This is a genomic window from Aeromonas sp. FDAARGOS 1419 (assembly GCF_019047045.1).
Classification (GTDB): Bacteria; Pseudomonadota; Gammaproteobacteria; order Enterobacterales; family Aeromonadaceae; genus Aeromonas; species Aeromonas veronii.
This window is the reverse complement of record NZ_CP077209.1, coordinates 1,095,204-1,152,874: the sequence shown is the minus strand read 5'-3', so window position 1 is coordinate 1,152,874 and position 57,671 is coordinate 1,095,204. Positions and strand designations below refer to the sequence as shown.

Genomic DNA, 57,671 nt, shown 5'->3' with positions numbered 1-57,671 from the left:
AAGTTATCTACAGCTCTGATTTAAACCTGTTTTTTGATGGAGATCAGTTTTATGATACTAACGAAATGAAAGAATAATATTTAGTTCGCTGATGCAGATACAACTTATATCCACCTCTAGATGCACTCATCCATGTAACTCTCTCGCCACACATCTGTCGAACAAACAACACACGCCATCTAACCATCCCCCAAACCTTCATCTATATACCGACCTTTTTACTACCCAACCCTGAATAATCAGTTCAAAAACCGTTCATGCCCCTTCGTTACACTGCCCGCTCGTTTATCGCGTTCAGGAGTTTGAAAACAATGATGTTGCACCTCAAGAGGAGCACCCTTGCCCTCGTCCTGCTTGCCGCCAGCGGCGCACTTAGCGCCGCCGAAATCACCAACAACAATATTACCGAGGCGGAGATCAAGGCCGCGCAGGATGGTTGGGGCGCGGCGCTTATCAAGATCAGCGATGACTATCGCGCCGGTGGGATTGAGCGCGCCAAGTCGACTGCTGAGTCGGTGCTCGACAGCGCCTATGGCTACCAGCAGGGGCCAGTGCTGTTCAAACCCACCCTCGCCGGTGGCGAGCAGACCTTTCGCACCAACCGCGAGGGGGCGCTGGCCTACTTTGTCGGCAACAACAGCGCCTATCCGGCCGATAGCGGCTTTGCCCTGAAAAACTGGCAGGGCTATCGCTATGACAATGCAGCCGTCTATATCAACGGCGACATGGCGCTGACCATGGGCAAGGTGCATCTGGTAGATCGCGACAACAAGGAAACTACAGTCGACAAGACCTGGGGTTTCAAGAAGGGGGATGATGGCAAGGTGCGTATCGTGCTACACCACTCCTCCCTCCCTTACGAGGGGTAATGACGGGGCGCAGCCCACCATCAACACGGTCAAAATACAGCCCTGCCACCTCGGCAGGGCTGTTTGTTTTGCGCCTGCGCTTGGCCGATGGCAAGTGAATAGATGACGGTCGTGCTAACGCAGTTTGCTGCTACCCTCAAGGCAAACCATTGAGATGCCAAGCAATATCGCGTCTCTCAACACCAGCCACTCGTTATCATCACACAAGGAGCCAGATACCATGACCATACTGCCTGTTTACGCGGCCCTGCTCGCCCTGCTGTTTGTGTTGCTGAGCATTAGAACCATTCGCACCCGCCATAGCCGCAAGGTGGCGCTGGGGCATGGGGATGATCCCGCCATGCTGCGGGCCATGCGGGTACACGCCAACTTTGCCGAGTATGTCCCCCTCGCCCTGCTGCTGGTCTATTTCGTTGAAACCGGCAGCCATGCCCCCTGGCTGGTTCATTTGCTGGGGAGTGCCTTGCTGCTTGGTCGCCTCTGCCACGCCTTTGGCATGAGCCGAACGCCGGAGAACTTCCGTTATCGTGTGGCGGGAATGGGGCTGACCTTCACGGTGATCCTGGTGAGCGCGGCCCATATCCTGATCACGGCGCTGCTCCCCTGACCCGGCCGTCACGAATAGCTGGCGAAGCGGTCTGCCAGCCATCCCCATCGGCTATTCTTCACTGCACAGATAGTCGCAACAGTGCTGCTTAAACAAGCCCGATTCAGGAGTACGATATGAAGTGGATTGGCTGGTTACTGCTTGTCGGGCTGACTCCCGTTGCCCACGCAACCCCGCTAAAGCTGGCGGCAGCGGTCGAACACACTGCGATATTGCGCCCTTTTATTCATGACTGGTTTGGCCGGGCCGGCATCGACTTTCAATTGATCCCCTGCACCTATGCCCGCTGCGAAAAGTTGATTGAGGCAGACCATGCCGTCGATGGCGATATGGCCCGGATCAAGGGCTTTGATCAGACCTATCCCCACTTGCTGCAGATCGGTGCCCCCATCTCGGAGGCGGCGATTTATGGTCAGCCAAGGGATAACCCGAGCTGGCCCCCTGCCAAGGGTACCGTGATTGGCTGCCTGCGTGGCATCCAGTGGTGCGAACGCTTCCTCGGCAACTATCAGGTCATCTGGTTGAACGATGAGAAGCAGGGGCTTGCCCAACTGCATCGAGGCAAAGTGGACTGGCTCATCAAGATGCGCCCCGCCTCTCAACCTGCACTGGCGTCCCCCTGGCAGAAGATCACCAAAGAGCAGGTCTTTCTCTATCTCGATAAAAAGCACCGGGCGGAAATTGCAGCCCTGCTCAAGGTACAGCTGGCGTTTATCAATAACGGCCGCTGGCTGGCGATGCAACAGCAGTACCTCTCCGCCATCTAGCGTTGCTCTCGCAGCACCACACAGTGCCGATTGTATGGCTGAAAAAACAAAAAGCCCTGCCAGATTGGCAGGGCTTTTCAGTCAACCGCATAGCTGGGGAGTCAAGCTCCCGAGCCGCTTACTGGTTGTGGGTAGAGCGACGTGGACGACGGGCCTGAGCCGGTTTGCCAGCGCCATCAGCCGGACGCTGACCACCTTGCGGCTTGGGCTTGCCACCGTTACCGGTACGGGCACCACCCACATTCCCATTGGAGGCCGAACGACCGGCACCCTGACGCTGGCCTTGCCCTTGCGGACGCGGCGCACGGCGCTGCTCGCTCGGATCGCGGGGCTCTTTGCGAAGCGGCGCGCCGATACCACGGGCGATGTTGTCGAGGGTCTCGCGGGAGGCTTCAAAACCGGCCACCTGCTCGCAGGGGATGTTTTGCTTGGTCAGACGCTCGATCGCCTTGATAAGCTTGCCTTCATCGGCCGCAACCAGCGAGATGGCGTGACCGGCAGCACCGGCACGACCGGTACGACCGATACGGTGCACGTAATCTTCCGCCACGTTGGGCAGCTCGAAGTTCACTACCTGCGGCAGCTTGTCGATATCGAGGCCACGGGCGGCGATGTCGGTCGCCACCATCACGCGCACGCTGCCATCCTTGAAACCGGCCAGTGCGCGGGTACGGGCACCCTGGCTCTTGTTGCCATGAATGGCGGCGGCACTGATGCCGTCTTTTTCAAGCTTCTCGGCAACGCGGTTGGCGATGTGCTTGGTACGGGTAAAGACCAGCACCTGCTGCCAGTTGTTGCTGGAGATCAGGTGGCTCAGCAGGGCAATCTTGTTGGCCTTGTCGCACGGGTGCACCAGCTGTTCGATACGCTCGGCGGTGCTGTTGCGCGGGGCGACTTCAATGACAGCCGGGTTGTCCAGCAGACCAGTGGCCAGCTCGCGAATTTCATCGGCGAAGGTGGCGGAGAAGAGCAGGTTCTGGCGCTTTTTCGGCAGCAGGGTCAGGATGCGGCGGATGTCGCGGATAAAACCCATGTCGAGCATGCGATCTGCTTCATCCAGTACCAGGATCTCCACCTCGTCAAATTTGACGGCATTCTGGTTGTAGAGATCGATCAGACGGCCCGGACAGGCCACCAGCACATCCAGACCACGGCGGGTCGCCATCATCTGCGGGTTGATGCTCACGCCACCGAAGACCACGTGGCTGCGCAGGGGCAAATGCTTGCCGTAGTTGCGCACGCTCTCGCCCACCTGGGCGGCCAGCTCGCGCGTCGGGGTCAGTACCAGCGCACGGACGCGGTTCGGAGAGACCTTGCGCTTGCTCTCCATCAGACGTTGCAGCATCGGCAGGGTAAAGCCTGCGGTCTTGCCGGTCCCTGTTTGCGCCGCCGCCATCAGATCGCGGCCAGCCAGAACGGCGGGGATCGCTTGCTGCTGAATGGGAGACGGGGTGTCGTAGCCTTGTTCGGCAACGGCACGCAACAAGGGTTCGGCCAGACCGAGGGAAGTAAAACTCATAATTACCTGCTAGAGATAGGGGCGCCGGGGATTTGTGGTGGGGCTCCTCTGCTGAGCCGATGCCATCTCACAAGATCTGGGCCTATTGAGAAAACAACGATTTCCCCGGGGAGCAGAGCAAAGGGGAAAGAATAGAGGCGCAGTCTAACGGAGTTGCCCGGGATAAACGAGAAAAATGTGATGCTCCTCCCAGCACGAAGAGAAAATCCCCCTCCTGCCCCCCGAATAATCCCGTTGATTGATGTAACACGCACCACACTATTAACTGGTAACACAATATCAGCCCTCGCAGGCATGACTCGCGGGGCAAAAGCAAGGGATAGAAGAACACAATAACGAGGTTTAGCTATGACCACGTCATATCATCCCCGCGGCAGCTGGCAGGCAAGGATTGGCCTGCTGCTTCTGCTGCTAAGCCCTGCACTGCAGGCCAGTCAGACCCTGACCGTGGCGTGGAGTCACTGGCCCCCCTTCAGCCAAATCAACAACCGGGGTGAGCTGGATGGGCTGGATGTCAGCCTGACCCGCCAGATCCTCACCCAGGCGGGCTTTGCCCCCAAGTTTCGCGAGCTTCCCTGGGCGCGGGCACTGCATCTGGTAGAACACGATCAGCTGGATGTGGCGATGGCCGCCCTCCCTCTGCCGGAGCGCCAGAGCTATGCCCGCTTCTCGACACCCTACCGCCAGAGTGCCTATGTGCTGCTGAGCAATGACCCTATTCCCGGCCATCAGGATCGCTGGGCGCAGCTCGATAATCTGCCCGCGCTGTGCCACGAGAAAGGACTCAAGATAGGCAAGTTGCGCGGCACCCGTCCCATGCATCAGATGGATAGCTGCCCGGCGCTTAAAATGGCGACCGAATACAACGCCGATGAGCGGATGATCGATCTGCTGCTGGCTCGCCGCCTCGATGGCATCATCATGGAGTGGCAATATGCCCGCTACCGGCTGGCCCAGCTGGGGGCCGAAGAGTTTATCAGCTGCCAGCTGTTGCTACACCACCAGCCGGTCAGCCTGATGTTTGCCAAAAACAGCGTGAGCGAAGAACAGATCCTCAAAGTCAACGAGGCCATTCATGCCTTGCCCAAACCCCACAACAAGTTCTCGCCCCCCAGGTGTCGCCTCAATGCCGATCCGGGCGCCGCGGATCTGCTGACCCGCACCCTCCGCAAGCATTGACGGGATAAGCCGCCACCTGAAATAGCAAAGGCGACCCGAAGGTCGCCTTTTTGGTATTGTCGAACTTGTTCCCCGAACAGGGAACGCTCAGTCGATAAGCAGCAACAGCGATCAGCGCAGCTGCGGGGTATGGGTCAACACCCCCTGATTCTGGGCGCGATGGCGCAGCAGGTGATCCATCAATACCAGTGCCAGCATGGCTTCGGCGATGGGCACGGCGCGGATGCCGACGCAAGGGTCGTGACGACCCTTGGTGATCATCTCGATAGCCTCACCTTCGGTATTGATGGTCTTGCCCGGCACAGTGATGCTGGAAGTCGGTTTGAGCGCCATGCTCACCACGATATCCTGACCTGACGAGATCCCGCCCAGAATGCCGCCCGCATGGTTGCTGGCAAAACCTGACGGGGTCATCTCGTCGCGATGCTCGGAGCCTTTTTGCTCCACTACCGCAAAGCCGTCACCTATCTCCACCCCTTTCACCGCATTGATGCCCATCATGGCATGGGCAATGTCGGCGTCGAGACGATCAAACACCGGCTCACCCAGGCCCACCGGCACATTGCGCGCAATGACCTGCACCTTGGCACCGATACTGTTGCCCTCTTTTTTCAGGTCACGCATGTATTGATCGAGCTCTTCCAGCTTGCCCGCATCGGGGAAGAAGAAGGGATTCTGCTCAATCTGCGCCACATCGAACGCCTCGGCCTTGATGGGGCCGAGCTGGGAGAGAAAACCGGTGATCTCGATGCCATGCACCTGTTTGAGGTACTTCTTGGCGATCGCCCCCGCCGCTACCCGCATCGCGGTCTCGCGTGCCGAGGAGCGACCACCGCCGCGATAGTCCCGCTGACCATACTTTTGGTGGTAGGTGTAGTCAGCGTGACCCGGCCGGAACAGATCTTTGATGTCGGAGTAATCCTTGGAGCGCTGATCGGTATTCTCGATGAGCAGCCCGATGGAGGTGCCGGTGGTCTTGCCCTCGAATACCCCGGAGAGGATCTTAACCTCATCCGGCTCGCGGCGCGGCGTGGTGTAGCGAGAAGTGCCCGGCTTGCGCCGATCCAGATCCCCCTGCAGATCCGCCTCACTGATCTCCAGCCCCGGCGGGCAGCCGTCGACCACGGCCCCCAGCGCCAGGCCGTGGCTCTCGCCAAAGGTGGTGACCCGAAAGAGTTGACCAAAACTGTTCCCTGCCATGCGCGCTCCTGCTTAGTTCTTGTAGATGGCGAAATGATCCTGATACTGCACCAGCTCGTCACGGGTCATCACAAAGACGCCGTGGCCGCCGTTTTCGAATTCAACCCAGGTAAAGGGGATCTCGGGGAACTGGGCTTCCAGATGGATCATGCTGTTGCCCACTTCGACCACCAGCACGCCGTTATCCTTGAGGAAATCTGCCGCATGGGCCAGCAGACGCTTGGTCAGCTTGAGACCATCGGAGCCGGACGCCAGCGCCAGCTCGGGCTCGTGACGGAATTCATCCGGCAGATCCGACATATCTTCGGAGTCCACATAGGGCGGGTTGGAGACGATGAGATCGTACTTGTCGCCCGCCGGCAGATCGCGGAACAGATCAGAGCGGATCGGAATGACCTGCTGCTCCAGCCCGTGATCGTTGATATTGCGCTCGGCCACGTTCAACGCATCGACGCTGATGTCGATGGCATCCACTTCCGCTTCCGGGAACTCGTGGGCCATGATGATGGCGATACAGCCGGAGCCGGTGCACAGGTCCATGATCCGGGTCGGTTCATGTTTGAGGAAGGGCGCGAAACGGTTGGCCACCATCTCGGCAATGGGGGAACGGGGAATGAGCACCCGCTCGTCCACGTAGAACTCCCAACCGGCATACCAGGCCTTGTTGGTCAGATAGGCGGCCGGTACCCGCTCCTGTACGCGGCGGATAATCAGCTCGGCGATACGGTGACGCTCGCTGCTGGTGAGACGGGAGTGGCGCATGGCCGGGTCTACATCCGGTGGCAGATGTAACGCGGGCAGTACCAGCTGCACAGCTTCATCCCAGGCGTTGTCGGTTCCATGACCGTAAAAAATCCCGGCGTCGTTGAAACGACTCATGGCCCAACGCAACATGTCCTGGATGGTGTGCATCTCGGCAACCACCTCATCGATAAATATCTTGTCCAAATCCACCTCCAAGTCGAGTAATATCCGGCCCGAGCCCCGTTTACCTGACGGGCAAGACGCATACCTAATACATGAGCATCTGATGAAAAAAACGCCCTCACCGACAGACGAGGAAACCCTGCTGTTCCGCGATGCGATAAAAGGTACCCGGAAAATCAAGCAAGATACCATAAGGGCCGAGTTACGCCCGGTCAAGCAGAAACGCGAATTGCGCGAAACCCGCGAAAAGCTTGGGGTTGACCACTATTTCAGCGATGAGTATCAGCCCCATCTCGACGATGATGGGCCGACCCGTTACGTGCGGGAAGATGTGTCAAAATTTGAGCTGAAAAAGCTCAAGCGGGGCATTTATCCGCCGGAGATCTATCTCGATCTGCACGGCATGAACCAGCAGCAGGCAAAACAGGAGCTGGCCGCCCTGCTCACCCTCTGCCAGAAAGAGAACATTCACGTCGCCTCGGTGATGCACGGCATCGGCAAACATATTCTCAAACAGCGCATTCCCAGCTGGCTGGCCCAGCACCCCAATGTGCGCGCCTTCCATCAGGCCCCCCGCGAATGGGGCGGCGACAGCGCCATTCTGGTGTTGCTGGATATCGAAGAGTAGTTAGCCAAACGACCACACTATACTGAATATCAATATGTTATTCGCCGTGGAGGTCGCATGTTTACACAGGGTTCCCATGCCGACATAAAGTCATCTCTCGACGCCATCGGCGCTGCCGTGGCGGTGTTCAGCCTCGACAAGGATGATCACTTTGTGCTGGTCTCTGCCAACGATACCTTTGCCAAGGCGTTCGAGCTGGATGTCCTTGGCAGCATTGGCAAACAGCTGAGCGAGATGTTTCCCCGCTACATCACCAATACCATCGAGCCGCCAATGCACGAGTGTGTGCGCATGCAGACCGGGCTCGAGAGCGAGCTGCCTATCGACAGCCTCTCGCGTACCAGTTGGTGGCGCTTTATTCTCTCCCCCATCATCCCCGAGCAGGCACGGATCAACCGGATCATCGTGACCGCTATCGACATCACCGCCAGGATGCAGCTGGAAGAGGCGCTCACCACCAGTCGCCGCCGCTTCGAAGCGGTGGTCAACTCCGCCTATGACGGCATCATCAGTGTCAGCAGCGAATCGCGCATCGAGCTTATCAATACCGCTGCCTGCGAGATGTTCGGCATCGACGAGAGCTATCTCGGCAAGCGGTTGGAAACCCTGCTTCCCCAGCGTTTTCGCGCCAATCACGAAACCTATTTCAAAGCCTTCAGCAGCTCCCCCATCAATTCGCGCCCAATGCATGCTCGCGCCTCGGTGATGGGTCTGCGCCGAGACGGCAGCGAATTTCCGCTGGAGGTGACCATCGCCAAGATCAATTTGGGCCCGACCACCGAGATGACCGCCATCTTGCGGGATATCTCGGAGCGAGCCCGACTGGTGGAGGAGTTGAAGGTCGCCGCCACCACGGATCCCCTGACCGGCATTGCCAACCGGCGCCGCTTCAACGAGCTGGTCAACGCCGAAATGCAACGCTGCCAGCGTTTTGGCCATACCATGAGCCTGCTGCTGATCGATATCGACCACTTCAAGGAAGTCAACGATACCTTTGGCCATCAACAGGGAGATCTGGCGATCCTGAGTCTGGTGAAACGGATCAGCAAACAGCTGCGGGAGGTGGACATGCTGGGTCGCTGGGGTGGCGAAGAGTTTATCGTGCTGCTGCCGGAAACCTCCCTCGAGCTCGCCTGGGCCAGCGCCGAGCGGATCAGGCTAGCCATCGAATCCCAGCACCATGCACTGGACGGGGCTCTTGAGATCTCCCTCACCATCAGTATCGGGATCAGCGCCAGCAAGGGCAGCCATGACACTGTAGAGAAGATGGTTAGACGGGCCGACACCGCCCTCTATCTGGCCAAAAAGCAGGGGCGCAACTGCTGCCGCAAAGAGGAGCCGGAGCCGACCTGATGGCGCGCGCCCCTGCCCTCTGGTGACACTGCTAACCTGTGCCTGCAGAGATAACCAACCGCAGCGAACACAATAAAGCAGCGCGACTCTCTTCAGTAGCACTGCTTTTTTCGTTCTGCCTTTGGTGCACTTTTCAATCACCACCATCAAGAGGACGGCTAAAGCGCAGTGGGCCGCCATCAGCCTGAGATAGCCTCACCGACAGCATGCCGCCGTTGGGCAATTGCCATTCGAAGAAGTCATCAAAACCGGCAATCGTTACGGCGCGGATCACCTTGGCGACCACACCGTGCGCCACCAGCAATATCCGCTCCCCTTGCATGGTCGAAGCAAGTTCCGTGAGTCCCTGCGAGACCCGAGCAATCACCTCATCAATGGTTTCACCACCGGGTGGCGATTCAGCCCAGCGCCGGGTGATATTGCGCGCCCACAGCTCGGGATAGCGTGTTCTTGCCTCTACCTGTGTCAGCCCTTCAAACAGGCCGACATCCCGCTCACGAAAGGCAGGCACAAGCTCCACAGGCAATCCCAACTGACGAGACAAGATGGTAGCACTCTCACTTGTTCGCTGCAGAGGGGATGCCAGCAGCCGATCGAACGGGGCCTGAGTGGCCGCTATCTCGTCAGCCAATCGGGCAATGTGCCTCTGGCCACTCTCATTAAGCCCGATATCCAGTGCACCCTGATACCGTCCTTCCGCATTGGCTTGCGTCTCGCCATGGCGGATAACTACCAGCTCCATGTCAACCTCCCTTGTTGGGGCTACCTTGGTTTTACTTCCCTTTACGATAACGGGGATGCTCGTCCTGGATCGACAACCAGGGCAGCTGGCTGTCAGTATGGATGTGATAGGTTGGCGCAATAGCCTCTGGATTATCGAGAGAGGCGATAGCCAACGTGAGATAGTCAGGGTACTGGGTGCTGCGATACGTGAGGGTGGAGCCACACTCGGCGCAAAATCCCCGTCGGATAAAATCTGAAGACGCATACTCGGTCGGTTTGCCGCATAACCACTGCACCTGTTCGGCGTGAAAGTCCATCCAGGCCCCGACCGGTGCCCCCGTGGTGCGCTGGCAATCCCGACAGTGACAAAAATCGGCCGCAAAAGGTGCAGTCAGCATCTCATAACGGATCGCCCCGCAATGACAACCCCCCTTCATCTCTCCCCCTCGTTGCAATTTTGCACAAGCCAAAGAGATTACCAATATAAACCTGCCGTTTACATCTATTTTCTCAAGGGAATAAGCGACAATGTACCGAGATAAAGCTGAGTGATATAGCAAGACCTCACCATTTCAGGTGATAAATGACAGTTTACCAATAGAGAAGACACTCCTCATATTCTCAATGAGATATTTCATTTATGGTGGAAAATGAATTCGCAAGTAACGCACTACGCTCATCATAAGACGCTAGTTTATGGGGGCTAACGAACCTGAATATAAACTTTATTCTTAACTTTGATTCAACACTATTTCATTTCAATTTTCAGATAGAAACTCACCTTATCAGTTAGAACATAAGCACCATTAAAAACACAAGATAATATTCAGTAATGCACTGTTGATAATTAACGAGGAGAAGGAGTTATCCGCCCTCTCCTCTTTGGGAGTGAAATTACGCCATCTTATTTGGCAGGAACTACAACCCAGGGGCCACCTTTGGCGGGATCATCCCCTTGCGTCCACCATTTGGCCTGATAGACGGCGCCCTTGTAGCTCACCTTGCTGCCAGCGGTATAGACCTTGCTGGCATCCCAGGCAGGCTGACCATCAACCGGCGGATCAACCGGATCGACCGGGGCGGGATCGAGCTTGGCGACGATCCGCACTTTCGGCCAGTTGGCGTGGGAACCGTAGAAGTTGGTCACGCACTTCTCGTAATCACCCGGCACCAGCGCGGAATAAGCGGTCTGGAAGCCCACCAGCTCGCACTCGAAGGAGTAACCACCCGGGCGATCCGGATAGTATTTCCAGTTGCCATCCCAGTTGGTGTAGAGCACGTCGGTGGCGCCGTTGAGATTGAGGCTGCCATAGGGGGTCTGCTGCCAGCAGGTGTTTTTCTCATCCGCCTTGATCTGGATCTGATAGTGGTTGGCCAGCCCTTCCCAGTAGCGAATACGGTTGACCGGCTGCCCCTTGTCCTTGTTCTGCTCGCCACACTCGATGCCGCCGTTGATGACGTTTATGGTGGTGCCAAAGCCATAGCCGATACCGGCGTCAGCTTCCCGTTTGGAGGGTATCCAGGTACGATCAATCACGTGCAGCATGGCCGGTTTCGGGGCCTGCGGGGTGAGGAAAAACCAGATGGCAGAAGCGAGGTTAAGCCAGGAGTCCGCCACCAGCCCCGGGTTGTTGAGCAGCACGGAGGCATCGCCATCAAACATCGCCTCGGAGAAGGCACCGTAGTTGAAGTGGTAAGAAAGCTGCTTGGCGCCGCGGCCGAAGTACCCCTGACCCGTGCTGCAAGGCCACTTCTTGTTTTGCCAGTCGTTCTGGCCACAGCCGGTGGTGTAGCCGGTCTGTCCCTCTGACCAGCCCATCTCCCGCACATGCACCAGCGCCTGTTGCCACTCCTCCAGCCCCAGCGGGTTATCGGAGACGTTCTCCTTGGCAATGTGGCCACCGGTCTCCTGAGAGAAGTGGGCAAAGGCGGTCACGATGGATTTTTTACAGATCGCATCAGAATCACGCCCGTCAGTATATTCACCACAGAATGCAGGGAATTTACCGATGGCTCGCAAGAAGCGGACATAAGTATATTCCGGCGCTGCCATCTGGGTTAAATATTCCCATTCAGATTGGGGAAATACCCGTTCAACCCGTTTTACGTTGTCAGGATTGCTTGCCAGACCCGGTTCAATGGCATCAACGATTTTATTTGACCGGGTCGCCAATGCCTTGGCCCATATTGCATACATGGGATTGGCCGTCTTGGCTTTTTCCATGGCTGCCAGATCCGGGGCCGCAATCACATATCCTCCCGCATTTTGCGGATCGGGTTGAATATTCATGGCTGCACTCATTGCGGCATAGCTTGGCAATGCGCAGGCGGCAGCGATCAGCCAGACACAACGCTTGGGTTTGAACATGTTTATCGTCCTTGTTTGAATTAATGCGTTCCAAGAGTAGGTGTTTCAACAACTAAATTCACGATGAGAATTAAGAAATAGGCAGAATTTGTGAGCCATTTCACCTTGTGATGTTCAGTGCAGCTGAAACAAATAAAAGGAACCCAAACGAAAACGCCCCAGCGTGATCTGTCGCCCATTTTTAGAACAGTTGAGACGGCCAGATGACCTGCCATACGGTCATTGTTCGTGATAAAAAAAATGACTGACAGGCTCAACCTGTCAGCCATCATCAATGTTCAAGAAAAATGCTCAAAATAGCCGGATGTCAGGCACGCACGGCACGGATCAGGATATTGCGCGGGGTCATGGGTTTGGCACAGAACTCCCCCACTTCGACCCGATAGCCCTGCTCTTGCAAAAAGAGCGCGCGATCCAGCGCCAGCCAAATCTCGAGGGGACGGCGAAACAAATGACGCACCAGCTCCATGCGGGCGACATCACCAAAGCGGCGCTCCCCGTGTTCCAACCAGGTGAGGTAGTCGAGCCCGGCGGGCAGCACAATCCCTTTGCGTTCAGCAGCCCAAACGCAGAATGCCTCAAACGTGCCGGTCAGCAGGCTCTTTTGCATATTGGGCACCGGCAGATACTCATCCACCCCGCGCACCTGACGCTGCAGGCAGTCAAACCCGAGCCGCCACACCACTTCCTGCTCGCGCAGGCGGGCGATCCGCGCACCGCCGGTCACCGTCTCCTGTAGCGGCAACTTGAGATCCGCTTTGCTCAACACCAGCTCGCTGGCATTGGCCGCGGCCGACAGCGGGCGATAGTGGCTGGTGCGGATCAGGTGGTAACAACAGGGAGATATGGTCACGCCGCGGGCACTGCGCTCGGCCACCCGCTCCAGCAGATGGGTGTGCAGCTCACCGCAGGCATGGAGTGCCATGGCGTGATGTTCGGGGGCGATCAGCGCCGCCGATTCAGGGGCAAAGGCATCGGCGCAGGTAAAGGTCATATTGGCGCCATCCCGCTCGGCCAGCAGCCGACCTTCGTCACAAAGCTGTCCTTGCAACTCCAGACTGAGGATAGGAGACTGTCGATGAAGTGACACCAGCCGCCCAAGATGTCCCTTGCCAGCACACCACTCCAGATAGGGGCCCTGATGGGCCGGCAGACAGGCGGTGAACGACTCGATCTGGGCCTGCTTGCGCCCCGGCATATGCAGCGCCATTTCCTTGCTGCAGGTGATGGGATCCGGGGTAAACGGGGCAAGCTGGCTGAGCTGCTGCAGCTCGACTCCCTCGGCAATCCAGGGGGCAAGCAGACTGCTGAGGGCATCCATATCCGCATCGAGCTCTGCCAACTGGCCGAGCGTCAGCCCATTGAGCAACGCAGCCAGTTCGGGCGCCTCATCGGCAAAGGCCATGGTCAGATGATGATATGGCTGATATTGCCACCAGCGTCGGTAGCGGGTGAGCAGTCGATCCAGTTGTTGAAAACGTTGAGCCAGCACGAATGCCCCTGCCTTGCAGTCAAAAAGGAGGCTCATTCTAGCGATCCCGCTTCAAATTGCACTCTCAATACCAAACGATCAGCGCCGCGCAACAGCACAGCCAACCTTGTGAGCCAGGGCAAACCTGACAAAGTGCGGGGTTTTATGCTATATTTCGCCCCCTCTTTCACGCGCCCCGCCCAACGCGGGTCGTTTTACCACTAGCTATGGGACCAACAACATGACCATCAACGCCATTCTGCAAGCGCGCGCGGGCGCCAAGTGTGAACTGTGCAGCGCCGAGCAGGCGCTGACCGCCTTCGTGGTGCCTCACTCCCCCGCCAGCGACGATGATCACAGCGTTGCTATCTGTGACACCTGCCGTGGTCAGCTGGAACAACCGGATACCCTGGTGGTCAACCACTGGCGTTGCCTGAGTGACAGCATGTGGAGCCAGGTGCCTGCGGTGCAGGTGATGGCATGGCGCCAGCTGAAAGCTCTCTCCGGCAAGGGTGAAGTGTGGGCTCAGGATCTGCTGGACATGATGTACATGGAAGACGAAGCCAAGGCCTGGGCTGAAGCTGGTATTGCTGACGAAGATGACGACAGCGTACCGACCGTTGACTCCAACGGCGCCGTGCTGCAAGAGGGCGACTCTGTCACCCTGATCAAGGATCTGGACGTGAAAGGCGCCGGTTTCACCGCCAAGCGCGGCACCCTGGTCAAGGGCATCCGTCTGACCAACAACCCGCTCCATATCGAAGGCAAGGTCAACGGCGTGCAGATCGTACTGGTGGCCGCCTACCTGAAAAAGGCCTAAGCCAGGTGCAATTGCGCTGCTGACAGAGCACAAGCACAACGAAAAAGGATGGCGTCACGCCATCCTTTTTTATACCTGCTTGCCGCAAACGGCCAACCTGAGCCCATAACAGGCCAGCCAAAGCAACAAGGCGCATCCGGATGGACGCGCCTTGTTTACATGGCCGATGCCGTTAACCGGCAGCGAAAACGGTCACTCAGGAGGAGAGCTTGCCATCCAGCTCGGCAATCTTGGCAGACCAGTAGGCCGGGCCGGTTTCGTGGATATTGTTGCCTTCGGAGTCGACCGCAACGGTCACCGGCATATCTTCCACTTCAAACTCGTAGATCGCTTCCATGCCGAGATCGGCAAAGGCCACCACGCGCGCCTTCTTGATAGCCTTGGCAACCAGATAGGCGGCGCCGCCCACCGCCATCAGATAGACGGCCTTGTGTTGCTTGATGCTCTCGACGGTTTTCGGGCCACGCTCGGATTTGCCGATCATGCCGATAAGGCCAGTTTCACCCAGCATCATCTCGGTGAACTTGTCCATCCGGGTAGAGGTGGTGGGGCCAGCCGGGCCAACTACTTCGTCACGCACCGCATCGACCGGGCCTACGTAATAGATGAAGCGGTTGGTGAAATCGACCCCTTCAGGCAGCCCTTCGCCATTTTTCAGCATGTCGGCGATACGCTTGTGGGCCGCGTCGCGACCGGTGAGGATCTTGCCGGAGAGCAGCACGGTATCACCGCTCTTCCAGCTGGCCAGTTCGGCCTTGGTGATGCCATCGACGTTGACGCGGCGCACGTTGCCACCCGCTTCACGGGTGATCTCCGGCCAGTCACTCAGTTTCGGCGGAGTCAGTTCGGCAGGGCCTGAACCATCCAGCTCGAAGTGAACGTGGCGGGTCGCGGCGCAGTTGGGGATCATCACCACCGGCTTGGAAGCGGCGTGAGTCGGCGCAGATTTCACCTTCACATCCAGCACGGTAGTGAGGCCGCCCAACCCCTGGGCTCCGATCCCCAGCTTGTTGACCTTGTCGTAGAGCTCGACCCGCAGCTTCTCTTCGGTGGTTTGCGGGCCACGGGCGATCAGCTCCTGAATGTCGATGTGCTCCATCAGGGCCTCTTTGGCCAGCACCGCGGCTTTCTCGGCGGTACCGCCGATGCCGATGCCCAGCATGCCGGGCGGGCACCAGCCTGCGCCCATGGTCGGCACGGTTTTCAGCACCCACTCGACGATATCGTCAGAGGGGTTGAGCATCACCATCTTGGATTTGTTCTCGGAGCCGCCGCCTTTGGCCGCGATGCTCACTTCCACCTTGTTGCCGGGGATCATGTCGATATGGACCACGGCAGGGGCGTTGTCTTTGGTATTCTTGCGACTGCCGGCCGGATCGGCCAGCACGGAGGCGCGCAGCGGGTTGTCAGGATTGGTGTAGGCACGACGGGTCCCTTCGTCCACCATCTCCTGCACCGTCATGTCGCTGTCCCACTGGACTTGCATGCCAATTTTGACGAAACAGGTCACGATGCCGGTGTCCTGGCAGAGCGGGCGATGACCTTCGGCGGACATGCGGGAGTTGATCAGGATCTGGGCCAGCGCATCTTTGGCGGCCGGGTTGGCCTCGCGGTCATACGCCGCTTTGGCAGCCTGAACAAAATCCAACGGGTGGTAATAGGAGATGTACTGGAGGGCATCTGCGATAGAATCGATGAAATCCTGTTTTTTTATAATGCTCATATCATCCTCACTGGTCCTTGTCTCTGCCACGGAGCAGGGCAAGGGCTTCCATATGATGGGCCGTGCTGACGTGCTGGCTAAAAACTATCAACCAGCAAAAAACGAACGACACGGCAGTTTTTTCTTAAGTCACCGACACCTATGATACGCTTGCCCACCAGCACCGACTAGGGTTCGGGAACCAAACTGTTGCCTGTGTAACATAAAATGACGCCAACACTTCATATCCATCATCTAGACCATAGTGCTGAACTCCATCAGCTTTTTGCCCGCCTGCAGCATCAGCCGTGGGCCATGTTGCTGGAGTCAGCGGGACCACTCGGTGCCGATAACGGCTTTGATATCATCAGCGCCGATCCGCTGGCGACCCTCGAAACCCGCGGCGAAGTGACCACTCTGCGTGTCGGGGCGAATATCAGCAAACACCACGAAGATCCCCTCGCCCTGCTGGCCCATACCCAGCAACAACTCCTGGGGGAGCAGGATCAGATCACCACTCGCCTTCCCTTTATTGGTGGCGCCCTCGGCCTGTTTGGCTATGATCTGGGCCGTCGCTTCGAGCGACTGCCAGTGCAGGCCGCCGCCGATATCGCGGTGCCGGACATGGCGGTGGGCATCTACGACTGGACGCTGCTGCGCAATGTGGCGACCGGCGACTGGCAACTGGTGCACTGGGGGGATGAAGCAGGCCTTGCCAAGCGGCTGGCCTGGCTTGAACAGCAGCAGACCAAACCGGCTCCCGCTTTTGCCTTGCAGGGGTCGTGGCAGAGCAATATGAGCCGCGCCGAGTATGGCGAGAAGTTTGCCCGCATTCAGGAATACCTTGCTGCGGGGGATTGCTACCAGATCAACCTGACCCAGCGTTTCAGCGCCCCCTATCAAGGGGATGAGTGGCAGGCCTATTGCCTGCTGGCAACAGCCAACAAGGCCCCCTTCTCAGCCTTTATCCGTCTGCCGGAGAGCGCGCTGCTGAGCCTCTCTCCCGAGCGGTTCCTGCTGCTCGATGGCCGCCATATCGAAACCAAACCCATCAAAGGCACTCGCCCTCGCCACCCCGATCCGGCGACCGATCGGCAAGTCGCGCTGGAGCTGGCGCAGGCGGAAAAGGACAGATCAGAGAATCTGATGATCGTTGATCTGCTGCGCAACGATATAGGTCGGGTCAGCCGGCCGGGCTCGGTCAGCGTGCCTCATCTCTTTGCGGTGGAGTCGTTTCCGGCGGTACATCATCTGGTCTCCACCATCCATGGTGAGCTGGATGCACGCTGGCAAGGGGTCGATCTGCTGCGGGCCTGTTTCCCGGGTGGCTCCATCACCGGCGCCCCCAAGATCCGCGCCATGGAGATCATCGAAGAGCTGGAGCCCCAGCGCCGCAATGCCTATTGCGGCAGCATCGGCTATCTCAGCCAGCATGGCCGGATGGATACCAGCATCTGCATTCGTACCCTGATCGCCGAAGCGGGTCGCCTGCACTGCTGGGCCGGTGGCGGCATCATCGCCGACTCCGATGCCGACAGCGAATACCAGGAGACCTATGACAAGGTCGCCCGCATCCTGCCGCCGCTGTCGGCGCTGTAACCGCCTCCACCGTCAAGGCAACACACAGGAGAGCTCCCCGCCATGGATCGCCACGAACTGCTGACCCGCTTCCAGTTGCAGCGACCCGCCCCGGCCCATCGCCTTGCCATTGGCGGGCTCAGTCCGGCGGCGGTATTGATCCCGGTGGTGATGCGCGATGAGGGGCTCAGCGTGTTATTGACCCGGCGCAGCCCACGGCTGCGCCATCATGGGGGGCAGATCAGCTTCCCCGGCGGGCGACAGGATCCCGGCGACGAGAACCTGATTGCCACGGCGCTGCGGGAGACCGAAGAGGAGCTCGGCATTCCGGCACGGCTGATTGAAGTGATCGGCACCCTCAACCCGCTCAATACGGTGTCACGATTCGAGGTGCTGCCGGTGCTGGGGCTGCTCGATGGCAACTATCCCCTCATCCTGAGTCCGGATGAGGTGGATCACGCCTTCGAAGTGCCGCTGACCCATCTGCTGGATCGCCGCAACCACATCCCCCTGACCCTTTCCAGAGGGGGGAAAGCACACACCATCTACTGGATCCCCTGGCAACAGCACTTTATCTGGGGGGCTACCGCCAGCATGATCAACCAGCTAGCCCTGCATCTCGCAAAATAACAATTTACCTACATTTGGCTGAGCGAGATTTAATCATTAACACTAAAATAACGTGCCAATTGATAAACAATAATTGAATTTTTCTTGTTTTGATCACATTTCCATAAGAAAGTGCGGTTTTTCGTGCCGTAAAGATGAATTTGATCAACATTTTTGATTAGAAAAACCGTATCCTTGCGCCGACTTAATAAGAACCACACATTCGGGGTGAGATAGATGTCAAACACAGTCACTGGCACGCAGGGAGTTGCGGCGTCAACAGAGCAAGGGATCAGCTCTACTCAAACCACTCGTTGGGAAAAACGCGACTCTACCTGGGTCATCAGTCTGTTCGGGACCGCAGTTGGCGCGGGGATCCTGTTCCTGCCGATCAACGCGGGTATGGGCGGTTTCTGGCCGCTGGTCGTCATGGCGCTGCTGGTAGGTCCCATGACCTATCTGGCCCACCGTGGTCTGGCCCGCTTCGTGCTCTCCTCCAAAAAGCCAAACGCAGACATCACCGAAGTGGTGGAAGAACACTTTGGCGTGGGTGCCGGTAAATTAATCACCCTGCTCTACTTCTTCGCCATCTACCCCATCGTGCTTATCTATGGCGTGGGCATCACCAACACCGTGGAAAGCTTTATGGTCAATCAGCTGCAGATGAGTGCCCCGCCGCGCTGGATCCTCTCCATCGTGCTGATCATGGGCATGATGTCGGTGATGCTGGCCGGTGAAAAGCTGATGCTGAAAGTGACCGAGCTGCTGGTTTATCCGCTGATCGCCATTCTGGCCGGTATCTCTTTGTACCTGATCCCGGACTGGACCGGTGCCGCGCTGGAGCAAGTGCCCTCTGCCAAGGATTTCGCCACTACCCTGTGGCTGACCATCCCGGTGCTGGTCTTCTCCTTCAACCACAGCCCGGCCATCTCCAGCTTCTCCCTGGCCCAACGCCGCGACCACGGTGATCAGGCTGTCGAGAAAGCCGATGCCATCCTCAAGCGTACCGCCATGGTGCTGCTGGGCTTCGTGATGTTCTTCGTCTTCTCTTGCGTCATGAGCCTGACACCGGCCCAGCTGGCAGAAGCCAAGGCTCAGAACATCGCCGTGCTCTCCTATCTGGCCAACCAGCATGCCAGCCCCATCATCTCCTATTTCGGTCCGCTGGTTGCGTTCGTCGCCATCGTCTCCTCCTTCTTCGGCCACTATCTGGGTGCCCGTGAAGGTCTGAAAGGGATGATCGTGCAGAACATGCGCAAGTCCGGCAAAGAGCCGAACGCCAAGAAAGTCGAGATGTTCATCATCGCCTTCTTCATCCTGACCCTGTGGGGCACTGCCATTGCCAACCCCTCCATCCTGGGCATGATTGAATCCTTGGGCGGCCCGATCATCGCCACCATCCTGTTCATCATGCCGATGTACGCTATCAAGCGCGTACCGGCCATGGCGAAGTATCAGGGTCATATCAGCAACGTATTTGTCGCTGTGATGGGGATGATCGCCATCTCCGCCATCCTCTATCAGCTGGTCGGTTAATCCCCGACCTGGCGCTGATAGCAAAAAGCCAGCCGAACACTCGGCTGGCTTTTTTATCTCTGCAATCTGTGCCTCCGCGATTCCCCTGCTCTCTCCTTATTACTCCCCCACCTTATTGGATATCTGCATGCTCACCAGCGCCATGCCAGAGCACATCGGGTATCAACATGACCCCCCCTGCCCGCAGCTCAATATCGCCAACACGTTTACTCCCCCTCAACAAACCATGATGGCGTGTCTAATAAGACGGGTTGGGCTCATCTGCAGCAGCCAGCCATCTTCGTTCTTCTGTGATGCTGTGCTTGTCCTAAAGATCTGGGGTAAGCCATAGCAATCGGCTCTTAGCAGAGCAGACAAAGGTGTGTGACGCACAACAGAGGGAGTAAGCACAACTCGAAGGGATACAGATAAGGCAGCACCCTGGACAAGGGCGACAGAATGTCCGGCACATCAGCCAATGAGATTGCTCAAAGAGGAAAAGAGAGCAAAGCCGACAATAAAAAGCGCCCTCCGAAGAGGGCGCAAGTGTGTTGCGAAACTGACCGTTGCGAGATCAGGCTTCGCGGCTCGGTACCGGAGCCACATCCTGCAGGGTTTCATCTTCGGCCATGCAAGCTGCGGCGGTGAACAGCACGTCGGTGGAGCTGTTCAGCGCTGTCTCGGCAGAATCCTGAAGTACGCCGATGATAAAGCCGACGGCTACCACCTGCATGGCGATGTCATTGCTGATGCCAAACAGGCTACAGGCCAGCGGGATCAGCAGCAAGGAGCCGCCCGCCACACCGGAAGCGCCACAGGCACTGATGGTGGCGACCACGGAGAGCAGAATGGCCGTTGCCATGTCCACTTCCATCCCCAGGGTATGTACCGCCGCCATGGCGAGCACAGTGATGGTGATAGCGGCACCCGCCATATTGATGGTGGCACCCAGCGGGATGGAGACCGCGTAGGTATCTTTGGGCAGGCGCAGTTTTTCACACAGCGCCATGTTGACCGGAATGTTGGCGGCAGAGCTGCGGGTAAAGAAGGCGGTCACGCCGCTCTCTTTGAGGCAGGTCAGCACCAGCGGATAGGGGTTGCGCTTGATCTTCCAGAAGACGATCAATGGGTTGACCACAAAGGCGATAAACAGCATGCAGCCGATCAGCACCACCAGCAGTTGGGCATAGCCAAACAGGGCATCGAAGCCGGTCTCTGCCAGAGTGGAGGCAACCAGACCCAGGATCCCGAGCGGAGCACAGCGGATCACCGCTTTCACGATGGCGGATACACCGTGAGACAGGTCAGTGATCAGCGCCTTGGTGCTCTCGTTGGCATGGCGCATGGCGATACCCAGACCGATGGCCCACGCCAGGATCCCGATATAGTTGGCATCCATCAACGCCTTGACCGGGTTGGTCACCACGTTGAACAGCAGGGTCTGCAGTACCTCGGTGATCCCGCCGGGCGGGGTGATCTCGGCAGTATTGGCCACCAGATGGAGGTTGGAGGGGAACAGGAAGCTGGCAATCACCGCGACCACGGCCGCAGAGAAGGTACCAAACAGGTAGAGCGCCAGCAGCGGGCGAATATTGGTCTTCTGACCCTGCTTGTGACCAATGATGGCCGCCATCACCAGTACGAATACCAGCAGCGGAGCTACCGCTTTCAGTGCACCAACGAACAGACTGCCAAGCAGACCTGCCGTTTTCGCCCACTCGGGCGCAAACAGTGCCAGCAAGATACCGAATACCAGACCAACCAGGATCTGGCTGACCAGGCTGGTGCTATTGACCAGCCGAAGGAGGGGGTGTTGTTGTGTCATCAAAAAAGTCCCTAAGCACCGTAGTGCATGAATCATGAGTCCTGTCTGCAACCACTCATCGGGAGACCCCTGTCGCCCGAATGTGGTGTCTGTGGCCAGCCTTCTGTCGGGCCGATCCGCCAGTCACCGGATTGCATGACGGAATATCCCATTCGCCATCTTTTTTTTCCAGAGACTCACCAAAAAATATCCCGTTTCCATCACAAAAAACCGCAACAAAACCTTAACCACAGCGCAACCACCCATTTTTGTACGTTTTATCGACACTCTCTGCCCTTACCCTCACGACCCTCTGCCCTTACCCTCACGACCATTCCTGTGCCACCCGTGACCGTGTCGCTGTGCTATCATCACCCATTTGCCGCGGAGCCTTGCCATGATCCCATCCCTGCTCAACCAATATTTTGGTTTCTCCGCACTCAGGTCAGGTCAGGAGGCGGTGATCAGCCGGGTACTGGCAGGTCAGAGTGCCGCCGCCATCTTTCCCACCGGCGCCGGCAAGTCGCTCTGTTATCAACTGCCTGCCCTCGCCCTGCCTCACCTGACCCTGGTTATCTCGCCGCTGCTGGCGCTGATGCACGATCAACTCGCCTTCCTTAAAAGCAAGGGAATAAGCGCCGCCACCCTCGACTCAAGCCAGAGCCCGGAGGAGAGCCGACGAGTGATGCAGCAGGCGCTGGATGGCCAGCTCAAGATCCTGATGATCTCGGTGGAGCGACTCAAGAACGAGCGCTTTCGCCGCTTTATCCAGCAAGTGCCGCTCTCGCTGCTGGTCGTCGATGAGGCGCACTGTATCTCGGAGTGGGGCCACAACTTTCGCCCCGACTACCTCAAGCTGCCGAGCTATCGCCATGACCTGAAGATCCCGCAGGTGTTGCTGCTGACGGCTACCGCCACACCGGCGGTGATTCAGGATATGCAGGCCAAATTCGGCATAGCGCCGGAGGGGGTCGTGGTCACCGGTTTCTACCGCCCCAATCTTGATCTGGCGGTCATTCCCCTGGCGCCCGACGCGCGGGATAGCTGGCTCGCACAGGAGTTGGCCAACGATCCGGCGGCCCCCACCATCGTCTACGTCACCTTGCAACACACCGCAGAAGCCTGTGCCGAGCAACTCATTAGAGAAGGGATCAACGCCCGCGCCTATCATGCCGGACTCGACTCGGCGCTGCGCAGCCAGATCCAGCACGACTTCATGGCGGGCAAGGTGGACTGCATCGTCGCCACCATCGCCTTTGGCATGGGCATCGACAAAGCGGATATCCGGCGGGTCATTCACTACGATCTGCCCAAATCCATCGAGAACTACAGCCAGGAGATTGGCCGCGCCGGACGGGATGGCCAGCCATCGCGCTGTATCGTGCTGGCCAACCAGAGCCAGCTGCCGGTGCTGGAGAACTTCGTCTACGGCGATACGCCGGATTTGAGTGCCATCCTCCAGCTCCTTGCCATCATCAAGCAGAGCGGGAGCGAGTGGGAATTCACCCTGCTGCGCCTCTCCAACGACACCAATATCCGCCAGTTGCCCCTTAAAACCCTGCTGGTCTATCTAGAGATGGCAGGCATCATCACTCCGGCCTATAGCTACTACGCAGATTACCGCTTCAAGTTTGTGTTGGATAAAGGCGAGATAGTGAGCCGCTTCAATCCGGAACGCCGCCAGTTTCTGGAGCAGCTGTTCGCCTGTGCCCCGCAAGCCCGCAGTTGGTGCACCATGGACTTTGACGCCCTCTGGCAGGGCTATCAGGGGGAGCGACAGCGGGCGGTTGCGGCGCTCGACTACCTGCAGCAGCAAGGCTGGATCGAGCTTGAAAGCAAACAGATGACCGAGGTCTACCGGATCACCCGTCAGGGGTGGGACAACGAGCAGGAAGCAAATGCCCTGCATGCCCTGTTCCTGCAAAAAGAGCAGAGCGAGCTGGCCAGACTGCAAGCCATGCTCGACTTTTTCACCTCAAGCGAGTGCCTGAGCCACCGCCTCGCCCGCTATTTTGCCGATGAGGTGGCGCCGGTTCATTGTGGCCACTGTTCGGTTTGTCGTGGCGAGGTGGCACATCTTCCTCCCCTGCCCCAACTGGCCATGCCAAACGAGACGGGGATCCGCGCCTGGTGCGATCCGCTGATGGCCAAGACAGGTTCGGTGGATGCACGTGTTCTGGCCCGTTTCCTGTGCGGCATCACCACACCGCTGACCAGCCGGGTCAAAGCCAAATCGCTGGCGGGTGCAGGCCAATTGGCCGCGCACCCGTTTGCCCGCGTCCTGGCGGCAGTGCAACAAGCCTACCCTTGCTAGATGAGTGCTGGCGGCGTCAATAGCCACCAGCAGAAACAAGCGTTTACAGACGCAGAAAAAGAAGACCCTCGCGGTTGCGAGGGTCAAGCCAACGGAAACGTGCTTAAACAGAGCTTGGTGAGGCAACAGTCAACTCTCTTGCTAAAGCGTCTTGCTGCTCACACATCGCCAATCTAGGGCACTCAAAATGTAGCGTCAATGTAAAAATTAGAGCCAAAACTCCAAACAAAGTGATTTACGTTGACGTTCACGTAATGACATTCTCATCCATAACCCCGCCAACCCGCAGCCCCATTGCCTTTCGTCAAACCCCTTAATCTTTTCGCAATAAGTTCCCTGTTTCCCATAAACATTTATTTTTTATGTCTTTGACATTTACCTCACTATCGTGGCAAAAATAATTTAACAGTCAGTAACATAGCGGTGTTGTTGACTGACCCTCCCCGCACAAGGATCGGGCAGGTTTCTTCAGAATTTAACCTATCAACCGTGATGGATTACTGGAGTCTGTTGACTAGGCTTTAAAAGCGCACAACACAAAAGCAGTCATCCACTTTTTTCAGGGTAAGCGACTATAACGAGGGCAAAGTTATGGGCATATTCGAGCATTACCAACAGCGATATGAAAAAGCGAGAGAAGAGGAATATACCATCCAGGAGTTCCTGGATATGTGTAAGCAGGACAAAGCCTGCTACGCCTCCGCAGCCGAACGTCTGCTGACCGCCATTGGTGAGCCGGAGATGGTAGACACCTCAGCCAACCCCAGACTGAGCCGACTCTTCTCCAACCGCGTCGTGGCACGCTATCCCGCCTTCAAGGATTTCTACGGGATGGAAGAGGCCATCGAACAGATCGTCTCCTACCTCAAACACTCCGCCCAAGGGCTGGAGGAGAAGAAACAGATCCTCTATCTGCTGGGCCCCGTTGGCGGCGGTAAATCCTCGCTGGCAGAGAAACTCAAATCCCTGATGCAGAAGGTGCCCATCTATCGCATCAAGGGCTCACCGGTCAACGATCACCCCTTCTGCCTGTTCGACATCGAAGAGGATGGGGAGATCCTGGAAAAAGAGTACGGCATCCCGCGCCGCTACCTGCGTCCCATCATGTCCCCCTGGGTGGCCAAACGCCTGCATGAATTTGGCGGCGACATCACCAAGTTCAAGGTGGAGAAGGTCAATCCTTCCATTCTCGATCAGATTGCCATTGCCAAAACGGAACCGGGTGATGACAACAACCAGGATATCTCCTCACTGGTCGGCAAGGTCGACATTCGCATGCTGGAGCACTTCGCCCAGGATGATGCCGATGCTTACTCCTACTCAGGTGCGCTCTGTAAAGCGAACCAGGGGGTGATGGAGTTTGTGGAGATGTTCAAGGCCCCCATCAAGGTGCTGCACCCGCTGCTGACAGCGACCCAGGAGGGTAACTACAACGGTACCGAAGGGCTCTCCGCCCTCCCCTTTGACGGCATCTTGCTCGCTCACTCCAACGAATCAGAGTGGCAGCAGTTCCGCAACAACAAGAACAACGAAGCCTTCCTCGACCGGGTCTACATCGTCAAGGTGCCTTACTGCCTGCGCGTCTCCGAAGAGGTGAAGATCTACGAGAAACTGCTGATCAACAGCGAACTGACCGAGGCCAAATGCGCCCCGGGCACCCTCGAGCTGCTGGGCCAGTTCTCTGTGTTGTCACGGCTGAAAGAGCCGGAAAACTCCAGCATCTACTCCAAGATGCGGGTCTATGATGGCGAGAGCCTCAAAGACACCGATCCCAAGGCGAAGAGCTATCAGGAGTATCGCGACTACGCAGGTGTGGACGAGGGGATGAATGGTCTTTCTACCCGTTTTGCGTTCAAGATCCTCTCCCGCGTCTTCAACTTCGACCACGCGGAAGTGGCCGCCAACCCGGTACACCTCTTCTATGTGTTGGAGCAGCAGATCGAGCGCGAGCAGTTCCCGCAAGAGCTGCACGATCGCTACCTTGAGTTCATCAAGGGCTATCTGACCCCGCGCTATGTGGAGTTCATCGGCAAGGAGATCCAGACCGCCTATCTCGAGTCCTACTCCGAGTACGGTCAGAACATCTTCGATCGCTACGTCACCTACGCCGACTTCTGGATCCAGGATCAGGAGTACCGTGACCCCGAAACCGGCCAGCTGTTTGATAGAGCTTCCCTCAACAGCGAGCTGGAGAAGATTGAAAAACCCGCCGGGATCAGCAACCCGAAAGATTTCCGCAACGAAATCGTCAACTTCGTGCTGCGTGCCCGGGCCAACAATGCAGGCCGTAACCCCAACTGGACCAGTTACGAGAAGCTGCGCACCGTGATCGAGAAGAAGATGTTCTCCAACACGGAAGAGCTGCTGCCGGTTATCTCCTTCAACAGCAAAACCTCGGCCGAGGAGCAGAAGAAGCACGATAACTTTGTCGAACGGATGATGGAGAAAGGCTACACCCGTAAACAGGTGCGACTGCTCTCCGAATGGTATCTCAGGGTACGCAAGTCATCCTGACCCTGACTGTTCAAGGGGGAGTTATGGCGCATTTTATCGACCGCAGGCTCAACGGCAAAAACAAAAGCGCTGTCAATCGGCAGCGCTTCATCCGCCGCTACAAGAAGCAGATAAAACAAGCGGTCTCGGATGCTGTCTCCAAGCGCAGCATTCAGGACGTAGACAAGGGTGAGAGCATCAGCATCCCGACCAAGGATATCGGCGAGCCCCATTTTCATCAGGGGCACGGAGGTAAACGGGAGATGGTGCATCCCGGCAATGACCAGTTCGTCTCCGGCGACAAGATTGACCGGCCCAAAGGAGGGGGCGGTGGACAGGGTTCCGGCGAGGGACAAGCATCCAATCAGGGGGAAGGGGCCGATGATTTCGTGTTCCAGATCTCCAAGGATGAGTATCTCGATCTGTTGTTTGAAGACCTGGAGCTGCCCAGGTTGCAGAAAACTCAGCTCAATCAGCTGATGGAGGTGAAAACCTATCGGGCGGGCTACACCTCCAACGGGGTGCCCGCCAACATCAACGTGGTGCGTTCCCTGCAAAATTCGTTGGCGCGTCGCATGGCGTTGCAAGCTGGCAAGAAACGCCAACTGCACGAACTGGAAGATCGGCTGGCCCTGCTGGCCGCCGATCCCAACGAGCACTTTGCCGAAATCGCCCTGCTCGAGAAGGAGATCCGGGAGCTGAAACGACGGATCGATGCGGTGCCGTTTATCGACACCTTCGATCTCAAATTCAACAACTTCGTCAAACGGCCCGTCCCCTCCAGCCAGGCGGTGATGTTCTGTCTGATGGACGTATCTGGCTCCATGGATCAGGCCACCAAGGAGATGGCCAAGCGTTTCTATATCTTGCTCTATCTGTTCCTGAGCCGGACCTACAAGAACGTTGAGGTTGTTTACATCCGCCACCATACCCAGGCCAAGGAGGTGGACGAGCACGAGTTCTTCTACTCCCAGGAGACAGGCGGCACCATCGTCTCCAGCGCCCTCAAGATGATGAATGACATCATCAACGAGCGTTACCCCGCCAACCAGTGGAACATCTATGCGGCGCAGGCGTCGGATGGTGACAACTGGGCCGATGACTCACCGCAATGCAGGGAGATCCTGGCGCGGGACATCATGCCAAGGGTGCGGTACTACTCCTACATCGAGATCACCACCCGTGCCCACCAGACCCTGTGGCACGAATATGAGTCGGTAGCCAGCCAGTTCCCCCACTTTGCGATGGAACACATTCGCAAGGTCGAGGATATCTATCCGGTGTTCCGCGAGCTGTTCAAGAAACAAGCGGCGTGAGGAGGTCACATGATCGAAACAGAAAAACGTGTAGCGCCACTGGATGACGGACCAGACTGGAACTTCGATCTGCTGGAGACCTATCACCAGGAGATCGCCCGGGTCGCCCGTTTCTACAAGCTGGACACCTACCCCAACCAGATCGAGGTGATCACCGCCGAGCAGATGATGGATGCCTACTCCAGCGTCGGCATGCCCATCGGCTATCAGCACTGGTCGTTCGGCAAGCGTTTTATCCATACCGAGCGCAACTACAAGCGCGGCCAGATGGGGCTGGCCTACGAGATCGTCATCAATTCCGATCCCTGCATCGCCTACCTGATGGAGGAGAACACCATGCCGATGCAGGCGCTGGTGATGGCCCACGCCTGCTACGGTCATAACTCCTTCTTCAAGAACAACTACCTGTTCAAGGCCTGGACCGATGCCTCCTCCATCATCGACTACCTGCTGTTCGCCAAGAACTACATCACCCAGTGCGAAGAGAAGCATGGCATCGAGGCGGTGGAACAACTGCTCGACTCCTGCCACGCCCTGATGAACTTCGGGGTGGATCGCTACAAGCGTCCCCAGAAGATCTCGATGGCAGAGGAGAAGCGGCGTCAGAAGGCGCGGGAAGATTATCTGCAGACTCAGGTCAACGAGCTGTGGCGTACCCTGCCCAAGCAGCATAAAGCGGCTGGCGTGGAGGACAGGCGCTACCCCCCAGAGCCCCAGGAGAACATTCTCTACTTTATCGAGAAGAATGCCCCCTTGCTGGAGCCCTGGCAGCGGGAAGTGGTGCGTATCGTGCGCAAAATCAGCCAATATTTCTATCCGCAAAAGCAGACTCAGGTGATGAACGAGGGGTGGGCCACCTTCTGGCACTACACCATCCTCAATCACCTCTATGACGAGGGCAAACTGAGCGATCGCTTCATGATGGAGGTGCTGCACAGCCACACCAACGTGGTCTATCAACCTGCTTACAACAGCCGCTACTACTCGGGGATCAACCCCTATGCGCTGGGGTTTGCCATGTTTACCGACCTGCGCCGCATCTGCGAGAACCCGACCGAGGAAGATAGATACTGGTTCCCCGACTATGCCGGCAGCAACTGGGTCGACACCCTCCACTTTGCCATGCAGAACTTCAAGGACGAGAGCTTTATCAGCCAGTTCTTAAGCCCGAAAGTAATGCGGGATATGAAGCTGTTCGCCATTGATGACGACGATCTGAAGAACTATCTGAAGGTCTCTGCCATCCACAATGACGAGGGGTACCGTCAGGTGCGCAATACCCTGTCGGCCCAATACAACCTCAGCAATCTGGAACCCAATATTCAGGTCTACAACGTTGCCGTGAAGGGGGATCGCTCCCTCACCCTGCGCTATGTGCCCCACAACCGCATCCCCCTTGGCGACTCACGCCATGAGGTGCTCAAACACCTGCATCAGCTGTGGGGATTCGACGTGGTGCTGGAACAGGATAACGGCGATCTGCCACCCGATATCATCGGCCGCTGCCCGGAGCGCAAACCGGGGATCTGATCCGTGACGTTATATCTCGACGGCCCACTTCGGTGGGCCGTTTTTTAATCGGTTGCTTCTGCCAGCATGAGCGCTGCCCAAGCCGTACAACCCGAACAAACCACAACATAGAAAGAGGCCCACATGGGGTGCGGGCCTCGTGGTCTTGCGGTCAATCTGCAGCGGTTATCAGTAGAAGGTCTGCTGCTCTGCAGCCATTGCCTTGAGGCGGGCACAGGGGGCAAACCGGTCGCCGTGGCGCTTCTGGTAATACTCCAGACGGCCAACCAGATGATCGATCCCGAGCGTGTCCATGTAGCGGAACGGGCCGCCAAGGAATGGCGGGAAGCCGATACCGAAGATGGCGCCGATATCGCCATCACGGGCCGACGCCACCACACCGCTATCCAGCGCCATCGCCGCTTCGTTGAGCATCAGCAACACGCAGCGCTCGGCGATTTCCTGACGAGCCAGCTTGGCAGACGGCTTGATACCGAGCACGCCATAGACGCTCTCGTCCACCGTCTTCTTGCCCTCTTTGCCGGTCAGCTTGTTGCGCGGTGCAGCCTTGCCATAGAGGTAGAAGCCCTTGCCGTTCTTGCGTCCCTTGCGATCATTTTGCAGCAGCTTGTCGAACGCCTTGGGCGCCTGGAACTGCTCGCCGCCCAGCTCTTTCTCGAGGATGGGGGAGATCTTGGCCCCTACATCGATCCCCACCTCGTCCAGCAAGTTGATGGGACCAACCGGGAAACCAAAGTCCAGCAGCGCGCTATCCAGCACCTCCACCGGCTCCCCTTCCAGCACCAGTCGCGCCGCTTCGTTCATGTAGGGCGCCAGGATACGGTTGACGTAGAAACCGGCTTCGTCCTTCACCACAATAGGCGTTTTACCCTGAGCACGGGCAAAAGCCAGGGTGGTGGCGACCGTCTCGGCACTGGTGCCAGCGTGGGGGATGATCTCCGCCAGCGGCATCTTGTCTACCGGGCTGAAGTAATGCAGCCCCACGATCCGCTCCGGATGCGCCGCCTCTGCCGCAATCTGGTTGATGGGCAGAGAGGAGGTATTGGAGGCAAACACGGTGTGCTCACCGCACTCACGCTCCACGTCTTTCACCATCTGGTGTTTGAGCGCGAGATCTTCAAACACAGCCTCCACCACCATGTCGACCCGGTGGAAACCGGAGTAGTCGAGGGTGCCGGTCAACAGGCTCATCTGCTTTTCCAATTCGCTGCGCAAGATGTGACGACGCTTGAGCTTCTTGGCCAGAATGTCATAGCTGTAGCGCATGGCATTGCCGATCCCAGCGCTTGCCACATCCTTGATCCGCACCGGCACGCCCGCCTTGGTAGCGGTGACGAACGCGATGCCGCCCCCCATCAGACCACCGCCCAGCACGGCGGCATGGGCCACCTTGCGCGGCTCGGCCCCCTTATAGGTGACCTCTTTCTTCATCTCGGTGGTGGCAAAGAAGATGGAACGCAGGGCGGCAGACTCTGCAGTCATCACCAGCTCGCCAAAGTGGCGGGATTCAGCGGCCAGGCCGGCCTTCATCCCCTGCTCCACGCCGATGCGCACAACGTCCAGGATCCGCTCCGGCGCCGGGTAGTTGCCGCGGGTCTTGGCTTTCACCCCCTTGCTGGCCTGATCGAACAGCACCTTGCGACCCAGTTTGTTGGTCTCCAGCACCTTGCCCTGCAGATCCCGTTTCAACTGATGGCGCGGTTTGCCCTTCTTGGCCAGCTTGATGGCTGCATCCAGCAAGATTGACGGCGGCACCACATCGTCCACCAGCCCCAATTTCTTGGCTTGTTTGGCCCGCACCTGCTTGCCGGTCAGCATCAGATCCAGCGCCTTGGCCACCCCGATGAGGCGCGGCAGACGCTGGGTACCGCCAGAGCCCGGCAGCAGACCGAGCTGAACTTCCGGCAACCCCAGCACAGATTTTCCGTGATCGGTCACCACCCGACCATGGCAGGCCAGCGCCAGCTCCAGCCCGCCACCGAGGCAGGGGCCGTGAATGGCGGCGATCACCGGAATGGTCAGCCCCTCGATCTCGGCAAAGATCTCCTGCCCTTCTCGTGACAGGGTCTCGGCATCCTTGGCACTGGTGCAGGCGGCCAGCATGGTGATATCAGCACCAGCGATGAAGGAGTCCTTTTTGCCGGAGGTGATCACCAGCCCGATCAAATCCTTGTTGCGTTTTACCTCGTCCAGTACGGAGCGGATCTCCTCGACAAAGGCGGCTTTCAGGGTATTCATGCTCTCGCCCGGCACATCCATGGTGAGGATGCCGATGCCATCTTTGCGAACATCAAGGGAAAAAGTCTTAGCGCTCATCATTCAACCTCCAACACCATAGCCACGCCCAATCCACCCGCCGCACAGGCGGTGTTGAGCCCCAGTCCTCCACCGCGACGACGCAGCTCATGCAAGGTCTGGGTGATCATCCGCGCACCGGTCGCGGCAAAGGGGTGGCCATAGGCCAGCGAACCGCCGAGGACGTTGAACTTCTCCATGTCCACCTCGCCGATGGCCTGATCACGGCCCAGCTTGTCACGGGCAAACTCGTGGCTGGCAAACATCTTGAGGTTGGCCAGCGTCTGGGCGGCAAAGGCTTCGTGCATGTCGAGCAGGGTCAGATCGCTGAGCGTGATGCCGGCTCTGTCCAGCGCCAGCGGCGTGGCATAGGAGGGGCCCATCAGCATGTCTTGCCAGACATCGATGGCCGAGAAGGCGAAGCTGCGGATATAGCCAAGCGGTTCGAGGCCAAGCTCTTTCGCCCGACCTTCGCGCATCAGCAACACTGCGGCGGCGCCATCGGTCAGCGGCGTGGCGTTGGCCGCAGTCACTGTGCCATGGACCCGGTCAAAAACCGGCTTGAGCTTGGCGTAGCTCGCGAGATCCGAGCTTTCACGGATATTGTTGTCCCGCTCGAGCGGTGATTTGTAGGGCGGTACATGGGCGGTAAACACCTCACCGCTGAGCTTGCCATCAGCCCAAGCCTGCGCGGCCAGAGTGTGGGAGCGGTGAGCCAGCGCATCTTGCGCCTCGCGGCTGATCTGGTGGCTCTTGGCCATCTGCTCGGCGGTCTGCCCCATGGAGAGGCCAGTAGAGTATTCCGCCACAGCGGGCGGCACCGGCAGCAGATCCTTGACTCGCAGCTGACGCAGAATATTGAAGCGCTGCTGCAGATTGCGCGCCTTGTTGAGATCCACCAAGGCGCGAGCCAGCTTCTTGCTCACCCCGATAGGCAGCACGGAGGAGGAGTCAGCACCGCCGGCGATGGCGATGTCTACGGTACCGGCCATGATGGATTCGGTGACGTTGGCCACCGCTTGGAAACTGGTGGCGCAGGCGCGGGAGACGCTATAGGCATCGGTATTGACGCTCATGCCGGTACCGAGCACGATCTCGCGGGCAATGTTGGGGGCTTCCGGCATCTGAACCACCTGACCAAACACCAGCTGGTCGATAAGCTTGGGATCGAGATCGGTACGGGCGAGCATCTCGCTCACCACCAGTTTGCCGAGATCGACTGCAGGCACGCCATGAAAGGCGGTAGCCTGCTTGGCAAAGGGGGTACGCAGCCCCGCCACGACGGCAATCCGTTCGCCCTGGCGAGTCGTCAGTTTCAATGGCTGTTTCATCCTGGCTCCTTGGGTTTATAAGGGAGAGGTCTGACCTCATTGCGCCACATCTTAACAATCCAATCACAAGTTTCATACAGCTGATTGAAACTAAATTCAGCAAGGCTGGCGCCCTTCACTCGCCCTTGTGGCTCAACTGGAGTATAAAAAGATCAACTTCCATAAAAACAACGGGTTTATCACATGGCAGCGGCGGAGTTCAAACAACTGAGGGACTATCTTGCCAGTCAAATTCTGGGTCAGGATGAGCTCATCGAAGGGCTGTTGATCGCCCTGTTATGTGAAGGACATGTATTAATCGAAGGCGCTCCCGGCCTCGCCAAAACCCGTGCCGTCAAAGCGCTTGCTGGCTCTGTCGAGGGGCGTTTCGCTCGCATCCAGTTTACCCCTGATCTGCTCCCGGCAGATCTGACCGGCAGCGAGGTGTTTCACCCGCAGGATGCCAGTTTTGTATTCCAGCCCGGCCCCCTGTTCAATCATCTGATACTGGCGGACGAGATCAACCGCGCGCCGGCCAAGGTGCAATCAGCGCTACTTGAAGCCATGGCCGAACACCAGATCACCGTGGGCAAAAAGAGCTGGCGGCTGCCACCTCTCTTTATGGTGGCCGCCACCCAGAACCCTATCGAGCAGGAGGGGACCTATCCCCTGCCGGAGGCCCAGCTAGACCGCTTTCTGCTCAAGCTGATGGTGGATTACCCGAGCCCCACGATGGAGCTCGCCATCTTGCAGCTCAACGCCAGCGGCGAACAACTTGGCGCGGCGCCGGTGACCCTGAGCCAGACCAGCTTGCAAGGTGCTCGCAGCGAAGTGCTGGCGGTGACCATGCAAAGCAGACTGGAGCACTATCTGGTGGAGCTGGTCTGCGCCACCCGCCCGGGTAGTGGCCTTTGCCCTGCCCTTGAGCCACTGATTGCCGTAGGGGCCAGCCCCCGCGCCACACTTGGGCTGGCTCGCTCCGCCCGCGCCCGCGCCTGGCTTGCCGGACGAGATTATGTGCTGCCTGAAGATATCCAGCTGCAAGCCTATCCGGTGCTGCGCCACCGCCTTTTACCCAGCTATCAGGCACTGGCCGACAATCTGGATAACGACATCCTGATCGCCCAACTGCTGGATCAGGTGCCATGTCCCTAGCGCCGGAGCTCCATCCCGATATCGCCCTGTCGCTGCCACGGCTGCTCAATATCCGGCTCTGGGCCAAGGCCAGGAAGCCACCTCATGCAGGCAGAAGCAGCAGCGAACGCGGCAAACTGGGCCGCTCTCCCGGACTCACGTTTCGCGAGCTGCGCGCCTATCAGGCTGGTGACGAGGTACGCCATATCGACTGGCGAGTGACGGCGCGCCTCGGTCGTCCCTATACCCGCCTCTATAGCGAGGAGCTCGATCAGGCGCACTGGCTGCTGCTCGATCTCTCTCCCGCCATGTATTTCGGCTCCACTCGGCAGCTCAAGGCGCGTCTGGGATGCGAGCTGGCGGCAGCCCTGATCTGGCAAGGGGAGAGGCAGCACAACACCCTGATCTGCCACGGGCTTGTCCCAAATCACCAGAGCCAGCGCGGCAGCGTGCTGCCCCTGCTCGAATCCCTCTGCCATCACTACCAGCAAGGGCTGGCACGTCGGGTACTATCCCATTCACTGGCCGACACCTTGGCCAGCGTGAAGCTGCCCCATGGTGCCAAACTGACGCTGATCACCGACCACAGACCCTGTGAGTCAGCGCTCTGTCAGCAGTTGCAGCTGCTCTCCCGCCGCCACGATATCCACTATTGGCAGATCCGCGACCCCCTCGAGGCAGCCCTTCCTCCTGACGGCCAGCTGCCGGTGGCCATCGATCGGCCAGGGCAACACTATCAGGGCTGGCTGGATGGGGGCCATGCCGGTTTCTCCCAGCGCTACCGGTATGCCGCCGAGCAGCAGCTGGCCCACGGCAAACAGTTGCTGTTGCCATTGGTGCAGCGCCTCTATCTGCTCGATAACAGCCAGACTCTGCAACAGCAGTGGCAGGAGGGGTTATGTCATCAGGGATGATCTCGCCCGCCGAACTCGACAGCGCCAGTCCAGCCTCCGACGCCATCACTCCGCCGCTGGTCGCCCTGATGCGAGACATCCACCCGGGGCCGGTTCTGATTGAACAGAGTCTTGACCCCAGAGTGCAGGCGCTATTGTGGCTATTGATCACAGGGTTATTGCTGCTGCTGATCATCCTGATTGCCCGCAGGGTGATACGTTACCGCCGCTGGTGTCGCCAGCTGGAGGGAGATCCGGCACTACTGGTGGCACGCATACAGGAGGCCCTGCGTCATGAAGCACTGCAACGCTGGCCCGAGGCGCGCCAGTTACAGGGAGAGGCTTGGCTCGCCTTCGTCGATCGTCACGGCGGCAGCGATTTCAGCCAGTTCTCGTCTCACTGGAGCAGTTGGCTCTATGGCAGCCAGAACCCGAGCAGTGAGCAGAGCGAACAGCTTCGGCAACATTATCGCCGCTGGGGTCAAACCCTCTTCTTCCAACTTCACCCCCGCTCGGGGCGTAAAGCCGGACGGAGGCATCCATGATCCTGGCCTGGCCCTGGTTTGCGCTGGCGCTGGTGCTCCCCTTGCTGGTGCGCTTCGGCTTGCCACCCCTGCGCCGCGGCTATCTGGCTCACCCCGGGTTTGCGCTGCTGCGCCCCCACGCCGGATTGCCGCTCTGGCGCGCCATGCTGCTCTGGTGCGCCCTTATCCTCGCCCTCTGCCGCCCCCAGTGGTGGGGGGAACCGGTTATCCAATATGAAGGGAGTCGGGATCTGCTGCTGGCGGTGGATCTGTCAGACAGTATGCGCACCCCTGATATGCTCGATAACGGAGAGCAGCAAGCTCGGTTGACGGCGGTGCGCCAGCAGATCAAGGCGCTGATCGCCAAACGGGCCGGAGACAGGGTGGGCCTCATCGTATTTGCCGATCACGCCTACCTGCTCTCTCCCCTCACTCAGGAGATCCCGGCGCTGTTGACCTTGAGCGACGAGCTCGATTTTGATCTGGTCGGCCGAACCACCGCCCTTGGCGAAGCCATCCAGCTGGCACGTCAGCATGGGGATCCGGGTCGCCCCACCGCCCTGCTGCTGGTCACTGATGGCCGCAATACCGCAGGCAGTGCCGACCCGCTGCAGGAGGCCAAACTCGCCGCAGCGCAGGGAATACGGATCTACACGCTGGGGGTCGGGGCCGATCCCGATACCTTTATCCAACCCTACGATGAGGTGGGCAGCGGTCAGGCCGATCCCAGCAGCGAACTGGACGAGCCCCTTCTTCAAGCGCTGTCCCAGACAGGCCAGGGGCGTTACTTTCGGGCACGCACCCAAAGCGATCTCGATGCCATCAACGCGACTCTCAATGCCCTTGAACCTGCCCCTATGCCCGTTGCCCACTACCAGCCGGTGTTCGAGCTCTACCCCTGGCCGTTGGCACTGCTTTGTGGCTTGCTGCTTCTGCCATCAGGGCAAAGCAGACTGGAGTTTCGCATGGTGCGTAACTGGCTGGCACAAGGCACGCGCAGATGGAGCTGATCTTGCTCCGCCCCCTGTGGCTGATCGCACTCATCCCCTGGCTCTGGCAAGGGTGGCGCCGTCGTCGCCGGCCTCCGCTGCTCGCACCTGCTATGCAGGCTTATCTGCTGCCAGCATCTCGTCCTCAGCGCCCCTGGCTCTGGCTGGCAACCCTGCCCGTGATTATGGCCCTGAGTGGCCCCGCACTGCGCGGCGAGCTGCAACAGCAGCCTGCGGCGCCGCTCGATATCTGGCTGCTGGACTTGTCACGCTCGATGACCGCCACCGACCTCAAACCAGATCGGGCGACCCGGGTCAGATGGCAGTTGCAGCAGCTGCTGAGCCGCGCCAAGGGCGAGCGTATTGCGCTGATCCTCTACGCAGGCGACGCCTACCTCGCCATGCCGCCAACCCGTGATCATCAGGCCCTTTCGCTGCTACTGCCCGACTTGCGCCCCGATATCATGCCGCTGCAGGGCAGCAACCCGGCACTGGCGGTGGAACTTGCCATGAAGCAGCTCGCCTCTGGAGAACAAGCGCGTCTACTGCTGATCACCGACGACCTCACCCAGAATCAGATGGCCCAAATCGCTGCTCTGTGGCCCTGCCAACAACGCCTTCTCTGCCGCGACACCCAGTCAGCACGCCTCGATATTCTGCTCGCCAGCAGCGGCCAACCGGCCCCCATGCCCGCCATTCCGGCCAATGAGTTGGGGTTTGCCGCCCGCATGCCCGCGCAGTTGCCCGCCCCCGATAGTCAGGCCATAGCCGCACTGGCCAATCGCCTCGGCGGTGAGCTGCAGTGGCTTGGCAGCGACATCCCTCGCTTTGCGCCGCTGCCCACGACTACCTCGGCCCTCACCCCGGCGCCTCTCGATTTAGGCCCCTGGCTGCTGATCCCCTTGTTACCGCTGGCCTTGCTGGCCAGAGTCGGCGCCCGGTTGATGATGGCGCTGATGGTGGGTGCTCAGCTGCTTTCGCCACAAGACCTGCAAGCAGCAGAGAGGGTAGACCTGCAAGCGATGCAGGCTTATCAAGAGGGGGATTTTCAACGGGCAGCCCGCACCTTCAACGATCCAGTCTGGCGCGGCAACGCCTGGTATCGAGCTGGTGCCTACCGGCAAGCCATCGCAGCCTATCAGGAAGCAGAGAGTGCCACCGCCCACTACAACCGCGGTAATGCCCTGCTGCAACTGGGGGAGTTTGCGGCCGCCAAGGAGGCCTATCTGGCCGCTCTGGCACTGGAGCCCGGCCATGAAGATGCGCTCTATAACCTCTCTCTGTTGCAAGGCGCAGCGGCGGCCGCTCCCGATACCAGCAACAGCAAGCAACCCAAACCATCGGCAGCTCAGCAGACGACGGCAATGCCCCTGCCACCCTCTCCCCCGGTGTTGCTGCTGGAGCAGCGACTGCGCAAAGAGGCGCTGCGCCGGGATCTGATTAAGGTGGAGGAGCCCTGGTGACGCGGGCAGGATGGGGACTGTTGTTCGCACTGGCGAGTCCACTTTGCTGGGCCCTGCCCCCACGGGCAGAGTTGCTGCCGGGGGCCGACTCCAGCGATTGGCTGCTGATCATCGAAGCGGATGGCGAGCGCCAGAGCAGCGAGCTGGAGATCACCCCCCTACTGCGTCAGTTTGCAGTGGGCAGAGTGACCATGAGCCGGGTCACCACCCGGGTACAACAACTGACTCGCTGGCAGATCCCGCTGCACCAGAGCGGTTCACCTGCAAATACCGAGGTGGTGATTGCCCCGCTCAAGCTGGGAAATGAGTTTACCCCCTCGCTCACCCTGCCATTGAGAGAGGTGAAAACAGCGGCGCTGCCGCAACCCGCAGCCCCCTCGCCCCTCGAGATGCAGGCCAGCCTTGATCATCAGGGCCCGCTCTATCCCGGCCAGCCGGTGATCTACCGGCTGACACTATGGCTGCCCACCAGTATGCAAAACCCGGCCCTGAGCGAACTCAGCTCTGCCCACTTCACCATCCGTCGCCTCGGTAGCGACGAGTGGATCGCCCCCGTTCAGGCTGGTCTACCCGGCCGGCTCACCCGCAGCTGGCTCGTTCAGGCAAAAGCGCCTGGGCTATGGCTCCTCGACTCACCCCGCTTGCAGGGGCAGCTCACGCAGCAAGGGAACAAGCCGCAAAAACTCTCGGCCCGCGCGGCACCACTCGAGGTTCGGGTCGACAAAGCCCCCGCCACGCCGGTGGCCACCCGGCTGACCCTGAGTCAACGGCTTGAACCGGCCTCCACGGGGGAAGTGGGTGAACCACTGATCCGTATCCTCACCCTGACCATGGAAAATGGTGACAGCGGCCAGATACAGCTTGCCCCCCTGATGGCCCATCAACTGCCAAACGGCATACAGGCACATCCCGATGGCGAGCAACAGCAGGAGCGTTACCGAGATGGCAAGCTGCTGTTTGAGCGACAGTGGCGCCAGACTCTGGTCGCGGAGCAGAGCGGCGACTACCAGCTGCCCCCCATTGATCTGCCCTGGTTTAATACCCAAAGTGGCCGGATTGAGCAGGCCAGCCTCCCTGCCATCACGCTGACGTTTCAGGCAACGACAAATCGGCAACCTGATCAGCAGACATCGCAGATGGCACTGCGAGAGAGCCTTTGGTGGGTCGTGCTGGCCATAACGCTGCGTGCGCTATGGCGCCACTGGCCCCGCTGGCACGCCTTCTATCAACTGCAACGTGCCCTTGCCCGACAACAGCCGGATGCCAGTCGCAAGGCGCTGATCAAGTGGGCGACCATGCGCTGGCAGGTCTCCTATTATCAATTAGGCCAGTTGCCTGACGCTGGGCATAATCGGCTCGGCAACGCGCTCGCCGCACTCGAGCGAGCCTGTTTTGCACGGCCCTCTTCTGGCCCGCCCATCGAGTGGCGCGCTCTAGCGCGTACCCTCAGGGCTGATGAAACGGCCGGTATTGCGTACCTGATTTACCTGCTGGCGCACGGGAGTTCCCGCTCCCGCCGCCACGCCCCCTGACAAGGATTGCCCTATGGCACTGCTGTTTTTTAGAAAAAAACGTGCTCAGCAGCATATTGGTGGAAATGATCCGGCCACTTCGCCGGTCTCTGATCCCATGGCTGACAAACAAACCAAATTTGAAGCACTGGTTCATGCGCTGCATGGCGATCTCTACCGGTATGCCTACTGGCTGACCCGGGATCCCAACGTGGCGGAAGATCTGGTGCAAGAGACCTTCCTGCGTGCCTGGAAGGCTATCGACACCCTGCAGGATGACAAGGCGGCCAAAGGGTGGCTGATCACCATCCTCAGACGGGAGAACGCCCGCCGCTTTGAACGCAAACAGCTGGAGCTGGTGGATCTCGACGATCACCCTCAGCCCCAGCACGATGCGCTGCACAGCGAACAGGAGATGGAGAACGAGTGGTTGCACCGTCACATCGCCCGGTTGCCCGAGGAGTACCAGGAGCCACTGCTGCTGCAAGTCGTGGGAGGATTCAGTGGTGAAGAGATTGCCGAGATGCTCGGCCTCAACAAGAACACCGTCATGACCCGACTGTTTCGCGCCCGCAACCAGATCAAGGAGGCGATGGAGCAGAAGAACCAAGCAAGAGGACACGGACATGGATGAACTCGAATTTCGCCGCAACGCCATGATCCAGCCCAACGATAAACTGCCGGATTTTCTCAAAGCCGCTGAAGCAAGCCAGGCCAATCGGAACTATCTCGACGAGATGAAGCAGTTCGACAGAAGCCTCAAGCGCGCCATGCAGGTAGAGGTTCCCGCCGGACTGGCCGAACGGATCCTGCTCAGGCAAGCCATGCTGCAAGACAGTGACGCGCAAGATGGGATGCCGCCATCCCGACCCCTTGGCACGGCGCCAGTCAAGCTCCGGACATCAACATCCTGGCGCCAGATCGCCCTGGCTGCATCGGTCGCCTTCCTGCTGGGAATGAGCACCCGCTGGATCACGCTGCCAGAAACGGCTCCTGCGGCTCTCTCCCTCGCACAGGTGGCAATGGCTCATGTCTATGGCGAAGAACCCTTTATTGAAGGTGTCGATGAGCAGGTCAATCTGCATAACATCAATGCCAAGATGGAGAAGTATGGCGCCACCTTAAGCGGGATGGATGGGCTCAAGGTGACCTATGTCAATCACTGCTCGTTTTATCAGGGACCGGCCTTGCACATGGTGATCCAGGGAAAGATGGGGCCAGTCACCCTCTTTTTAGTGCCCAAACATGTTCCATTAACCCTGCAACAGGCCACCTTTGAAGATGGCACCCTCAAAGGGGAGATTGTCCAGCTCAAAGGCGCCAATATGGTACTGATTGGCGAGATGAAAGAGCCACTTGCCCCCGTTGCCAATGCTCTGCAGTCACGTCTGCAGTGGGACATTTAACATCGCCGGTTAACAACCTCAGAACCATCCTCAATAGCAGGCGGCGGTCACGAGCCGCAGCCTGTTCTCTCCCTGTTTACTCCCCTTTGTCACTCATTTGCCTCAAGATTTCGAAAAATTGACAAAATTATTTTTGTGACGGAGATCGGCAATCCAGGTCAATAATCCACCTTTAGACCCTGAAAATGATGAATTAAACAGCAGGTTAAAACAAATGATTAACACATCGATCACTTTTATGTATTCTGCTGTCACTGGTCTGATTTCTTACCTCCTACCAGATCCATAGAATCACGCCAGAATTGATTGGGAAGAAGCTGAAATAAAAACGGATTTTGTCGAGGTTTGCATTGAACGTGCAGCCAATATCGGCAAAAAAATCTGCCTACAAGAGAGAACACCATGACGACAACTATTTTCAAGAAGAGCCTGATTGCCGCCACCATCGCGCTGGCCACCGGTCAAGTCCATGCCGCGGCATTCCAGTTGAACGAGCACTCGGCCTCCGGTCTGGGTCGCGCCTATGCCGGTGAAGCGGCTATCGCCGACAACGCCTCTGTTCTGGCCCGTAACCCGGCCGCCATGACCACCTTCGACAAGATGGCAGTTTCTGTCTCCGGCACCTACATCAAACCGGATGTGGATGTGGATGGTGCTGTTTACGCTGGCGCGAACAAAATGGCTCCAGCCAGCGAAAGTGGCATTGCTCCGGCAGCCTTCGTTCCCGCCTCCTACTTTATTCAGCCGCTGAATGACCAGTGGGCTTGGGGTATTGGCATCTTCTCCAACTACGGTCTCTCCACCGAATACTCCAAAACCTTCCCGGCTGGTGCCGGTGCTGGTGATACCGAGTTGATGACCTTCAATATCAACCCGAACATTGCCTATCGTGTCAACGAACACTTCAGTGTCGGTGCCGGTATCAACGCCGTTTACGGTGCCGCCGAACTCAACCGCTATGCCGGTCTGCTGGGCCCACTGAACCCAACTAGCCAAGGTGGTCCGCTGCCGACAGATACTCGTCTGGCTCACCTGAAAGGCGACACCTGGGGCTTTGGCTGGAACGTTGGTACCCTGTATGAAGTCAATGAAAACCATCGCTTCGCACTGACCTACCGTTCACAAGTCGATATGAGCTTTGACGGTGATTTCCAAGGCGCAAGCTCACTGAATCGCACCGTGGATGGCAACCTGAAACTGGATCTGCCTGCACAAGCCGAGTTCGCCGGTTACCATCGCCTGAGCCCTCAGTTTGCTGTTCATTACTCTGTAAACTGGACTGACTGGAGCGCCTTCCAGGAGCTGAAAGCAACCAGCAGCCAATGTGCTGGCGGCGTATGTCTGCAAAAAGATGAGAAGTTCAAAGATTCTACTCGCTACTCCATCGGCGGTACCTGGTATATCAACCCGGCATGGGAAGCTCGCATGGGCTTTGCCTATGACAACACCCCGATCGAAGCTGACTACCGCAGCCTGAGCATTCCCGACTCAGACCGTATCTGGTACAGCGCCGGTGCCACCTACCATATCAACACCGATATGAGCGTTGACTTTGGTATGGCTTATCTGGACGGTAAAGAAGTTGACGTCAACGAAGGTCTGCGTAGCCACTCCGACAGCCTGCGTTGGAAAGGAACTTCCCACGGCAACGCCTTCCTGGCTTCTGCCCAGTTCAACATGAAGTTCTGATTATTGATAGAATGGAAAGAGCGCCGCCAGGCGCTCTTTTTTTATCCATAACTTAGATTTCAGCGCACACATGTAGCACACACGTGTTTATTTTTCTTTTTTAATCAAGCTATTAGAGTGCATCATCCTAGCATTTAATCTTGTTTTATCCAGATACTGGCCATTACCGTTGCCTTACTGGTCATACCATATAAAATCCTGCCTTTATTCATATGACCGATTGAACCTTCGGGTAACAGCAAGGATTTTGCCATGCATCCCATCATCAAACCGTCCGCCATCGCCCTGCTGGTGATCGCGGGTCAGACCCATGCCGCCGGGTTCCAATTGGCTGAACAGTCCGCTACAGGACTGGGACGCGCCTTTGCCGGTGAGGCAGCCATCGCGGATAACGCCAGTGTACTCTCCCGCAATGCAGCAGCCATGACCCGCTTCGATCAGATGGCGCTCTCTGGCGGAGTCATCTATGTCAGTCCTGACGTCAATATTGAAGGCAACACCCGCTTGCCGACCAAAGCCGGTATCGTCACCTCCGATGCCAGTGCACACGATATCGCCGCCGCAGCCTGGGTACCCAACGCCTATCTCATCATTCCACTCAACGAGCAGTGGCGACTCGGCTTCTCGGCAACCTCTTACTACGGCCTTGGCGTCAAGATGCCGGATAACTACAGCGCGGGACACTTTGGCAATGTCTCCGATATCAAGACCATGGATCTGGGTACCTCACTCGCCTATCGCATCAATGAGATGTGGTCAATTGGTGCCGGGATCTCTGCTATTCAGGGCGAAGGCGAAGTCGGTGGCACCTTCCCTTCTCGCAACCTGATCGCAAAACATTTGCAAGGGGATGGCTGGGCATGGGGCTGGAATGTCGGCACCTTGCTGGAGTTGTCCGAACAAACCCGAATTGGCCTCTCCTACCGTCACGATGTCACTTTGACCCTCTCGGGAGATGCTATCGTGGGCCGACCCAATGCAGATGGCTCCGTTACCGAGATCAGAGATACCGGTAGTCTGGATCTGCCGTTGCCAGCGACGGCAGAGTTGGCGGCGTTCCATCAGCTGACTGACAAGCTGGCTTTCCACGGCAGCCTGAACTGGACCAACTGGAGCAAATTCGTTCAGTTGGAAGCTGATCTCAACAATTTGCAGAACATGCACATCAAGGACGAGCACTGGGAAGATAGCTGGCGCTACGCCATCGGTATGACCTATCAGGTCACTCCCAAATGGCAACTGCGCTCCGGTGTGGCCTATGACGCCAGCCCGGTGCCAGCCGATCGTCGTACCATTTCCATCCCGGATGCCGATCGCCTCTGGTACAGCCTGGGAATGGGGTATCAGTTCACGCCCAACCTGACCGTGGATCTGGGGCTGACCCTGATCGATGGCAAAAAGGTGGATGTCACTGAAAAAATGGAGCTGCAACCGGGTAATCCGATGACGACCTCCACCTTCCAGGGCACTTCTGAAGGGGATGCCTGGCTGGCTGGTGCACAATTGAGCTATCTCTTCTAAATTCCTTCCCTGCAAAAAACGCTATGCCAATTATTGCCTTACTCAATAAGGTGAACACTGGCATAGTGTTCTGCAACACCATAAAATCAACCCAGTACCTTTACTGGAGCAAGGCATGTATTCCTACGTAGCAAGACAGCCGATCCTCGACAGAGACCTCAAAACTCATGCCTATGAGCTGCTCTTTCGCGATAGTCTGAATAATGTCTTCCCGAGCATCTCCTCCCAACAGGCGACGTCACGCCTGGTGGTCGAACAGTTCCTGCAACAGAATATCGATCAGCTCTTGGGCGGCCGCCCCTGCTTTATCAATTTTCCCCACTCACTGCTACTGGAGGGATTGGCAGAGTGCCTGCCGCCCGAAAAAGTGGTGATTGAGATCCTGGAAGATTCCCCGCCGGATGATGCCCTGCTGGAAAAGGTGAAACAGCTGCACAAGCTGGGATATCAACTGGCACTCGATGACTTCACCATGTCGCCGGATTGGGAGCGCTTCCTCCCCTTTATCCACATCATCAAGTTTGATCTTCGTGCCACCCCCCTGATGCAGATCAAGGTGTTTATCCAGCGGCATCAAACGCTGGGGCTCACCTATCTGGCGGAAAAAGTAGAGGACAAGGCGGAGTTCGAGCGGGTCAAACAGCTGGGGATCCAGCTGTTCCAGGGTTTTTTCTTCAGTCGACCCGAGATGGTCAAGCAAGCCACCATGGAGCCGGCGCAAGTCGTGGTGATGCAGTTGCTCAACGTGGTCAACGAGGCAGAGCCTGATATCAACAAGATTGAGCAGCTGCTCGGTCAGGATATCTCCCTCTCCCTCAAGCTGCTGCGCTATGTTAACCATCTCAAAGGCCACACCAACCCTATTTCGTCATTTCGTCAGGCTGCCATCTATCTGGGCAACACCCAGCTAAAGCGCTTTGTCTCGCTGGTAGCCGCGACCAGCGCCGGCAAGGGCAAGAGCGCCGAGCTCTACCAGATGTCGATGATCCGTGCCCGATTCTGTGAACTGCTGGCTCATGCCCACGCCCCGAGCCAGCAGGCACAACAAGCCTTTATCACCGGTCTCTTCTCCCTGCTGGATGTACTGATGGAGCAGCCGATGGACAAACTGCTCGGCACTATCCCTCTTATCGACGATATTCGGTTGGCGCTGCTGGAGCGCAAAGGCAATCTGGGTTTCTACCTCGCGTTTTGTGAAGATTACGAGAGCGCCAACTGGTCACGGGTAACGGCCAGAACAGCCCGCCTGGGGCTGAGCGAGGATAAGGTGAGTCACCTCTATCTGGCCGCCACCACCTGGGTCACGGAACAACTGCTGGCGATGGAAGCCACCAATTAATTCGTTTCGTCATTCACTTCGACCGCGATAGCGGTCGCCTCCCCGCCCCCGATACAGAGCGCTGCCACGCCTCGCCGCAAACCCCGTTGCCGCAGCGCGGCGATCAGCGTCACCAGAATACGCGCGCCACTCGCCCCCAGCGGATGGCCAAGCGCACAGGCCCCTCCATGGACATTGACCTTGTGATGAGGGATGCCGACCCCGCTCATGGCCAGCATGGTGACCATGGCGAAGGCCTCGTTGATCTCAAAGAGATCCACCTCTTCCACCGACCATGCCAGACGCGCCAGCAAGCGTGAAATGGCGCCAATGGGTGCAGAGGTAAACTCGGCGGGCAATGCTGCATGGCTCTGATAACCGACAATCCGTGCCAGCACTGGTACCTGCCAAGCTTGCGCCGTGGCGCCATCCATCAATATCAGCGCCGCCGCACCATCCGAGATAGAGCTAGAATTGGCCGCCGTAATGGTGCCCTCCTTGCCAAACGCAGGCTTCAGGGTAGGGATCTTCTCCGGTCTGCCCTTGCCGGGCTGCTCGTCTTCGGCCAGCAACAAGCGATCACCGCGATAGACACTTGCCAGCTCGGATGCAAACGCGCCGGCTTGCTGCGCATCGCGCGCACGCTGCAACGACGCAAGAGCAAACTCATCCATGGCACTGCGGGTCAAACCGGCCAGATCGGCGCTGCGCTGGGCATGTATCCCCATCAGCTGGCCATCATAGGCATCTTGCAAACCGTCGAGGAATAGGTGGTCCAGCACCTTTTGATGCCCCATCCGAAAGCCGCTGCGGGCATTATCCAGCAGATAGGGGGCACGGCTCATACTCTCCATCCCCCCCGCGACCACTACCCTGTTGTCACCAAGGCGGATGGTATCCGCCGCCAGCATCACTGCTTTCATGCCGGATCCGCACACCTTGTTGACCGTGGTAGCAGGCACACTATCTGGCAACCCTGCTTTCAACAACGCCTGCCGGGCTGGCGCTTGCCCCACGCCCGCCGCCAGTACATTGCCCATAAACACTTCATCGACCTGATCCGGACGCAGCCCACTTTGCTGCAGTGTCGCCTCGATGGCACAGGCTCCCAACTCAGGCGCAGTGACCTCTGCCAATGCCCCCTGAAACGCCCCCATCGGAGTCCGTTTTGCCGCCACAATTGCAATTTCCATTTGCCTGCCTCTGTTTGTTACATGGCCATAACATAGGGGTTCTGACGCAATGGAACAAGAGTTGCAGTGCAGTTTACGTTTAGGTAAGGTGCAGACAGGATTTAGTTCGCCAAGAAGTCTGTATGAACAACAAGGATGAAGGACGGCGCTTCAGCATCAGTGAGCTGGCCCGGGAATTTGATATTACGACGCGCAGTATCCGCTTTTATGAGGATCAGGGGTTACTCAATCCCGCCCGAGAGGGACAAACCCGCATTTACAGCAAGCAGGATCGGGTTCGCCTCAAGCTCACCCTGCGCGGCAAGCGGCTCGGATTCAGCCTCGCCGAGATCCGCGAGCTGTTTGATCTCTATGATGCCGACAAGAGCAGCCGCACCCAGTTACAGACCATGCTGGGACTGGTTGAGGAAAAACGGGAGACACTGCAACAGCAGATGGAAGATATCAGGATGGTACTGCTGGAGCTTGATGCCGCCGAGCAGCGTTGCCAACAAGCCCTTAGCCAGCTGGGATAACCGCCTTGCTGGCTTATCAGGCAAGTTCCTTCAGCCTGCTCACAAGATGCCAGATAGCAAAAAGCCACTCCTGAGAGTGGCTTTTCTTCAACCTGACGGTTCGCTATTAAACGCGAACGAAGTCCAGGTGGATCAGCTTGTAACGTACCGGGTGACGCTGGATAGCTTTCACTTTTACATTAACTTCTTCACCGTTGATAACCAGAGTCAGTACAGACTCATAGAATTCCGGCTTCTCTTGAGCCAGGATCATTTTCTTGTGGTCAACAGTGATGGACAGGGCTTCTTTGCCTGCACCGTAAACGATGGCAGGAACTTGGTCAGCTTGACGCAGGCGGCGGCTCGCACCTTTCCCCAGGTCAGAACGGACTTCAGCTTGGAATACGAAAGACATAGTATGTATCTCTTTTGGATGAATTTATGGTGCTAACTGCGACCGGTCAGCACCTCGCAAAACGAGCGCGAATACTACCACGGGCCAAATTCGGATACAAGGTACCGACTCTGCATTTAGCGCCCCTGCTCCAACCGGGCGAATTGCTGCTGACGCTGGGCCGGGCTCAGAGCATCAAACCGCGCCAAGGTCTCGGCTCGCGGGCAGTAGAGACCCTCCCCCGTTCTGACTCGAATGCTCTTACCAAGCCGCGGCTGGTTCTCTGCCACCAGCGCCAGCAAATAGCTGTAGGTATCGGCTCCCCGGGCACTGGATAACTGATTCGCTATACGCCACAGGGTCTCCCCTGCGGCGACCTGATGACACACGGTTTGTGGACCTCCGGCCGCAGGAGCCGAGAGGGTAAGCATGATGTCACTGCCTGCGGATAAGCTATCCGTGTGGCTGGCGAGCGCTATATCGGTGCTCGCTACTCCCTCATATCCTTGGGTACCACTCATCCCCGCTGTGCGAAAGGTCACCCCCAGCTGAACCAGAAGAGGTTCGTTCTCGGCGGGATCGCTGGGCATATCAACACCACCGAACGCCTCTTGAGGTGTGCGGAACTCGGCGATAAAGGGCGCGACAGGTTGCGCGTGATAATCAGGGGAACCACTCCCCTGCTGCACGATTGCACCAGCCGCAACAGCCTGCCCGGGGACAACCCCGTAAGCCATCTCGTCGATGCGCCGCAGCCTTGCCAGATAGGTTTTGGAGAGCTGCGCCTCCCCCTCGAACAGATCGAAGGGGGGGACCAGCCGGGCTGGAAAGAGGATCTGCCAGCGACCGTGCTTCTGCTTTTGGGCCAGCGGCGGAAACTGATTACCACGCCAGGCCACAAACATCGCAGGCGGCGTGCGCGCCAGCGGGTAATATTCCGGGTTCAACTGCACCCAGGTTTGTTCCGCGATGGGTTGATAACCGCTGATCACCACCTGCGCCACACTCAACCAGATCCCCAGCATCCTTGCCTCCCTGACTTGCGGTTTGAAGGGGCTACCTGACCGGCAACCCCTTCTCAGCACCCGCTATCATGCTGTTAAAACAGTTAGATAGCAGCTTAGCACTGAGCGATGGCGTTAAGCACCCGTTTATCGGAGACCGGATAAGGGGTCCCCAGATTCTGGGCAAAGAACGACACCCGCAGCTCCTCGATCATCCAGCGGATATTGGCCACCTCGGTGGGAATGAGCTGGGATTTGGGGATCTTGGCCAGCAGCGCCTTGTACTCCGACTCCACGCTGTGCACTTTGAGCATGTAGACCCGATCCCGGTTGGGATCGATGGCGAGCTTCTCCAGGCGGCGCTCGATGGCGCGCAGATAGCGCAGCAAATCAGGCAACCGCTGCCAGCCGGTCTCGGTGACAAAACCTTTGTGAATAAGGTTGCCGAGCTGCTGCTGGATATCCGACATGGCAAAAGCGGTGTCGAGCTGCATCTTCCCCTTGAGCCGCTTCTTGATCTCATGGGACAGCGTCAGCACGGCCTCCACCTGCTTGGCCACCTCCACCACCGCATCGTTGAGCTCGGCACGGACAAACTCCTTGAGCGCCTCGAAACCGGCCTCGTCCCAAGCCAACCCGCCATGCTGCTCGATCAGCTTGTCGCAGCCACAGGCGATACAGTCATCGATAAGCTCGGCCACCTTGCCAAACGGGTTGAAATAAAGCCCCAGCTTGGCCTTGTTGGGCAGCTTCTCCTGCAGATACTTGATGGGGGATGGCACGTTGAGCAGCACCAGCCGGCGCTGGCCCGCCCACATCAGCTGCTGCTGCACCACAGGGCTCTCCACCAGCTGAATGGCGACCGAATCCTTCTCGTCTACCAACACCGGATAGGCTTTCACCTCGAAGCCGCCGCGCTTCTGGCTGTACTCCTGGGGCAGCTCGCCAAAGCTCCACAGGGTGAGACCGGACTGCTCGATGTCATCATCCGCCACTTGCGACAGGGTCTCCTGCACCTTGCCACGCAGCGACTCTTTCAATGCCTCCAGATCTTTGCCTTCCGCCACCTTCTTGTGCTTGTCATCCACCACCCGGAAGGTGAGTTTCAGGTGATCGGGCACCGCATTCCAGTCCCAGGATTCGCGAGGTACGGTGACGCCGGTCATGCGGCGCAGTTGGCGCTCCATCTCGTCCAGCAGCGGTCCCTGCTCGGGGTTGATGCTGGCAAGCAGCGCATCGGCATAGTTTGGCGCCGGCACGAAGTTCTTGCGCATCGGCTTGGGCATCGACTTGATGAGGGCCACCAACAGCTCGTGGCGCAGCCCGGGGATCAGCCACTCAAACCCCTTCACCTCCACCTGATTCAGGAGCGGCAACGGGATATGCAGGGTCACGCCATCGGCGGCCTCCCCCGGCTCGAACTGATAGGTCAGCTTGAGCTTGAGACGCCCCTGCTGCCAGAAGTTGGGGTAGTCGAGATCGCTGATGTGGGCCGCATCCCCCTTCATCAGCATCTCTTTCTCGAAGTTGAGCAGTTCGGGATCCCGCTTTTGCGCCTCTTTCCACCACTTGTCGAAGTGGCGGGCGGAGATCACCTCCTCCGGCAAACGGGCATCGTAGAACCGGAACAGGTCCTCGTCATCCACCAGAATGTCGCGCCGACGGGATTTGTGCTCCAGCGCCTCCACCTCGGCCAGGAGCTTGCGGTTGTCGCTGAAGAAACGGTGACGGGTCTCGAAATCCCCCTCCACCAGCGCGCGGCGGATAAAGAGCTCACGGCACAGCGCCGGATCGATACGGCTGAAGTTGATGGTGCGCTCGTTGACCAGGGTCAGGCCATACAGCGTCACCTTCTCTTTGGCCATCACGGCGCCGTTTTTCTTCGACCAGTGCGGGTCGCTGTGGTGCAGCTTGATGAGGTGGCCAGCCAACGGTTCCACCCACTCGGGTTCAATCTTGGCGTTGATGCGGGCGTAGAGACGCGAGGTTTCCACCAATTCTGCGGCCATCACCCACTTGGGCGGCTTCTTGAACAGGCCCGAGGCCGGGAACAGGTGGAAACGGCCGTTGCGAGCGCCAAGGAACTCGGGCTTTTCCAGATCTTTGTTGCCGATGTGGCTCAAGAGACCGGTAAGCAGGGCGCAGTGCACCGTCTTGAAATCTGCCGGTTCATGGTTGGCTTTAAAACCAAGCTCTTTCACCGTCTGGCGCAGCTGGAAGTGAATGTCCTGCCACTCGCGCACCCGCAGGTAGGAGAGAAACTCCTTCTGGCACATGCGGCGGAACGGATTGCTGCCCAGGGCATCCTGCTGCTCTTTCAGATAGTTCCAGAGGTTAACAAAAGCGAGGAAGTCGGAATCCTTGTCCTCAAAGCGTCTGTGCTGCTCATCGGCAGCCTGCTTCTTCTCCATGGGACGCTCGCGAGGATCCTGAATGCTGAGGGCAGCGGTGATCACCATCACCTCACTCAGACAGCCGGTCTGCGCTGCGCTGATCACCATCTTCGCCAGACGCGGATCAAGAGGGATGCGCGAGAGCTGGCGACCGATCTCGGTCAGCTGCAGTTTGGCTTCTCGATCGCCGGTGGCAGGCAATTCCCTCACCGCCTCCAGTTCTTTGAGCAGGGTCAAGCCATCCTTGATATGGCGGGACTCGGGCGGCTCGACAAAGGGGAACGCCTCCATGTTGCCAAGGCCGAGCGCCAGCATCTGCAGGATGACGGAAGCCAGGTTGGTGCGCAGGATCTCGGGGTCGGTGAAGGCGGGGCGGCCGTTGAAATCCTCCTCGGAGTAGAGACGGATACAGATACCATCCGCCACCCGACCGCAACGCCCTTTACGCTGGTTGGCGCTGGCTTGGGAAACCGGCTCGATGGGCAGGCGCTGCACCTTGGTGCGCCAGGAATAGCGGCTGATACGGGCGGTGCCCGGATCGATGACGTAACGGATGCCCGGCACCGTCAGCGAGGTCTCCGCCACGTTGGTAGCGAGCACGATGCGCCGTCCGGCATGTTGCTGGAACACCTTGTTCTGCTCGGCGTTGGAAAGGCGGGCGTAGAGCGGCAGCACCTCGGTATCGCGCAGGTTGAGCTTGCGCAGGGCATCGGCGGTATCGCGGATCTCCCGCTCGCCGTTCATGAAGATGAGGATGTCCCCCAGCCCTTCGCGGGCCAGCTCTTCCACCGCATCGAAAATCCCCTGCAGTTCATCGCGCTCTTCAAGCCCTTCGCTCTTGTCACTGGTGAGCGGGCGGTAGCGCACCTCCACCGGATAGGTGCGGCCGGAGACCTCTATCACCGGCGCCTTGTTGAAATGGCGGGAGAAGCGTTGGGGGTCTATGGTGGCCGAGGTGATGATCACCTTGAGATCGGGGCGCTTGGGCAGCAGTTGTTTCAAGTAGCCCAGAATGAAGTCGATATTGAGGCTGCGCTCGTGGGCCTCATCGATGATGATGGTGTCATACTGGGTGAGCATCCGGTCGTTCTGGATCTCCGCCAGCAGGATACCGTCGGTCATCAATTTGATGTGGGTCTGCTCGCTCACCTGATCGGTAAAGCGCACCTTGTAACCCACGTAGTGGCCGAGTTCGGACTCCATCTCCTCGGCAATACGGGCCGCCACGGTACGGGCCGCCAGACGGCGTGGCTGGGTGTGGCCGATAAAGCCCTTCACCCCGCGCCCGAGCGCCAGACAGATCTTGGGGATCTGGGTGGTTTTGCCCGAACCGGTTTCCCCGGCGATGATCACCACTTGGTGCTCTTCAATGGCCTTGGCGATCTCCGCCTGCTTCTGGCTGACCGGCAGGTTATCTGGATAGGTGACCTTGGGTACGCCCGCAAGACGGGACTGGTAACGCGCCTGTGCCGCATCCAGATCGGCGGCGATGGTCTCGAGCACGGCAGCCTGTTTGCCTTCAGGCAACTTTTTGACCCCGTGCAGACGGCTGGAGAGACGGCGGGCGTCAAGGTTCATGCAGGCAGGGAGACGGCGGCGCAGCGCCTCGATAGAGAGAGACAAGGTACGAATTCCTTAAAAGAGTGCCCAACAAGGGGCCATATCGATAGCTGGGGCTGATCCTAAAGAGCGAGCGGGGACGGTGCAAGCCTTAACGTAGCGTTATATATGGGAAGACAGAGAGATTGGCCGCTCCTCAAACATGACAAAACAACCATTGTAAGATGGCATAACATAGATAAATGGCAGCATATGAAATAGCCAAGGCAAGCCGAAGCTTGCCTTGGGAGAGAGAAAAACAGGGTTAACCGTGGGTGTGATGGACAAAACAGGTAGTGAGCTGGGCGTGAATGGCCTGCATGACGTTGTGGCGATTGATGACACCGAGCAGACGCCCTTCCTCCACCACCGGATAGATCTTCGGCTTTTGTCCCATCATCATCTCCGCTAGGCTCAAAATGCTGGTATCGGGTCCCACCGACAACACCTCCTTGCGCATCACATCCTTGACCTGCGCCACCTGTTCGCAGTGATAGGCCTCCTTAAGCAGCACTGCGATGCAATCCTGCTCGGAGATCCAGCCAATCAGATGGCCCTGCCCATCCACCACCGGGCCACCGAGCTGATGACTGTTCAGAAATTTCTCGACCGCAGCTTGCACCATCATGTCGGCAGTGAAGGTGATGGGTCTGCTCTGCATATAATCCTTGGCTTTTAGCGATTCCATATCTGCTCCCCTACGGTAGTCCATCAAGCTGGCGTCTTGTGCGCCGGTACCGGCACCATGCTCGGCTTGTTCCAAGCATAGCTGGCTCGCGGCAGTATGAGTCAGCGGCCAGCCTCTCCCTCAATTGATAGCATGATCCGGCTCGCGATCCGGAATGGCTGCCATCATCATCTGCGGCAAGTGATCGGCCAACACCGCCACCACAGCGGGATCGACCCGCCCCTGATCCGCCAGTTGCTGCATAAAGGTCAATGCGTCACGGGCAGGCATGCCGCGCCGATAAGGTCTGTCCTGCACCATGGCCTGAAAAATATCGGCGACCCGCAGGATCCGCGCTTCGAGCGCCATGGCGGATGCCGGCAGGTGGAACGGATAGCCCTCACCGTCAGGCTCCTCATGGTGATAGGCCGCCCAGCAGGCAATCTCCTCAAACCCTTCGATGTGGCGCAGGATCTGGTAAGTCTCGAAGCTGTGGGTATTGATGATGGCCCGCTCCTCTTTCGTCAGGCTGGCAGGCTTGTCGAGGATCTCGTCCGGCACCCTGAGCTTGCCCAGATCATGCAGCAAACCGGCGATCTCCAGCATGTCACAATGGATGGCACTGACTCCCATCAATTCTGCCAGTGCCCGAGACAACCTGCTCACACCGAGCGAATGCGTCATCGTGAATGGGCTTTTGGCGTCGACAATGCCAGAGAAGATCTGCGCCAGCGCTTTTAGCTCCCCGTTGAAGGTCAGGCAAGGCTCCCGCACCTGCAGCATCTCCAGCATGTAATCATTGATGGAGCGAGCTTCCAGCTGCAGCCAGAATGCCTCAGAGCGAGACGCCTTGAGGAAGGCATCCACCAGCTCGGGGGCAAAGAACTCGTCACGGAAATCCTGCAGGCGTGCGCGGATCTCGTTGGTATGCATCAACAATGAACCATCGCCATAGTAGGGCGCCGCCAACGCATCGCAGCGATCCACCAGAAAGATAAGGTTGGCCTGACGGGCTACATTGGGGTCCACATCGGCCATCTCGCGCAACAGGTGCCAGTGGGTATGGTGATATCGGATAGGCAGGGCCAGCGGGGCCAGCAAACGGAAATCCTTGAGCAGCTGATACCCTACCTCGCAGTGGCGCTGGGAGGACTCCCAATCGAACTCGCTGACCAGATGGTGATGGGTGATGGTCGAGGAGACACCGATATCATGCAGCACCCCGAGCTCGAACAGCAGACAGCGTTCGGCCTCACTCATCCCCAGCTCCCGGCTGCACTCGGCAGCCATAATCCCGACCCGTTTACCGTGGGCCACATCGCCAATGCCCACCAGATCCAGCGAGGCTGACAGGGCATACACCACCTGCCTTAGATCCACTTGCAATGAAAAGGGGGCTGCGCCCTGCGCTCTGTCCATGATCCGGGTCCCATGCGATGTTGTCGTATCAAACTGGCGCTGTTTTATGCTTCGCCTTCTATCAACTTAGTCAATAGCTGAACCTTTTACCTTGTTTTTATAGGCATTTATGACCCTGGCACCTTGAAAAGACAAAGATCACAGCTGGATTTATTTGGCCACTCCCATTCAAGTCATATTTATCCGTTCAAAAATATGCGAGCAGACTTTTAAAATTTCGCGTAGAGATTGTGAGCAATTTTAAAAACTCATATCTGAGCGAAACAATCAACACCCCAACTTTACTTAATTATGACTTAATCAGAATTAAAGAGTGCTCGACTTGCCAGTTAGAATTTTGAATAAAGGCAGACCACAACGCTCATAACAGCTCTCATCCCCTAAATTGATTAGCCGAACAGTGAACTCCATCACCCATTTATTCGCCTTGTCGCCATCGATAGCAGTAGACACGTCCGCCTTCTGGATACAGCTTCCCATGCTCGCTCGCAGCCCACCCGATAGCCTGTGACCGAAGAGTTGGAGAAAAAATAACGGATAACCAGCGGTTATATTCGCTATAAGGCGACAAAGATAAACGGGATTTATAGAGTGAAACTGTTGAAAGCTGATTTCCAAGCGGCGGTTAACTCGGGCTATTCAGGTCATATCACTCTTTGCAGGTCATAACGATAGCGATAAAGGGGAATGTGCCCATCCGGGTATTCCATCCCCTCCAACAGCCTGCACGGGATGATATTTCCACCGCGTTAAACGCACGCTGCTTTCATCGCCCATTTTGTGTACCAATTCACATCAGATTAGGAGTGGAGCCAATAATGGCCATTCAAATAAACAAAATAGCCATGAGCCTTGCCTTAATGGCCACCGCTGGTAGTGCCACAGCAGCCGCCAAGCCCAATATTCTTGCCATCATGGGCGATGACATCGGCTACTGGAACATCAGTGCCTACAACCAGGGGATGATGGGCTACCAGACCCCAAACCTGGACAGGATCGCCAATGAAGGGGCCCTCTTTACCGATCACTACGGTCAGCAATCCTGCACCGCCGGCCGCGCCGCCTTCATTACCGGTGAAGAGCCATTCCGTACCGGTCTGCTGACCATCGGCATGCCCGGATCCACCCACGGCATTCCGGATTGGGCGCCCACCATCGGTGATCTACTCAAAGAGCAGGGTTACATGACGGCTCAGTTCGGCAAGAACCATTTGGGCGATCAGAACCAGCACCTGCCGACCAAGCACGGCTTCGACGAGTTCTTCGGCAACCTCTATCACCTGAACGCGGAAGAGGAACCGGAAACCTACTACTACCCGAAAGATCCGGAGTTCAAGAAGAAGTTCGGCCCACGCGGCGTCATCAAATCTTCTGCCGACGGCAAGATTGAAGATACCGGCCCCATGACCCGCAAGCGCATGGAGCATGCTGACGAAGAGTTCCTCGAGTCCTCGCTGGCGTTCATGGAGAAAGCTGTCAAGGCCAAGAAGCCCTTTTTCATCTGGCACAACGCCACCCGCATGCATGTCTGGACCCGTCTGCAGGAGAAGTATCAGGGTAAATCCGGCGTCAGCATCTATGCCGACGGCATGCTGGAGCACGATGATCAGGTGGGGATCCTGCTCGACAAACTGGACGAGCTGGGGGTCGCCGACAACACCATCGTGATATACACCACTGACAACGGCGCCGAGACCGTCAGCTGGCCGGATGGCGGCACCACCCCCTTCTACGGCGAAAAAGGCACCACATGGGAAGGCGGGATGCGGGTTCCGCAACTGGTTCGCTGGCCGGGCGTGATCAAGCCAGGCACCAAGGTCAACGCCATGATGGCCCATCAGGACTGGATGCCGACCCTGTTGGCCGCTGCCGGTGTACCGGATGTGAAAGAGAAGCTGGCCAAGGGCTACAAGGCCAACGGCAAACAGTGGCGGGTGAAACTGGACGGTTACAACTTCATGCCGTATCTCGCCGGAAAAGCCGATACCTCCCCACGCAACTCAATGCTCTACTTCTCCGCCAACGGCGAGCTCAACGCCGTGCGCTGGAATGACTTCAAGCTGAACTTTGCCACCATGGAGGGCAACATCTCTGATGCCGTCCGAGCTACCCCGAACTGGCCGCAAATCATCAACCTGCGCGCCGATCCGTTCGAAAAAGCACCACACGAGTCAGGCATGTATATGCGCTGGATGGCAGACAACATGTGGCTGTTCGTACCGGTACAGGGGATCCTGAAAGAGTTCTTCGACACTCTGCCCAACTACCCGATGCAACAAAGCTTCCAGATGAACCCGGCCAGCATTAGCTCCCAGAGCCTGATGCTCAAGGGCAAACTGGCAGAGCTGGACGCACTCAAGCAAAAAGTGGCCACCATCAAGTAAGGCGGTGACTCCAACGCCCATCACTCTCTGGTGGGCGTTTTCAATTTCCAGCCGGCTCGCCCCGTGCCGGCTGGAAATTGAAAACCCGTTGGCCCCTCCTAGCCCTATCTCTGTCTCGTTAAATGTACCCTGTGGAAAACCCTATGAACCCCTTGCAACAACAGATCTCGCAACTCATCGAACAGGTTGGTCACAGTGTGGTCGGCCAGTCCCATGTGATCCGCGCCCTGGTCATCGGCCTGCTGACCAATAGCCACGTGCTGCTCGAAGGTCTGCCCGGTACCGCCAAGACCCGCTCGGTCAAGGCGCTGGCAGAAGCCCTCAATACCAGCTTCGGCCGCATTCAGTTCACCCCCGACCTGCTCCCCTCCGATGTGACCGGCACCGAGATGTATCAGGAGCGTGACGGAGCCCACCAGTTGCGTTTCCAGCCAGGCCCCATCTTCAACAGCATCGTATTGGCCGATGAAGTGAACCGCGCCCCCGCCAAGGTTCAAGCGGCGCTGCTGGAGGCCATGGCCGAAGGCACCGTCACCGTCGGTGACAAGAGCCATCGCCTGCCCGCGCTCTTTATGGTGCTGGCCACCCAGAACCCCATCGAGCAGGAGGGGACCTACCCGCTGCCAGAAGCCCAGATGGACCGTTTTGCCCTCAAGGTCTCGGTCGCCTACCCCGATGATGAGGCAGAGCTTGCCATCATTCGGCTGGTGCGGGCCGAAGAGCGCGTTACCCGTGAGCAGAACGAGGGGTTCGCCCCCCTCTCCCCTGAGCTCATCTTG

45 protein-coding genes (1 of these 45 only partly in view) are annotated in these 57,671 nt (G+C 58.2%); 28 read left to right on the top strand and 17 right to left on the bottom strand.

Going from position 1 to position 57,671, the window contains the following annotated elements; genetic code table 11:
* The first annotated feature begins 311 nt into the window (after positions 1-311).
* The 3 genes from I6L49_RS04965 (at position 312) to I6L49_RS04955 (ending at position 2,243) form a co-directional block, all read left to right on the top strand.
* Positions 312-869 carry a hypothetical protein gene (locus tag I6L49_RS04965; protein ID WP_216950761.1) on the top strand — a complete coding sequence of 186 codons (558 nt, stop codon included), beginning with the start codon at positions 312-314 and terminating at the stop codon, positions 867-869.
* A 220-nt stretch (positions 870-1,089) separates the two neighbouring features.
* Positions 1,090-1,476: an MAPEG family protein gene (locus I6L49_RS04960; protein ID WP_043819987.1), complete on the top strand. Its 387-nt coding sequence runs from the start codon at positions 1,090-1,092 to the stop codon at positions 1,474-1,476.
* A gap of 116 nt (positions 1,477-1,592) precedes the next feature.
* A complete protein-coding gene (locus tag I6L49_RS04955) occupies positions 1,593-2,243 on the top strand; it encodes a hypothetical protein (protein ID WP_216950760.1) in 651 nt (216 codons plus the stop codon).
* A 118-nt stretch (positions 2,244-2,361) separates the two neighbouring features.
* Here I6L49_RS04955 and I6L49_RS04950 read toward each other — a convergent pair whose 3' ends face one another.
* Positions 2,362-3,762, bottom strand: coding sequence for a DEAD/DEAH box helicase (locus I6L49_RS04950; protein ID WP_216950759.1), 1,401 nt, complete (start codon positions 3,760-3,762; stop codon positions 2,362-2,364).
* Positions 3,763-4,110: 348 nt separating this feature from the next.
* Between I6L49_RS04950 and I6L49_RS04945 the strand changes: the two genes are divergently transcribed.
* Positions 4,111-4,941, top strand: a complete 831-nt coding sequence (locus I6L49_RS04945) for an ABC transporter substrate-binding protein (RefSeq protein ID WP_216950758.1) — start codon at positions 4,111-4,113, stop codon at positions 4,939-4,941.
* A 111-nt stretch (positions 4,942-5,052) separates the two neighbouring features.
* Here I6L49_RS04945 and aroC read toward each other — a convergent pair whose 3' ends face one another.
* Entirely contained in the window at positions 5,053-6,141 is a 1,089-nt protein-coding gene (gene aroC / locus I6L49_RS04940) for a chorismate synthase (RefSeq protein ID WP_216950757.1), read from the bottom strand.
* Positions 6,142-6,153: 12 nt separating this feature from the next.
* The gene (gene prmB / locus I6L49_RS04935) at positions 6,154-7,089 is read right to left on the bottom strand and encodes a 50S ribosomal protein L3 N(5)-glutamine methyltransferase (protein WP_058051987.1); all 936 of its coding nucleotides are present in this window, start codon (positions 7,087-7,089) and stop codon (positions 6,154-6,156) included.
* Between the two features lie 82 nt (positions 7,090-7,171).
* On the opposite strand from prmB, the gene smrB reads away from it, so the two are divergent.
* Together smrB and I6L49_RS04925 are read left to right on the top strand one after the other, a co-directional pair.
* Positions 7,172-7,696, top strand: a complete 525-nt coding sequence (smrB, locus tag I6L49_RS04930) for an endonuclease SmrB (RefSeq protein ID WP_005333198.1) — start codon at positions 7,172-7,174, stop codon at positions 7,694-7,696.
* Between the two features lie 57 nt (positions 7,697-7,753).
* On the top strand, positions 7,754-9,049 hold the full coding sequence (locus I6L49_RS04925) for a diguanylate cyclase (RefSeq protein ID WP_042083013.1): 1,296 nt from the start codon (positions 7,754-7,756) through the stop codon (positions 9,047-9,049).
* A gap of 133 nt (positions 9,050-9,182) precedes the next feature.
* Here I6L49_RS04925 and I6L49_RS04920 read toward each other — a convergent pair whose 3' ends face one another.
* From I6L49_RS04920 to I6L49_RS04905, 4 genes are all read right to left on the bottom strand, one after another.
* Positions 9,183-9,791: a histidine phosphatase family protein gene (locus I6L49_RS04920; RefSeq protein WP_042083010.1), complete on the bottom strand. Its 609-nt coding sequence runs from the start codon at positions 9,789-9,791 to the stop codon at positions 9,183-9,185.
* A 31-nt stretch (positions 9,792-9,822) separates the two neighbouring features.
* Complete coding sequence (locus tag I6L49_RS04915) at positions 9,823-10,170, bottom strand: GFA family protein (RefSeq protein ID WP_118853807.1); 348 nt, start codon at positions 10,168-10,170, stop codon at positions 9,823-9,825.
* Positions 10,171-10,676: 506 nt separating this feature from the next.
* Positions 10,677-12,140 (bottom strand): chitinase, encoded by a 1,464-nt coding sequence (locus I6L49_RS04910; RefSeq protein WP_216950756.1) that lies wholly within the window; start codon positions 12,138-12,140, stop codon positions 10,677-10,679.
* Positions 12,141-12,447: 307 nt separating this feature from the next.
* Positions 12,448-13,668 (bottom strand): methyltransferase, encoded by a 1,221-nt coding sequence (locus I6L49_RS04905; RefSeq protein ID WP_216950755.1) that lies wholly within the window; start codon positions 13,666-13,668, stop codon positions 12,448-12,450.
* Between the two features lie 184 nt (positions 13,669-13,852).
* On the opposite strand from I6L49_RS04905, the gene I6L49_RS04900 reads away from it, so the two are divergent.
* Positions 13,853-14,431, top strand: coding sequence for an alkylphosphonate utilization protein (locus I6L49_RS04900; protein WP_005333203.1), 579 nt, complete (start codon positions 13,853-13,855; stop codon positions 14,429-14,431).
* Between the two features lie 196 nt (positions 14,432-14,627).
* Here I6L49_RS04900 and I6L49_RS04895 read toward each other — a convergent pair whose 3' ends face one another.
* Entirely contained in the window at positions 14,628-16,154 is a 1,527-nt protein-coding gene (locus tag I6L49_RS04895; RefSeq protein WP_216950754.1) for a fumarate hydratase, read from the bottom strand.
* A gap of 294 nt (positions 16,155-16,448) precedes the next feature.
* Between I6L49_RS04895 and pabB the strand changes: the two genes are divergently transcribed.
* From pabB to I6L49_RS04880, 3 genes are all read left to right on the top strand, one after another.
* Positions 16,449-17,732: an aminodeoxychorismate synthase component I gene (gene pabB / locus I6L49_RS04890; protein ID WP_254127548.1), complete on the top strand. Its 1,284-nt coding sequence runs from the start codon at positions 16,449-16,451 to the stop codon at positions 17,730-17,732.
* 42 nt (positions 17,733-17,774) lie between these two features.
* Complete coding sequence (locus I6L49_RS04885) at positions 17,775-18,341, top strand: CoA pyrophosphatase (RefSeq protein ID WP_042082994.1); 567 nt, start codon at positions 17,775-17,777, stop codon at positions 18,339-18,341.
* A 216-nt stretch (positions 18,342-18,557) separates the two neighbouring features.
* On the top strand, positions 18,558-19,856 hold the full coding sequence (locus I6L49_RS04880; RefSeq protein ID WP_005345325.1) for a serine/threonine transporter: 1,299 nt from the start codon (positions 18,558-18,560) through the stop codon (positions 19,854-19,856).
* 553 nt (positions 19,857-20,409) lie between these two features.
* Here the strand turns inward: I6L49_RS04880 and sstT are convergent.
* The gene (sstT, locus tag I6L49_RS04875) at positions 20,410-21,660 is read right to left on the bottom strand and encodes a serine/threonine transporter SstT (protein WP_216950752.1); all 1,251 of its coding nucleotides are present in this window, start codon (positions 21,658-21,660) and stop codon (positions 20,410-20,412) included.
* Between the two features lie 376 nt (positions 21,661-22,036).
* Here sstT and I6L49_RS04870 point away from each other — a divergent pair, with 376 nt between their 5' ends.
* The 4 genes from I6L49_RS04870 (at position 22,037) to I6L49_RS04855 (ending at position 29,292) form a co-directional block, all read left to right on the top strand.
* Positions 22,037-23,953 carry an ATP-dependent DNA helicase RecQ gene (locus tag I6L49_RS04870; protein ID WP_216950751.1) on the top strand — a complete coding sequence of 639 codons (1,917 nt, stop codon included), beginning with the start codon at positions 22,037-22,039 and terminating at the stop codon, positions 23,951-23,953.
* 591 nt (positions 23,954-24,544) lie between these two features.
* A complete protein-coding gene (locus I6L49_RS04865) occupies positions 24,545-26,467 on the top strand; it encodes a PrkA family serine protein kinase (RefSeq protein WP_005333223.1) in 1,923 nt (640 codons plus the stop codon).
* A 23-nt stretch (positions 26,468-26,490) separates the two neighbouring features.
* Positions 26,491-27,762, top strand: a complete 1,272-nt coding sequence (locus I6L49_RS04860) for a YeaH/YhbH family protein (RefSeq protein ID WP_058058196.1) — start codon at positions 26,491-26,493, stop codon at positions 27,760-27,762.
* A gap of 9 nt (positions 27,763-27,771) precedes the next feature.
* Positions 27,772-29,292, top strand: coding sequence for a SpoVR family protein (locus I6L49_RS04855; protein ID WP_216950750.1), 1,521 nt, complete (start codon positions 27,772-27,774; stop codon positions 29,290-29,292).
* Between the two features lie 168 nt (positions 29,293-29,460).
* Here the strand turns inward: I6L49_RS04855 and fadJ are convergent, their stop codons facing one another.
* Together fadJ and fadI are read right to left on the bottom strand one after the other, a co-directional pair.
* Positions 29,461-31,608: a fatty acid oxidation complex subunit alpha FadJ gene (gene fadJ, locus I6L49_RS04850; protein ID WP_216951588.1), complete on the bottom strand. Its 2,148-nt coding sequence runs from the start codon at positions 31,606-31,608 to the stop codon at positions 29,461-29,463.
* Positions 31,608-32,918, bottom strand: a complete 1,311-nt coding sequence (gene fadI / locus I6L49_RS04845; RefSeq protein ID WP_164536749.1) for an acetyl-CoA C-acyltransferase FadI — start codon at positions 32,916-32,918, stop codon at positions 31,608-31,610. Before fadI ends, fadJ begins: the two co-directional genes overlap by 1 nt.
* Positions 32,919-33,101: 183 nt before the next feature.
* Between fadI and I6L49_RS04840 the strand changes: the two genes are divergently transcribed.
* From I6L49_RS04840 to I6L49_RS04790, 11 genes are all read left to right on the top strand, one after another.
* Positions 33,102-34,052: a MoxR family ATPase gene (locus I6L49_RS04840; RefSeq protein WP_216950749.1), complete on the top strand. Its 951-nt coding sequence runs from the start codon at positions 33,102-33,104 to the stop codon at positions 34,050-34,052.
* On the top strand, positions 34,043-34,945 hold the full coding sequence (locus tag I6L49_RS04835; protein ID WP_216950748.1) for a DUF58 domain-containing protein: 903 nt from the start codon (positions 34,043-34,045) through the stop codon (positions 34,943-34,945). Before I6L49_RS04840 ends, I6L49_RS04835 begins: the two co-directional genes overlap by 10 nt.
* The gene (locus tag I6L49_RS04830) at positions 34,930-35,469 is read left to right on the top strand and encodes a DUF4381 domain-containing protein (protein ID WP_216950747.1); all 540 of its coding nucleotides are present in this window, start codon (positions 34,930-34,932) and stop codon (positions 35,467-35,469) included. The genes I6L49_RS04835 and I6L49_RS04830 overlap by 16 nt, the downstream gene beginning before the upstream one ends.
* Positions 35,466-36,458, top strand: coding sequence for a VWA domain-containing protein (locus I6L49_RS04825; RefSeq protein ID WP_164536745.1), 993 nt, complete (start codon positions 35,466-35,468; stop codon positions 36,456-36,458). The genes I6L49_RS04830 and I6L49_RS04825 overlap by 4 nt, the downstream gene beginning before the upstream one ends.
* A complete protein-coding gene (locus I6L49_RS04820; protein ID WP_216950746.1) occupies positions 36,449-37,900 on the top strand; it encodes a VWA domain-containing protein in 1,452 nt (483 codons plus the stop codon). Before I6L49_RS04825 ends, I6L49_RS04820 begins: the two co-directional genes overlap by 10 nt.
* Before the next feature lie 20 nt (positions 37,901-37,920).
* Positions 37,921-39,432, top strand: a complete 1,512-nt coding sequence (locus I6L49_RS04815) for a BatD family protein (protein WP_216951587.1) — start codon at positions 37,921-37,923, stop codon at positions 39,430-39,432.
* A gap of 13 nt (positions 39,433-39,445) precedes the next feature.
* Positions 39,446-40,045: a sigma-70 family RNA polymerase sigma factor gene (locus tag I6L49_RS04810; protein WP_005333245.1), complete on the top strand. Its 600-nt coding sequence runs from the start codon at positions 39,446-39,448 to the stop codon at positions 40,043-40,045.
* On the top strand, positions 40,038-40,817 hold the full coding sequence (locus I6L49_RS04805) for a DUF3379 domain-containing protein (protein WP_216950745.1): 780 nt from the start codon (positions 40,038-40,040) through the stop codon (positions 40,815-40,817). The genes I6L49_RS04810 and I6L49_RS04805 overlap by 8 nt, the downstream gene beginning before the upstream one ends.
* A gap of 402 nt (positions 40,818-41,219) precedes the next feature.
* Positions 41,220-42,506, top strand: coding sequence for an outer membrane protein transport protein (locus I6L49_RS04800; protein WP_216950744.1), 1,287 nt, complete (start codon positions 41,220-41,222; stop codon positions 42,504-42,506).
* Positions 42,507-42,758: 252 nt separating this feature from the next.
* The gene (locus tag I6L49_RS04795; protein ID WP_139443815.1) at positions 42,759-44,027 is read left to right on the top strand and encodes an OmpP1/FadL family transporter; all 1,269 of its coding nucleotides are present in this window, start codon (positions 42,759-42,761) and stop codon (positions 44,025-44,027) included.
* A 115-nt stretch (positions 44,028-44,142) separates the two neighbouring features.
* Positions 44,143-45,366: an EAL and HDOD domain-containing protein gene (locus tag I6L49_RS04790; protein WP_005333249.1), complete on the top strand. Its 1,224-nt coding sequence runs from the start codon at positions 44,143-44,145 to the stop codon at positions 45,364-45,366.
* On the opposite strand, the gene I6L49_RS04785 is transcribed toward I6L49_RS04790, so the two are convergent.
* Positions 45,363-46,538 (bottom strand): thiolase family protein, encoded by a 1,176-nt coding sequence (locus I6L49_RS04785; protein ID WP_216950743.1) that lies wholly within the window; start codon positions 46,536-46,538, stop codon positions 45,363-45,365. The two genes, I6L49_RS04790 and I6L49_RS04785, sit on opposite strands and share 4 nt — an antisense overlap.
* Before the next feature lie 122 nt (positions 46,539-46,660).
* Here I6L49_RS04785 and I6L49_RS04780 point away from each other — a divergent pair, with 122 nt between their 5' ends.
* Entirely contained in the window at positions 46,661-47,053 is a 393-nt protein-coding gene (locus I6L49_RS04780; RefSeq protein ID WP_005360322.1) for a MerR family DNA-binding transcriptional regulator, read from the top strand.
* 106 nt (positions 47,054-47,159) lie between these two features.
* On the opposite strand, the gene rplY is transcribed toward I6L49_RS04780, so the two are convergent.
* The 5 genes from rplY to I6L49_RS04755 all read right to left on the bottom strand — a co-directional run bounded on the left by rplY (position 47,160) and on the right by I6L49_RS04755 (position 54,508).
* Entirely contained in the window at positions 47,160-47,447 is a 288-nt protein-coding gene (gene rplY / locus I6L49_RS04775; protein ID WP_005333252.1) for a 50S ribosomal protein L25, read from the bottom strand.
* Between the two features lie 116 nt (positions 47,448-47,563).
* Positions 47,564-48,451, bottom strand: coding sequence for a hypothetical protein (locus I6L49_RS04770; protein ID WP_216950742.1), 888 nt, complete (start codon positions 48,449-48,451; stop codon positions 47,564-47,566).
* Between the two features lie 95 nt (positions 48,452-48,546).
* The gene (gene hrpA, locus I6L49_RS04765; protein WP_216950741.1) at positions 48,547-52,446 is read right to left on the bottom strand and encodes an ATP-dependent RNA helicase HrpA; all 3,900 of its coding nucleotides are present in this window, start codon (positions 52,444-52,446) and stop codon (positions 48,547-48,549) included.
* 241 nt (positions 52,447-52,687) lie between these two features.
* On the bottom strand, positions 52,688-53,110 hold the full coding sequence (locus tag I6L49_RS04760; protein ID WP_005333273.1) for a CBS domain-containing protein: 423 nt from the start codon (positions 53,108-53,110) through the stop codon (positions 52,688-52,690).
* Between the two features lie 120 nt (positions 53,111-53,230).
* Positions 53,231-54,508, bottom strand: coding sequence for an HD-GYP domain-containing protein (locus I6L49_RS04755; protein ID WP_216950740.1), 1,278 nt, complete (start codon positions 54,506-54,508; stop codon positions 53,231-53,233).
* An 845-nt stretch (positions 54,509-55,353) separates the two neighbouring features.
* On the opposite strand from I6L49_RS04755, the gene I6L49_RS04750 reads away from it, so the two are divergent.
* Together I6L49_RS04750 and I6L49_RS04745 are read left to right on the top strand one after the other, a co-directional pair.
* Positions 55,354-56,892, top strand: coding sequence for an arylsulfatase (locus I6L49_RS04750; protein WP_254127544.1), 1,539 nt, complete (start codon positions 55,354-55,356; stop codon positions 56,890-56,892).
* A 143-nt stretch (positions 56,893-57,035) separates the two neighbouring features.
* Positions 57,036-57,671 carry the 5' portion of a MoxR family ATPase gene (locus tag I6L49_RS04745; protein WP_216950739.1) on the top strand. Its footprint extends 342 nt past the window's final position, so 636 of the gene's 978 nt are visible here — the first part of the coding sequence; the start codon lies at positions 57,036-57,038; the stop codon falls past the right edge of the window.

Bases quoted from the DNA above. Each gene is read 5' to 3' on its own strand.
- I6L49_RS04965 (WP_216950761.1), top strand. From the start codon at position 312: ATGATGTTGCACCTCAAGAGGAGCACCCTTGCCCTCGTCCTGCTTGCC.
- I6L49_RS04960 (WP_043819987.1), top strand. From the start codon at position 1,090: ATGACCATACTGCCTGTTTACGCGGCCCTGCTCGCCCTGCTGTTTGTG.
- I6L49_RS04955 (WP_216950760.1), top strand. From the start codon at position 1,593: ATGAAGTGGATTGGCTGGTTACTGCTTGTCGGGCTGACTCCCGTTGCC.
- I6L49_RS04950 (WP_216950759.1), bottom strand. From the start codon at position 3,762: ATGAGTTTTACTTCCCTCGGTCTGGCCGAACCCTTGTTGCGTGCCGTT.
- I6L49_RS04945 (WP_216950758.1), top strand. From the start codon at position 4,111: ATGACCACGTCATATCATCCCCGCGGCAGCTGGCAGGCAAGGATTGGC.
- aroC (WP_216950757.1), bottom strand. From the start codon at position 6,141: ATGGCAGGGAACAGTTTTGGTCAACTCTTTCGGGTCACCACCTTTGGC.
- smrB (WP_005333198.1), top strand. From the start codon at position 7,172: ATGAAAAAAACGCCCTCACCGACAGACGAGGAAACCCTGCTGTTCCGC.
- I6L49_RS04925 (WP_042083013.1), top strand. From the start codon at position 7,754: ATGTTTACACAGGGTTCCCATGCCGACATAAAGTCATCTCTCGACGCC.
- I6L49_RS04920 (WP_042083010.1), bottom strand. From the start codon at position 9,791: ATGGAGCTGGTAGTTATCCGCCATGGCGAGACGCAAGCCAATGCGGAA.
- I6L49_RS04915 (WP_118853807.1), bottom strand. From the start codon at position 10,170: ATGCTGACTGCACCTTTTGCGGCCGATTTTTGTCACTGTCGGGATTGC.
- I6L49_RS04910 (WP_216950756.1), bottom strand. From the start codon at position 12,140: ATGTTCAAACCCAAGCGTTGTGTCTGGCTGATCGCTGCCGCCTGCGCA.
- I6L49_RS04905 (WP_216950755.1), bottom strand. From the start codon at position 13,668: ATGAGCCTCCTTTTTGACTGCAAGGCAGGGGCATTCGTGCTGGCTCAA.
- I6L49_RS04900 (WP_005333203.1), top strand. From the start codon at position 13,853: ATGACCATCAACGCCATTCTGCAAGCGCGCGCGGGCGCCAAGTGTGAA.
- I6L49_RS04895 (WP_216950754.1), bottom strand. From the start codon at position 16,154: ATGAGCATTATAAAAAAACAGGATTTCATCGATTCTATCGCAGATGCC.
- pabB (WP_254127548.1), top strand. From the start codon at position 16,449: ATGTTGCTGGAGTCAGCGGGACCACTCGGTGCCGATAACGGCTTTGAT.
- I6L49_RS04885 (WP_042082994.1), top strand. From the start codon at position 17,775: ATGGATCGCCACGAACTGCTGACCCGCTTCCAGTTGCAGCGACCCGCC.
- I6L49_RS04880 (WP_005345325.1), top strand. From the start codon at position 18,558: ATGTCAAACACAGTCACTGGCACGCAGGGAGTTGCGGCGTCAACAGAG.
- sstT (WP_216950752.1), bottom strand. From the start codon at position 21,660: ATGACACAACAACACCCCCTCCTTCGGCTGGTCAATAGCACCAGCCTG.
- I6L49_RS04870 (WP_216950751.1), top strand. From the start codon at position 22,037: ATGATCCCATCCCTGCTCAACCAATATTTTGGTTTCTCCGCACTCAGG.
- I6L49_RS04865 (WP_005333223.1), top strand. From the start codon at position 24,545: ATGGGCATATTCGAGCATTACCAACAGCGATATGAAAAAGCGAGAGAA.
- I6L49_RS04860 (WP_058058196.1), top strand. From the start codon at position 26,491: ATGGCGCATTTTATCGACCGCAGGCTCAACGGCAAAAACAAAAGCGCT.
- I6L49_RS04855 (WP_216950750.1), top strand. From the start codon at position 27,772: ATGATCGAAACAGAAAAACGTGTAGCGCCACTGGATGACGGACCAGAC.
- fadJ (WP_216951588.1), bottom strand. From the start codon at position 31,608: ATGAGCGCTAAGACTTTTTCCCTTGATGTTCGCAAAGATGGCATCGGC.
- fadI (WP_164536749.1), bottom strand. From the start codon at position 32,918: ATGAAACAGCCATTGAAACTGACGACTCGCCAGGGCGAACGGATTGCC.
- I6L49_RS04840 (WP_216950749.1), top strand. From the start codon at position 33,102: ATGGCAGCGGCGGAGTTCAAACAACTGAGGGACTATCTTGCCAGTCAA.
- I6L49_RS04835 (WP_216950748.1), top strand. From the start codon at position 34,043: ATGTCCCTAGCGCCGGAGCTCCATCCCGATATCGCCCTGTCGCTGCCA.
- I6L49_RS04830 (WP_216950747.1), top strand. From the start codon at position 34,930: ATGTCATCAGGGATGATCTCGCCCGCCGAACTCGACAGCGCCAGTCCA.
- I6L49_RS04825 (WP_164536745.1), top strand. From the start codon at position 35,466: ATGATCCTGGCCTGGCCCTGGTTTGCGCTGGCGCTGGTGCTCCCCTTG.
- I6L49_RS04820 (WP_216950746.1), top strand. From the start codon at position 36,449: ATGGAGCTGATCTTGCTCCGCCCCCTGTGGCTGATCGCACTCATCCCC.
- I6L49_RS04810 (WP_005333245.1), top strand. From the start codon at position 39,446: ATGGCACTGCTGTTTTTTAGAAAAAAACGTGCTCAGCAGCATATTGGT.
- I6L49_RS04805 (WP_216950745.1), top strand. From the start codon at position 40,038: ATGGATGAACTCGAATTTCGCCGCAACGCCATGATCCAGCCCAACGAT.
- I6L49_RS04800 (WP_216950744.1), top strand. From the start codon at position 41,220: ATGACGACAACTATTTTCAAGAAGAGCCTGATTGCCGCCACCATCGCG.
- I6L49_RS04795 (WP_139443815.1), top strand. From the start codon at position 42,759: ATGCATCCCATCATCAAACCGTCCGCCATCGCCCTGCTGGTGATCGCG.
- I6L49_RS04790 (WP_005333249.1), top strand. From the start codon at position 44,143: ATGTATTCCTACGTAGCAAGACAGCCGATCCTCGACAGAGACCTCAAA.
- I6L49_RS04785 (WP_216950743.1), bottom strand. From the start codon at position 46,538: ATGGAAATTGCAATTGTGGCGGCAAAACGGACTCCGATGGGGGCGTTT.
- I6L49_RS04780 (WP_005360322.1), top strand. From the start codon at position 46,661: ATGAACAACAAGGATGAAGGACGGCGCTTCAGCATCAGTGAGCTGGCC.
- rplY (WP_005333252.1), bottom strand. From the start codon at position 47,447: ATGTCTTTCGTATTCCAAGCTGAAGTCCGTTCTGACCTGGGGAAAGGT.
- I6L49_RS04770 (WP_216950742.1), bottom strand. From the start codon at position 48,451: ATGCTGGGGATCTGGTTGAGTGTGGCGCAGGTGGTGATCAGCGGTTAT.
- I6L49_RS04760 (WP_005333273.1), bottom strand. From the start codon at position 53,110: ATGGAATCGCTAAAAGCCAAGGATTATATGCAGAGCAGACCCATCACC.
- I6L49_RS04755 (WP_216950740.1), bottom strand. From the start codon at position 54,508: ATGGACAGAGCGCAGGGCGCAGCCCCCTTTTCATTGCAAGTGGATCTA.
- I6L49_RS04750 (WP_254127544.1), top strand. From the start codon at position 55,354: ATGAGCCTTGCCTTAATGGCCACCGCTGGTAGTGCCACAGCAGCCGCC.